The sequence below is a fragment of the Paenisporosarcina sp. genome (assembly GCF_057785155.1).
Map to the genome: position 1 here is coordinate 55,223 of NZ_JBYNRN010000007.1, position 57,671 is coordinate 112,893.

62 protein-coding genes and 3 other annotated features (2 of these 65 running past the window's edge) are annotated in these 57,671 nt (G+C 39.4%); of the genes, 51 read left to right on the top strand and 11 right to left on the bottom strand.

What is annotated here, in order from left to right; translation table 11 throughout:
• Positions 1–956: the 5' portion of a F510_1955 family glycosylhydrolase gene (locus AC3EA5_RS02085; protein WP_488606890.1), read on the bottom strand. 19 nt of this gene lie to the left of the window's left edge; only the first 956 of its 975 coding nucleotides appear in the window; the start codon lies at positions 954–956; its stop codon lies off the left edge, out of view.
• Between the two features lie 141 nt (positions 957–1,097).
• Here AC3EA5_RS02085 and AC3EA5_RS02090 point away from each other — a divergent pair, with 141 nt between their 5' ends.
• Positions 1,098–1,829 carry a metallophosphoesterase family protein gene (locus tag AC3EA5_RS02090; protein WP_488606891.1) on the top strand — a complete coding sequence of 244 codons (732 nt, stop codon included), beginning with the start codon at positions 1,098–1,100 and terminating at the stop codon, positions 1,827–1,829.
• Positions 1,830–1,882: 53 nt separating this feature from the next.
• Here AC3EA5_RS02090 and AC3EA5_RS02095 read toward each other — a convergent pair whose 3' ends face one another.
• Together AC3EA5_RS02095 and AC3EA5_RS02100 are read right to left on the bottom strand one after the other, a co-directional pair.
• On the bottom strand, positions 1,883–2,911 hold the full coding sequence (locus AC3EA5_RS02095; protein WP_488606892.1) for a serine hydrolase domain-containing protein: 1,029 nt from the start codon (positions 2,909–2,911) through the stop codon (positions 1,883–1,885).
• A 154-nt stretch (positions 2,912–3,065) separates the two neighbouring features.
• On the bottom strand, positions 3,066–3,584 hold the full coding sequence (locus AC3EA5_RS02100) for an SRPBCC family protein (RefSeq protein ID WP_488606893.1): 519 nt from the start codon (positions 3,582–3,584) through the stop codon (positions 3,066–3,068).
• A 154-nt stretch (positions 3,585–3,738) separates the two neighbouring features.
• On the opposite strand from AC3EA5_RS02100, the gene AC3EA5_RS02105 reads away from it, so the two are divergent.
• Together AC3EA5_RS02105 and AC3EA5_RS02110 are read left to right on the top strand one after the other, a co-directional pair.
• A complete protein-coding gene (locus AC3EA5_RS02105) occupies positions 3,739–3,966 on the top strand; it encodes a transcriptional regulator (RefSeq protein ID WP_488606894.1) in 228 nt (75 codons plus the stop codon).
• Entirely contained in the window at positions 3,963–4,319 is a 357-nt protein-coding gene (locus AC3EA5_RS02110) for a YolD-like family protein (RefSeq protein WP_488606895.1), read from the top strand. Before AC3EA5_RS02105 ends, AC3EA5_RS02110 begins: the two co-directional genes overlap by 4 nt.
• A 158-nt stretch (positions 4,320–4,477) precedes the next feature.
• Here the strand turns inward: AC3EA5_RS02110 and AC3EA5_RS02115 are convergent, their stop codons facing one another.
• The 3 genes from AC3EA5_RS02115 to dcm all read right to left on the bottom strand — a co-directional run bounded on the left by AC3EA5_RS02115 (position 4,478) and on the right by dcm (position 8,374).
• Positions 4,478–5,641, bottom strand: coding sequence for a hypothetical protein (locus AC3EA5_RS02115; protein WP_488606896.1), 1,164 nt, complete (start codon positions 5,639–5,641; stop codon positions 4,478–4,480).
• 4 nt (positions 5,642–5,645) lie between these two features.
• The gene (locus AC3EA5_RS02120; protein ID WP_488606897.1) at positions 5,646–7,040 is read right to left on the bottom strand and encodes a Sau3AI family type II restriction endonuclease; all 1,395 of its coding nucleotides are present in this window, start codon (positions 7,038–7,040) and stop codon (positions 5,646–5,648) included.
• Positions 7,041–7,114: 74 nt separating this feature from the next.
• Positions 7,115–8,374 carry a DNA (cytosine-5-)-methyltransferase gene (dcm, locus tag AC3EA5_RS02125; RefSeq protein ID WP_488606898.1) on the bottom strand — a complete coding sequence of 420 codons (1,260 nt, stop codon included), beginning with the start codon at positions 8,372–8,374 and terminating at the stop codon, positions 7,115–7,117.
• 317 nt (positions 8,375–8,691) lie between these two features.
• On the opposite strand from dcm, the gene AC3EA5_RS02130 reads away from it, so the two are divergent.
• The 6 genes from AC3EA5_RS02130 (at position 8,692) to AC3EA5_RS02155 (ending at position 13,818) form a co-directional block, all read left to right on the top strand.
• Positions 8,692–9,096, top strand: a complete 405-nt coding sequence (locus AC3EA5_RS02130; protein ID WP_488606899.1) for a GNAT family N-acetyltransferase — start codon at positions 8,692–8,694, stop codon at positions 9,094–9,096.
• A gap of 12 nt (positions 9,097–9,108) precedes the next feature.
• A complete protein-coding gene (locus tag AC3EA5_RS02135) occupies positions 9,109–9,372 on the top strand; it encodes a hypothetical protein (protein ID WP_488606900.1) in 264 nt (87 codons plus the stop codon).
• 396 nt (positions 9,373–9,768) lie between these two features.
• Positions 9,769–9,961 (top strand) — a binding site (T-box leader).
• 45 nt (positions 9,962–10,006) lie between these two features.
• Positions 10,007–11,674 carry an arginine--tRNA ligase gene (argS, locus tag AC3EA5_RS02140; protein ID WP_488606901.1) on the top strand — a complete coding sequence of 556 codons (1,668 nt, stop codon included), beginning with the start codon at positions 10,007–10,009 and terminating at the stop codon, positions 11,672–11,674.
• 158 nt (positions 11,675–11,832) lie between these two features.
• Positions 11,833–12,216, top strand: a complete 384-nt coding sequence (locus tag AC3EA5_RS02145; RefSeq protein WP_488606902.1) for a hypothetical protein — start codon at positions 11,833–11,835, stop codon at positions 12,214–12,216.
• Complete coding sequence (locus AC3EA5_RS02150; RefSeq protein WP_488606903.1) at positions 12,203–12,622, top strand: GNAT family N-acetyltransferase; 420 nt, start codon at positions 12,203–12,205, stop codon at positions 12,620–12,622. The genes AC3EA5_RS02145 and AC3EA5_RS02150 overlap by 14 nt, the downstream gene beginning before the upstream one ends.
• A gap of 266 nt (positions 12,623–12,888) precedes the next feature.
• Positions 12,889–13,818 (top strand): DUF4349 domain-containing protein, encoded by a 930-nt coding sequence (locus tag AC3EA5_RS02155; protein WP_488606904.1) that lies wholly within the window; start codon positions 12,889–12,891, stop codon positions 13,816–13,818.
• A 44-nt stretch (positions 13,819–13,862) separates the two neighbouring features.
• Here the strand turns inward: AC3EA5_RS02155 and AC3EA5_RS02160 are convergent, their stop codons facing one another.
• Complete coding sequence (locus tag AC3EA5_RS02160; RefSeq protein WP_488606905.1) at positions 13,863–14,525, bottom strand: HAD hydrolase-like protein; 663 nt, start codon at positions 14,523–14,525, stop codon at positions 13,863–13,865.
• Positions 14,526–14,544: 19 nt separating this feature from the next.
• Positions 14,545–14,715, bottom strand: a complete 171-nt coding sequence (locus AC3EA5_RS02165) for a hypothetical protein (protein ID WP_488606906.1) — start codon at positions 14,713–14,715, stop codon at positions 14,545–14,547.
• 172 nt (positions 14,716–14,887) lie between these two features.
• On the opposite strand from AC3EA5_RS02165, the gene AC3EA5_RS02170 reads away from it, so the two are divergent.
• The 4 genes from AC3EA5_RS02170 (at position 14,888) to AC3EA5_RS02185 (ending at position 20,156) form a co-directional block, all read left to right on the top strand.
• Positions 14,888–15,595, top strand: a complete 708-nt coding sequence (locus AC3EA5_RS02170) for a YwaF family protein (protein ID WP_488606907.1) — start codon at positions 14,888–14,890, stop codon at positions 15,593–15,595.
• Between the two features lie 94 nt (positions 15,596–15,689).
• Positions 15,690–16,931: a GGDEF domain-containing protein gene (locus AC3EA5_RS02175; RefSeq protein ID WP_488606908.1), complete on the top strand. Its 1,242-nt coding sequence runs from the start codon at positions 15,690–15,692 to the stop codon at positions 16,929–16,931.
• A 177-nt stretch (positions 16,932–17,108) separates the two neighbouring features.
• Positions 17,109–17,552: a MarR family winged helix-turn-helix transcriptional regulator gene (locus AC3EA5_RS02180; RefSeq protein ID WP_488606909.1), complete on the top strand. Its 444-nt coding sequence runs from the start codon at positions 17,109–17,111 to the stop codon at positions 17,550–17,552.
• Between the two features lie 3 nt (positions 17,553–17,555).
• Positions 17,556–20,156: an MMPL family transporter gene (locus AC3EA5_RS02185; RefSeq protein ID WP_488606910.1), complete on the top strand. Its 2,601-nt coding sequence runs from the start codon at positions 17,556–17,558 to the stop codon at positions 20,154–20,156.
• A gap of 67 nt (positions 20,157–20,223) precedes the next feature.
• Here the strand turns inward: AC3EA5_RS02185 and AC3EA5_RS02190 are convergent, their stop codons facing one another.
• Together AC3EA5_RS02190 and AC3EA5_RS02195 are read right to left on the bottom strand one after the other, a co-directional pair.
• Entirely contained in the window at positions 20,224–20,520 is a 297-nt protein-coding gene (locus tag AC3EA5_RS02190) for a hypothetical protein (RefSeq protein WP_488606911.1), read from the bottom strand.
• Positions 20,521–20,586: 66 nt separating this feature from the next.
• Positions 20,587–20,958 (bottom strand): type II toxin-antitoxin system HicA family toxin, encoded by a 372-nt coding sequence (locus AC3EA5_RS02195; protein WP_488606912.1) that lies wholly within the window; start codon positions 20,956–20,958, stop codon positions 20,587–20,589.
• A 154-nt stretch (positions 20,959–21,112) separates the two neighbouring features.
• On the opposite strand from AC3EA5_RS02195, the gene AC3EA5_RS02200 reads away from it, so the two are divergent.
• The 8 genes from AC3EA5_RS02200 to AC3EA5_RS02235 all read left to right on the top strand — a co-directional run bounded on the left by AC3EA5_RS02200 (position 21,113) and on the right by AC3EA5_RS02235 (position 27,385).
• Positions 21,113–22,063, top strand: a complete 951-nt coding sequence (locus AC3EA5_RS02200) for a hypothetical protein (RefSeq protein WP_488606913.1) — start codon at positions 21,113–21,115, stop codon at positions 22,061–22,063.
• Positions 22,064–22,124: 61 nt separating this feature from the next.
• Positions 22,125–22,625 carry a DinB family protein gene (locus AC3EA5_RS02205; RefSeq protein WP_488606914.1) on the top strand — a complete coding sequence of 167 codons (501 nt, stop codon included), beginning with the start codon at positions 22,125–22,127 and terminating at the stop codon, positions 22,623–22,625.
• A 278-nt stretch (positions 22,626–22,903) separates the two neighbouring features.
• Positions 22,904–23,296 (top strand): GntR family transcriptional regulator, encoded by a 393-nt coding sequence (locus tag AC3EA5_RS02210; protein ID WP_488606915.1) that lies wholly within the window; start codon positions 22,904–22,906, stop codon positions 23,294–23,296.
• A complete protein-coding gene (locus AC3EA5_RS02215) occupies positions 23,289–24,185 on the top strand; it encodes an ATP-binding cassette domain-containing protein (RefSeq protein WP_488606916.1) in 897 nt (298 codons plus the stop codon). The genes AC3EA5_RS02210 and AC3EA5_RS02215 overlap by 8 nt, the downstream gene beginning before the upstream one ends.
• Complete coding sequence (locus AC3EA5_RS02220) at positions 24,157–24,897, top strand: hypothetical protein (protein WP_488606917.1); 741 nt, start codon at positions 24,157–24,159, stop codon at positions 24,895–24,897. Before AC3EA5_RS02215 ends, AC3EA5_RS02220 begins: the two co-directional genes overlap by 29 nt.
• On the top strand, positions 24,897–25,601 hold the full coding sequence (locus AC3EA5_RS02225; RefSeq protein ID WP_488606918.1) for a hypothetical protein: 705 nt from the start codon (positions 24,897–24,899) through the stop codon (positions 25,599–25,601). Before AC3EA5_RS02220 ends, AC3EA5_RS02225 begins: the two co-directional genes overlap by 1 nt.
• 30 nt (positions 25,602–25,631) lie before the next feature.
• Complete coding sequence (locus AC3EA5_RS02230) at positions 25,632–27,074, top strand: helix-turn-helix transcriptional regulator (RefSeq protein ID WP_488606919.1); 1,443 nt, start codon at positions 25,632–25,634, stop codon at positions 27,072–27,074.
• A 116-nt stretch (positions 27,075–27,190) separates the two neighbouring features.
• Positions 27,191–27,385, top strand: coding sequence for a DUF378 domain-containing protein (locus AC3EA5_RS02235; RefSeq protein WP_394190198.1), 195 nt, complete (start codon positions 27,191–27,193; stop codon positions 27,383–27,385).
• Positions 27,386–27,473: 88 nt separating this feature from the next.
• Here AC3EA5_RS02235 and AC3EA5_RS02240 read toward each other — a convergent pair whose 3' ends face one another.
• A complete protein-coding gene (locus AC3EA5_RS02240) occupies positions 27,474–27,815 on the bottom strand; it encodes a hypothetical protein (protein ID WP_488606920.1) in 342 nt (113 codons plus the stop codon).
• A 524-nt stretch (positions 27,816–28,339) separates the two neighbouring features.
• Between AC3EA5_RS02240 and hutU the strand changes: the two genes are divergently transcribed.
• The 30 genes from hutU to rpoB all read left to right on the top strand — a co-directional run.
• Positions 28,340–30,010 (top strand): urocanate hydratase, encoded by a 1,671-nt coding sequence (gene hutU / locus AC3EA5_RS02245; RefSeq protein ID WP_488606921.1) that lies wholly within the window; start codon positions 28,340–28,342, stop codon positions 30,008–30,010.
• Positions 30,010–31,263, top strand: a complete 1,254-nt coding sequence (gene hutI, locus AC3EA5_RS02250; protein ID WP_488606922.1) for an imidazolonepropionase — start codon at positions 30,010–30,012, stop codon at positions 31,261–31,263. The genes hutU and hutI overlap by 1 nt, the downstream gene beginning before the upstream one ends.
• Positions 31,264–32,223 carry an agmatinase family protein gene (locus AC3EA5_RS02255; protein WP_488606923.1) on the top strand — a complete coding sequence of 320 codons (960 nt, stop codon included), beginning with the start codon at positions 31,264–31,266 and terminating at the stop codon, positions 32,221–32,223.
• Between the two features lies 1 nt (position 32,224).
• Positions 32,225–33,550 (top strand): YjiH family protein, encoded by a 1,326-nt coding sequence (locus tag AC3EA5_RS02260; RefSeq protein ID WP_488606924.1) that lies wholly within the window; start codon positions 32,225–32,227, stop codon positions 33,548–33,550.
• A gap of 122 nt (positions 33,551–33,672) precedes the next feature.
• Positions 33,673–33,963 (top strand): hypothetical protein, encoded by a 291-nt coding sequence (locus tag AC3EA5_RS02265; RefSeq protein WP_488606957.1) that lies wholly within the window; start codon positions 33,673–33,675, stop codon positions 33,961–33,963.
• A complete protein-coding gene (locus tag AC3EA5_RS02270) occupies positions 33,929–34,612 on the top strand; it encodes a nuclease-related domain-containing protein (protein WP_488606953.1) in 684 nt (227 codons plus the stop codon). Before AC3EA5_RS02265 ends, AC3EA5_RS02270 begins: the two co-directional genes overlap by 35 nt.
• A gap of 247 nt (positions 34,613–34,859) precedes the next feature.
• Positions 34,860–35,330, top strand: a complete 471-nt coding sequence (locus AC3EA5_RS02275) for a CtsR family transcriptional regulator (protein WP_488606925.1) — start codon at positions 34,860–34,862, stop codon at positions 35,328–35,330.
• 11 nt (positions 35,331–35,341) lie between these two features.
• Positions 35,342–35,887 (top strand): UvrB/UvrC motif-containing protein, encoded by a 546-nt coding sequence (locus AC3EA5_RS02280; RefSeq protein ID WP_488606926.1) that lies wholly within the window; start codon positions 35,342–35,344, stop codon positions 35,885–35,887.
• Positions 35,877–36,980 carry a protein-arginine kinase McsB gene (gene mcsB / locus AC3EA5_RS02285; RefSeq protein WP_488606927.1) on the top strand — a complete coding sequence of 368 codons (1,104 nt, stop codon included), beginning with the start codon at positions 35,877–35,879 and terminating at the stop codon, positions 36,978–36,980. The genes AC3EA5_RS02280 and mcsB overlap by 11 nt, the downstream gene beginning before the upstream one ends.
• Complete coding sequence (gene clpC / locus AC3EA5_RS02290; RefSeq protein WP_488606928.1) at positions 36,970–39,408, top strand: ATP-dependent protease ATP-binding subunit ClpC; 2,439 nt, start codon at positions 36,970–36,972, stop codon at positions 39,406–39,408. The genes mcsB and clpC overlap by 11 nt, the downstream gene beginning before the upstream one ends.
• 60 nt (positions 39,409–39,468) lie before the next feature.
• Positions 39,469–40,845, top strand: a complete 1,377-nt coding sequence (gene radA, locus AC3EA5_RS02295; RefSeq protein WP_488606929.1) for a DNA repair protein RadA — start codon at positions 39,469–39,471, stop codon at positions 40,843–40,845.
• A gap of 453 nt (positions 40,846–41,298) precedes the next feature.
• Positions 41,299–42,375, top strand: a complete 1,077-nt coding sequence (locus AC3EA5_RS02300; RefSeq protein ID WP_488606930.1) for a PIN/TRAM domain-containing protein — start codon at positions 41,299–41,301, stop codon at positions 42,373–42,375.
• 81 nt (positions 42,376–42,456) lie between these two features.
• Positions 42,457–43,149 (top strand): 2-C-methyl-D-erythritol 4-phosphate cytidylyltransferase, encoded by a 693-nt coding sequence (gene ispD, locus AC3EA5_RS02305; RefSeq protein WP_488606931.1) that lies wholly within the window; start codon positions 42,457–42,459, stop codon positions 43,147–43,149.
• Entirely contained in the window at positions 43,150–43,626 is a 477-nt protein-coding gene (ispF, locus tag AC3EA5_RS02310) for a 2-C-methyl-D-erythritol 2,4-cyclodiphosphate synthase (protein WP_488606932.1), read from the top strand.
• Between the two features lie 55 nt (positions 43,627–43,681).
• Positions 43,682–45,145: a glutamate--tRNA ligase gene (gene gltX / locus AC3EA5_RS02315; RefSeq protein ID WP_488606933.1), complete on the top strand. Its 1,464-nt coding sequence runs from the start codon at positions 43,682–43,684 to the stop codon at positions 45,143–45,145.
• 57 nt (positions 45,146–45,202) lie between these two features.
• Positions 45,203–45,426: a binding site (T-box leader), on the top strand.
• Positions 45,427–45,653: 227 nt separating this feature from the next.
• The gene (cysE, locus tag AC3EA5_RS02320) at positions 45,654–46,316 is read left to right on the top strand and encodes a serine O-acetyltransferase (protein ID WP_488606934.1); all 663 of its coding nucleotides are present in this window, start codon (positions 45,654–45,656) and stop codon (positions 46,314–46,316) included.
• Complete coding sequence (cysS, locus tag AC3EA5_RS02325) at positions 46,313–47,713, top strand: cysteine--tRNA ligase (RefSeq protein WP_488606935.1); 1,401 nt, start codon at positions 46,313–46,315, stop codon at positions 47,711–47,713. Before cysE ends, cysS begins: the two co-directional genes overlap by 4 nt.
• Positions 47,710–48,138, top strand: coding sequence for a Mini-ribonuclease 3 (locus AC3EA5_RS02330; protein WP_394191277.1), 429 nt, complete (start codon positions 47,710–47,712; stop codon positions 48,136–48,138). The genes cysS and AC3EA5_RS02330 overlap by 4 nt, the downstream gene beginning before the upstream one ends.
• A complete protein-coding gene (gene rlmB / locus AC3EA5_RS02335) occupies positions 48,138–48,908 on the top strand; it encodes a 23S rRNA (guanosine(2251)-2'-O)-methyltransferase RlmB (RefSeq protein WP_394191275.1) in 771 nt (256 codons plus the stop codon). Before AC3EA5_RS02330 ends, rlmB begins: the two co-directional genes overlap by 1 nt.
• 2 nt (positions 48,909–48,910) lie before the next feature.
• On the top strand, positions 48,911–49,420 hold the full coding sequence (locus AC3EA5_RS02340) for an NYN domain-containing protein (protein ID WP_488606936.1): 510 nt from the start codon (positions 48,911–48,913) through the stop codon (positions 49,418–49,420).
• Positions 49,421–49,490: 70 nt separating this feature from the next.
• On the top strand, positions 49,491–50,141 hold the full coding sequence (sigH, locus tag AC3EA5_RS02345; protein WP_394191271.1) for an RNA polymerase sporulation sigma factor SigH: 651 nt from the start codon (positions 49,491–49,493) through the stop codon (positions 50,139–50,141).
• 84 nt (positions 50,142–50,225) lie between these two features.
• Positions 50,226–50,375 carry a 50S ribosomal protein L33 gene (gene rpmG, locus AC3EA5_RS02350; RefSeq protein WP_394191269.1) on the top strand — a complete coding sequence of 50 codons (150 nt, stop codon included), beginning with the start codon at positions 50,226–50,228 and terminating at the stop codon, positions 50,373–50,375.
• A gap of 55 nt (positions 50,376–50,430) precedes the next feature.
• The gene (secE, locus tag AC3EA5_RS02355) at positions 50,431–50,616 is read left to right on the top strand and encodes a preprotein translocase subunit SecE (protein ID WP_394191267.1); all 186 of its coding nucleotides are present in this window, start codon (positions 50,431–50,433) and stop codon (positions 50,614–50,616) included.
• A 102-nt stretch (positions 50,617–50,718) separates the two neighbouring features.
• A complete protein-coding gene (nusG, locus tag AC3EA5_RS02360) occupies positions 50,719–51,252 on the top strand; it encodes a transcription termination/antitermination protein NusG (RefSeq protein WP_394191314.1) in 534 nt (177 codons plus the stop codon).
• Between the two features lie 178 nt (positions 51,253–51,430).
• The gene (gene rplK, locus AC3EA5_RS02365; protein WP_016429869.1) at positions 51,431–51,856 is read left to right on the top strand and encodes a 50S ribosomal protein L11; all 426 of its coding nucleotides are present in this window, start codon (positions 51,431–51,433) and stop codon (positions 51,854–51,856) included.
• A 118-nt stretch (positions 51,857–51,974) separates the two neighbouring features.
• Positions 51,975–52,676, top strand: a complete 702-nt coding sequence (gene rplA, locus AC3EA5_RS02370) for a 50S ribosomal protein L1 (protein ID WP_377733133.1) — start codon at positions 51,975–51,977, stop codon at positions 52,674–52,676.
• A 43-nt stretch (positions 52,677–52,719) separates the two neighbouring features.
• Positions 52,720–52,864: a sequence feature (ribosomal protein L10 leader region), on the top strand.
• 32 nt (positions 52,865–52,896) lie between these two features.
• On the top strand, positions 52,897–53,397 hold the full coding sequence (gene rplJ, locus AC3EA5_RS02375; RefSeq protein WP_377733134.1) for a 50S ribosomal protein L10: 501 nt from the start codon (positions 52,897–52,899) through the stop codon (positions 53,395–53,397).
• A gap of 75 nt (positions 53,398–53,472) precedes the next feature.
• Entirely contained in the window at positions 53,473–53,835 is a 363-nt protein-coding gene (gene rplL / locus AC3EA5_RS02380; RefSeq protein ID WP_377733135.1) for a 50S ribosomal protein L7/L12, read from the top strand.
• 83 nt (positions 53,836–53,918) lie between these two features.
• Positions 53,919–54,524 (top strand): class I SAM-dependent methyltransferase, encoded by a 606-nt coding sequence (locus AC3EA5_RS02385; RefSeq protein WP_488606937.1) that lies wholly within the window; start codon positions 53,919–53,921, stop codon positions 54,522–54,524.
• Positions 54,525–54,760: 236 nt separating this feature from the next.
• A protein-coding gene (gene rpoB, locus AC3EA5_RS02390; RefSeq protein WP_488606938.1) for a DNA-directed RNA polymerase subunit beta crosses the window boundary here: on the top strand, positions 54,761–57,671 show its 5' portion. Its footprint extends 641 nt past the window's final position; 2,911 of the gene's 3,552 nt are visible here — the first part of the coding sequence; the start codon lies at positions 54,761–54,763; its stop codon lies beyond the right edge, outside the window.

Genomic DNA, 57,671 nt, shown 5'->3' on the forward strand with positions numbered 1-57,671 from the left:
TTCAGTAATTGTTCCCAAGTCGCACCACCATCGGTTGACTGGTAGACATCATTTTGGAGCGTAGCAAAGGTTAATTCCTTCGTATTCGTTGGGTGCTGTGCCATAAAGATAATGGAATTCTCAGCAGTTAACTCAGGAATAACGAGCGCTTCACCTTCTCCTGAAGCTAAATCTTTCTTATGCAGTACCATCTTGTCATCTTTTAATTCAGCGATGTACGCAGCATCTGTTCCTTGCATCACATAAGTGGTGTAAACGCCTTCGACTGCCAGTTCAAACGATTTCCCTCCATCGTTAGATGCATAAACACCGCGTTCTGTGCCAATCGCTACCGTATCCGCTTCCGTTGGATGAGCTGAAATATTCGACATCTGCTGTGCATCAAAGCCTTCCATTGCCATCGTTTCCCAAGACTCGCCTAAATCATCCGTGTAAAAGAATCCATTTTCCATGCCTTCAACTGGCATTTGATTGAATACATAAATTCGTCCCGATTCATAACCGGCACCTAAATAGTGAAAATCGATTTCGCCTTCAAAAGCATATTGTTCAAACGATTCACCTAAATTCGTGCTTTTCAATAAACCCAGGGGATTCTCATAGTCTGAGCCAGGTTCAGGATGTCCACTTGAAACAAAGCCATCGGATACTGCATGGAATCCCATATAATCATGCTTTTCAGTCTTCGTTTGTTTCCAAACACCATCTTCATACATCACAGGTCCGTGATGAGAGGCAATCATAAATGCATCTCCTGAAGCGGGGTAGCCAAGTCCATGGATATGATCTACTTTCAAATCAGTTGTATCTACATAAAACCCTTCACTTGGAAGAGTTGGTTCTGCTTGAGTTTCCGCTTTTTTCGTATCGTTTTTAGCGTCCGACGAGGGTTCATCATTCGAACAGGCAGAAAGTGTAGCTGCTGCCACCCCTAAAATAAGCATCCATTTTTTCATTTTCATTCACTCGCTTTCGTCAATAAAGTACCAATACTGCCCTCATTATACCCAAAACTCGGTTGAAAAGGCTTTCCATCTGCCTCTTGTAGGTAAATGAGGTAAACTATTGTTACGAACTTGTGAAAAGGACTGAAACAGATGAAACTAGCGATTATCACAGATATCCATGGAAATGAACTTGCATTACAAGCGGTTTTACAAGAAATTGACAAGCGGGGGGACATCAATGAAATTTGGTGTTTAGGCGACATGATTGCCATGGGACCGGACTCAAACGAAGTACTCGACATTCTATTTGGTCGATCAGATATCCGAATGATCACAGGAAATCACGATGAAGCGATCTTGTCATTAATTGCAGGTGAAGGCCACCCTGAAACTTATAAACACACACGTGAGCATCATCAATGGATTGCTGAACGATTAAATCCGAACCATGTGGCTATGCTTAAACAATTGCCACGCATTATTGAAAAACAAGTGAATGACACGCGCATTCTAGGGATTCACTATCATATAGAAGAAAACAAACGACAAGTCCATATTCAAGACGAACCGTTTTACACAATCCAAGAAGCAACACTTGAAAACATGCAACATATGTTTAGCGATTACCCTGCAGACATCATCTGTTTTGGTCATCACCATCCAGAACATGATTTTCAAGCGGATGGGAAAATGTATCTCAATCCAGGCGCACTTGGCGTATCAAAAGGCGAGACAGCTCCATACGGCATCATCGACCTCAGTGGAAATGAACCAATCATCACCATTCATCACGCTACCTATGACAAAAAAGCATTCCTAGAAAAATTTGACCGGCTACAAGTTCCTCAAAGAGAAACCCTGTTCAAACTTTTTTATACGTAAATTTAGACAAGAAAACAGAGCTTGCACCATTACGGGTGTAAGCTCTGTTTTTCTTATGTAGATGTATGAATGGCATCCTCAATACTTTTCATCAGTTGGAATGCACCAGTGGACTGATTGCAGCAGATGACAACTTTAATCGAATTCCCAGGATAATAAGCAGAGTGAAAGCTAACTCCTGGGTCATAACCCATAACATGATATTTGAAAATGCGATCATTTTCGGTTTTCTTCATCCATACACCATAGCCATAGAAGTCAACTTCACTTTCCTGAGCGTGGGAGGTGAGTAACTGCTGAGTATAGGCTTCACTTAGTAGTTGATTGTTCATCAATGCATCCCACAGCCGATTCATGTCATGGACAGTAACAAATGCTCCTCCATCTGAACCCCCTCTTGCGGGCAATGAATAAATATTTGTTTTCCATGTTCCATCTTGGTTATCAATATAACCCTGCGCCGTATTAGGAGGGAGGGCATCCATTTCAAAATATCCCGAATCTACCATCCCAGCTTTATTGAAAATATGTTCCTGAATGTAGTCAGCAAAATTCATCTGACTCGCCTGTTCCACTATTAAACCAAGTAAAATATATCCGGCATTATTATAGTGAAACCGTTCCCCTGGTTTGAATTTCATGGCTTGATCTTGAAATAACGGCATGAAATCCTTCAAATTTCTAATTCGATACATGGGGTTTTCAACCCATAACTCTTCAAAGTCATCCATCACTTCCTCGTCAAAATAATCAGGAATTCCAGATGTATGTGTGAGTAGATGATGGATGGTGATTTCTTCATCAAAATTCGGAAACTGAAGATCGAGACATTCATTTAACTTTGAATCAAAAGAAAGCTTTCTCTCCTCTACAAGCTGACAAATGGCTATAGCCGTAAAAAGCTTGCAACCTGAAGCAATTCCATACCTTGTCAATGTACGGTTTTGTAACTGTTCAGAACGATTGGCATACCCTTTGTTTACTTCAGCTAAATTTTCGTTGTTCTCTTTTATCAGTGCCGAGCCTGAAAAGTTGTGATTGATTTCTATTTCTGCAATACGTTTTTTCATATGTATGTTCATAATACCCTCCAAAAAACTGCATGTATCTATCCCTTAACTACATTCGATACAATAAAGAAATTTCCTTTTTATTGTACATAAATGGCTACCGTAGTTAATAAAGGCTACAAAAAAGCACTGCGATTGCAGTGCATTTAGAAGTTTTCTATTTGTCTTAACTTACTTCTTCTAGATAACCATCTAATCTTTCAAATTGTGATTCTAATCCTTGAACGATTCCCATATCCTTCACTTGCTGAAGAGATTCTTCAGATGAGAAATGGGAGCGAATAAGAAGTTTCGTTTTGTCGCCATCGTCTACAAAATCCATAGTGATTAAAATATCAGGTATGGCACCAGGGATGTTGCCTTCTTCATCGGAAAACGAATCTGTGTAGACAATTTTTTCTGGCACAACGATTTCATGATACACAGCTTTTCCCCAAGACTCATGACCAAAAAATTCTCCCTGGCTTTCATCCTTACAGCGCATGCAATAATGCCAAACGCCGTCAGGTTTAAATTCAAATGTACGATTTTCCGTTTCCCATCCTTGCGGTCCCCACCATCTTTCTAAATGGTCTGACTTAGCGAACATCTCAAATACCAACTTCTGTGGTGCATCAAAAATGCGCTCCATTACAAGATCTTGACCTTCCACAGTAGTTGAAATTAACCTTTTGTTTTCAGACATTCTGTTTCACTCCTCCGTTATGTTTAGTTACATCCACTATACCTAAATCGATTGTATTTCTCGAGGAATAACAGATTTCTTGAAATTCCCATATCTTTTTTCTTGAAAAGAGAACATGTGTTCGTTTATAATCAAGAAAAAGGAGGCAACTGAAATGAAAGAGGTCATTGTAAAAGGAATGAAACGGCATGATGTATTAGAGATGGTTTACCTAGCGAAGGATGGGAAAATTTCTAAAAGACGAGTAAAAGTCATTAAATCGTATCATGATACCTTTCAAGCGTTCTGTTTTACCAAACAAGCTAAACGCACTTTTTACTATGAACAAATTCTCGCGGTCATCCCAGTAACTCGACAAGAAAGAAAGGAAGTCATTTCATGAAAATCAATCGTGGGCTAAAAGTTCAAGGTGATCTCAAAGACCGAGGCAAGATTAAATGGACAGCTATGATGCTGCCAGAACATGTAGCCCAATTACGTGAATGGCAAGCCGATCATGACAAAGTGAAAAAACCCGTGCTCGACGACTTCGACTTCGACACCATGCAAGAAGAAATCGAACGCGCACTTACAAGCCAATTCGAAACACGCCTAACAACTTGGAAAAACGGCGAACTTCATACCCACCAAGGCACCATAAAAGAAGCCAACAAACAATACCTCCGCTACGAAGACCCATTCGGCATTCACCAACTACCACTCAATGAACTTGTTGGAGTCATGCTTTTAACGTAACTCGAAATACCAATAAGATATCTTTATCAACAATTCAGTATGAATAGACCAAATTTGACCTTCTCATATACAGTCAGAAATGCCCTGAAGTCTAATTAAATTCGTTTAGTTGGTAAACACAGGGCATTGTATGGCAAGAATCTTTGCTGAGTAAAGGTTTATGTATTAGGTGTGTTATCATTTTGTGAATTAACTCCCACCTCCACAAATTCAAGATTTTTAGTTTTTTCATTAAATTTGTATTTAATTAATCTTAAATTATCCCAGTGCTTAGTGATAGCAGGGCGACGTCCTTTCACAAAGGTGCGTTTTCCGGCTACGTTTTTTAAACCAACTACATCTTCAGGGAAATCTTGAGCCACCACGAATGCCTCAATCATTGAATAATCTCCAAAGCTATATTCTTGATTTACCCAATCAACATATTTCATAAGTTGATTAATAACTTCTTTATCAGCTATATCTTTTTTAATTTCTATAGTTAAATATTTCGATATAGTTGAGAAAGAAGGAATGAAGCGATATCCAAACACGTCCATTTTATCCATGTAATCAACTGGCTTGAATGGTGATGCTACGACTTGGTGAGATAAATAATCCCAATTTCCGAATATCCCATCAGGATTATTTTTAATATAATCTATAACGCCAACTTCTATAGCCATTTCATGACCAATTCTAGAATTATTTGCTGCAAGAGCTAAGACATTCTTGGCGTTAATTCGATAATCGTCATTAATTAGAAACTGAATTCTATTATGTAATTTATCCGATTGTGAAAATACATTTTGGGGATTTGTAATTTCATTCTCATTTGTTTTTAAAATAATATCAATTAATGCTTTATTTTCAGTGTCATCTATTTTAATGAATGATAATTTCCATAACACTCTCAACATTTTAAAGGCTTCAGGATTAGAAGCTAATACGTCATCCATATCTATACCATTCTTGAAAAAATAAGGTGCATTTTCAAAAGTACATAAAAATCTATTTCCTAAATTGAATGAAGACTTATTTAAAATCATTTTATTTTTTAATTTTGAAAATTTCTCTGCTACCGGGATATCTGCGCCAGGGAAATTCAGGTGTTTACATTCACCGTTAATATTTATTAATTTTCCTACACCGTAAATTTTTCTAGCAATAAAAAAATATACATTATCACCTTCTGACATGGAGACATAATCTGCAAATGTTCCTTCATGATGTGCTCTCCAAATGTTTTTTAAAGGTACATTTAAATTAGTACTGTATACACCGTTATTAACAAGTTCATTTAATGAATCAGTACTATCAAGTGTGAAAATATAGCCAGCCATCAATTCAGCTCCTAGTATGTGTTTGTGTAATTAAATGTGTTACAAATTCCTTATCCAACCAAAAAGCTTGTTTAGCTATCATTTGCCCATCAGGTAAAAGTGTTTTGTCCTGTCCGTTTCTACCTTTTGGTCTAATGTGGCAAAGACCATTAAACCCTGGTGAAGGTAAATTATTTCTAGCTACAACAGTATTTCCTCTTGCGATTATGTCGATTTGGATTCCATCATTAATTTGCTTTTGAACAGTTTGATAGAATTCTTTCAAGTGTGTATCAATTTGACTAATAGGCATATTCCATAGTTGAATCCCTTTGAAAAATAATTCCCGATTTTTATTTTGACGTTCAGTTTCTTTGAATTCAAAAATAATAAACAAGAACTTAGTCTGCTCAAAATAATTATTTAGCCAACTATCTTCCCAATCTTCCTTAGACCATGCATTGAAGTCTATATTTTTAAAGGACATATGTTCTTTTGGGATGCCATTAGGTTCAAGACGTATCGTTTTGAATTGTATGTTGGCCTTCGAGAATTCTTCAATATCATCAAGTTTAGTTCCTTTTATACCTAATAAGGCACTTACGAATTCAGGAACAAAACTTTTTGAACTGTTAATTGTGATTCCATTTTCGAATGCAATTTGCGAAAGAGTTTTTCCAATATAAGGGGTAAATCTATCGTTTAGAATTTCTTCGAGCGTTCGAGTTTTTAATTCTTGGCTATTTGTTATGGAAACCATATCTTTATTCGAAAGTATCTTTCTTGCCACGCCCGTCATGTAACTTGCTTTTAAACTGTATGCCCTTTGCATCGCTGGTAATGTGTTATAAGGTTGTGTTCTAAGGGATTCTTTATTTTTCCCTTTAGTACACGCTGCTAAGTAAATGGTGTCAGCTTCAGAAAGTTCATGGGCTTTTCCAGACTTAATTTTATTGGTTATAAACTCCCAATCGTTTTTTATAATCTGTAAATCCTCTTCACTATAAGTTAAGAGATGACTTTTAAGAACTTGATATTGTGATCGATGCACATCTGGAAGCCATTGATAGAACATGAGAAGTATTTTCTGATTCTTCTTCCAAAAACTAGATGTATTAAATGTGTTTAGGATTTCTGTGTGATAGTTAATGATGTTTAATACCAATCGTTCTTTAGCAGAAATGGAACCGTTTTTATTTAATTTTAGTGGAGTGACTTTTAATTCAATTCCTAATTCCAAGAAGTCTGCCTCGGATTTAGAATTTATTTCATAACCAAAAAAGCTTTCTTCGATAATTTGTCCAAGTTGCCCTTTTGCCTTAGGATTGGTAATTCTCCCACTCAGATCTATTTCTCCGAATGTTTTTCCTTCAGCTTCTTTTGCTTTGTATAGAAGTATTTCTTCTGTTTCATAAATCATGAATGGACCTCCTAAAACAAGAAATTGTTATATCAAGATTTTACCATATAAAGAAAAAAGCCGATACCGGAGTATCAGCTTTGCAATGCTAATTCTAATTGAATTTCAGCAACCTTATTTGTTCTTTCTATTTCTTCAATTCGATGACCCATTCTTTCAATTAAACCAACCACCAAAGCATTTCCCATACAAAAATAGCGCATACGATCTGACATCGTGTTTGTCCAATTATCATCAAATCCATTTAATCTTTCACATTCCAATGGTGTTAGGAAACGTTTTCTACCATTCACTTCAACTATATGTGTACTTCGATTGGTTGAACCTTCACTAGTTAGCATAGTTCTACCAGGTTTGTCTAAATCATCAGTAGGGGACATACCACCTTCAGAAAACTGATAAACATGTCCATCTGCCGTTTTTCGTTCAATTTTCTTTGGACCTCGAAGATATGCAAACTTTTCACTCGTAGCTTCAGACAAATAGAATTTCTCATCAACATCATCTTCACTAATCAAAATCTCTCTTAATGTGATGGCTTTTTCTTCTTTTGGAATCACTTGTGTAGTAAATACATATCCATCTTTCATATATCCAGCAGTATGGAATCCGAAAGAGAATGTTTCAGATATTGCTACAATATCATCAGGAAGTGTTACTGAACTAATTCGATTTTTATATGGCTCAAACTCAACTGGGAATGGCTTGGCAAAGAACCCTTCATTATAAACAATTTGATCTTCAGAAAAATTGCTTTGGGCTTGTCCGAAAGATATTCCATTTTTGTAAGCAAAAATGAAAACACGTCTTCTTCTTTGAGCAAATCCGTAATCTGCGGCATTAATAACACGCCACTCAACTGTATAATCCAAATCCCTAAAGGTAGCTAACATAACTGCAAAATCACGTCCCCGCTGAGAAGAAGGGGATTTTAAAAGTCTATCGACATTTTCTAATAATATATACTTTGGATTTGTGCTCTCAATTACGCGTTTAATCTCCCAGAAAAGAACTCCTTTTTTCCCTTGGAGTCCTTTTTCACCAGAAAGGCTTCGAGCTACTGAATAGTCTTGGCATGGAAAGCCACCAACTACTAAATTTGGTTCTAAGTCCGCAAATGCGTCATTTGAAACGGTAGTTATATCTTCATTCGAATGTATTCCATCTTTAAAGTTATGCTTATAGCAATCGAAAGCATCTTGAGCTTTTCGAGAAGGTTCCCATTGGTTCCCCCATACTACTTCAAATAAATCGGGGTTCGCTTTCTCGAGACCTAAACGAAAGCCACCGACACCAGCAAATAACTCAATTACTTTTAATTTAGAATCTTGCATATACGAACACCCTTTCGCTTTTTCTTTATTATACAACATTTTATTGAAAAGATCAAGATCGAAACGTCACAAATTTAAGTATTTTATTCGAAATTCACAAGACCTGCTTTATAAAATCAATTTTGGAAATTGATAACACACAATCAGAATTTTCCTACAATATATACGGGGGTTCTGATATTCTTTAATTAATAATATCCAAATGTATGTTTTTGTAGAAATACCAATTAAACAGTAAGAGGTGTACTTTAATGTTACTCTACAATTGATTCATACAGAAATACTCCCATTAAAAGAACAAATGGAGGGTTCTGAAAATGATTTACACAACATCTACTAAGGGTATAAATGTTAATCAGTTAAACGGTTTTTTTGTGAATTGGCCGAATCCGCCTTCTCCTGAAGTTCACTTAAAGTTATTGAACAACAGTTCACATATCGTGTTAGCAATTGAAGAAGATTCGAATCAAATCGTAGGATTTATTACCGCTATAAGTGATAGCGTTTTATCAGCTTATATCCCCTTTTTAGAAGTTTTACCATCTCATCAAGGTAAAGGAATTGGACTAGAATTGGTACAGAGAATGTTTGCTACGCTGAAGGATATTTATATGATTGACTTAATGTGTGACATGGAGTTGCAGGTTTATTATGAGAAATTTGGTATGCAACCATCCAATGGAATGATAAAAAGAAATTTTACAAAGCAGTCAGGTTTGTAAGGGGAGAAATATATGGAGTTTGATACATTGAAGTGGGTGCTTCTAGGGGTTTCTGTACTTCTATTTGCAATTAAGTTTTATGTGAAACGCGAGTCACTTTTATGGGGCATTATTTTTTACACGTTTGTTTATGCGGCCATGAGTTATTATGTGTATTTCAATGATTGGCGACAAGGTTGGAAGTTAGCGTTCTTACTGATCGCTTCGTTTGCATTTTGGCAGTTTTTATTTAAAGAAATTGCTCAATTCCGTAGGTTGCGTGCTGCACGTCGTTAATCGGTTTTTTCAATATTCATTGAAAGAAGAGTGCTTATGGAGAATATTAAATCAGGATTTAATAATTTCTCACTAAGAATAAAGAGCATGTTTAAATTGTTCCAATTAGAGCCTTTATGGTTCAAGGTATTCATTTTGATTACATTGCTTACAACTATTATTTTTAGTAGCTCTGCCTTTTCTGGGAACTTACTTTATGAAGGTATATCTAAATTGGCAGCGGCTCTCTTCTTCGCGGTTTATGGCTATAAAATGAACACGAATCGGAAGGTTTCGAAGATTTTTTATGGATTAGCAGGTCTTTGCTTCGTGCTAGTGGTGTTAGCCTTCCTAAATTAATAACTGTAATCTATTAGAAAATGTTGACAATTAATTTGGGGTTTGTTAAATTCAATAACAATATCTAAGAAAAAGAGAGTAGCGACATCTGATACAAAAGCGAGCGGGGGATGGTGGAAGCCCGGTGTAAAAGAGTTGTGAACCGCACTTTTGAGATGCTTTTAGTAGCCGGAACTCCCCGTTATGGAGAAAGTGGCCATATATTTGGCAATTTGAGTGGTACCGCGGAAGTTAAGCTTTCGTCTCATGTTTGATGAGACGAGGGCTTTTTTTATTTATTTTAGGAGGTTTTCTGATGAAGCAGGACATTTTAGAAATATTGCAAGGCATTGTTCCGGAACTGGTTGATGAAAATATGATTGAAGAGCCGACTTATACTCATTTAGGAGATTATGCATTTCCTTGCTTCTCGCTCGCAAAGCTATTAAAAAAATCTCCCGTTTTGATTGCAGAAGAAATCGCTCAACGTATTAGTGATCCTCGCGTTCAAACGGCCAAAGCAGTTAATGGCTATGTGAATTTCTTTATGAATAAATCCTATTTTTCTCAACACATCTTGGAAACAATCATTAACCAATCCAATCAATATGGTTCCTCACATATTGGTCAGGGTAGCGTTGTCACTATTGATATGTCTTCCCCAAACATCGCAAAACCATTTTCAATGGGCCATTTACGTTCGACAGTCATTGGCAATTCCATCTCCCTGTTGTTAGAAAAGAGTGGGTACCAACCTGTGAAAATTAATTATTTGGGTGATTGGGGAACTCAGTTCGGGAAATTGCTTGTTGCCTATCGGTTGTGGGGAAGTGAAAAGGAAGTTCAGGATGCGCCAATTGAGACTTTGTTAGCTCTCTACATTCGTTTTCATGAAGAAGCAGAAACAGATGAAACCTTAAATGATCAAGGACGGGCAGCGTTTAAATCACTTGAAGATGGGGATACCGAAGCCTTAGCCTTATGGGAATGGTTCCGAACGGAGTCCTTAAAAGAATTTCAAAAAATTTACGATTTATTAGGTGTTTCTTTCGATTCTGAAAATGGAGAAGCTTACTACAACGACAAGATGGAACCAATTGTAGAAGAGTTAACTCAAAAACAATTATTAGTTGAATCTGATGGTGCTCAAGTCGTTGAAATAGGGGATGACATTCCACCTTGCTTAATAAAAAAATCAGATGGTGCAACTCTATATGCAACAAGAGATATTACGGCAGCATTAGACCGAAAACACACATATAACTTCGCGAAATCCCTATACGTCGTGGGGAATGAACAGAGTCTACACTTTAAGCAAATTAAAACTGTTCTTAACAAAATGGGCTACGATTGGTCAGCATCTATTCAACATGTTCCATTTGGCTTGATCTTAAAAGACGGAGAGAAGCTTTCAACTCGCAAAGGAAATATTATTTTGCTGGAGCGTGTCTTAAAAGAAGCCATTCAATTATCTTCCGTAAATATCGAAGAGAAGAATCCGAATTTAAAAAATAAAATCGAAGTCGCTGAAGCAATAGGTGTTGGGGCCATTATTTTTAGTGATTTAAAACAGCACCGGAAGCATGATATCGAGTTTAACTTAACAAAAATGCTTCAAACGGAAGGTGAGACGGGTCCTTATATACAATATACTTGCGCTAGAGCGTACTCCATTTTAAGAAAAGCTGAAACCAACCCACATGATGTTCAAGTTAAAGATGTTAATGACTATGAGTGGGCAATCATTAAATTACTCAATCAATTCCCTAACGTGGTAAGTAGGGCGACTACTTCACTAGATCCATCTTTAATCGCAAAATTCGCAGTAGCTCTAGCGCAGTCATTCAATTCTTTTTATGGAAATGTCCAAGTGCTAACTGAGGATGAAGGTCGTTATTATCGTCTTGTATTGGTCCATAGTGTAACAATCGTGTTAACAGAAGCATTAAGACTATTAGGAATGAAAGCACCTCAAGAAATGTAAGTTGGTAGTTCTTTTAGAAAAATAACCTTAAAAAATAATAGTTGGAAACTACCTGTATTCACGGAATGAGAACTATGATAAATTTATATTGTAAAAATTTACAAAATAGTTTTTTTATATTATGTGAAGTAACTAGGTTTTTTAATGGAGGAAGAATTGTGCAACTGAAAAAACTATCTAATGATAATCACGAAGAAGTTATAAAATTTTTTGAGGATGATAAATTGTATTATTATTTCTTGATTGATGGATTAATTAAAAATAATTATCAAGGTGATTTTAAAGTATTTGGAGAATATCAGGATAATCAATTAGTTTCTATATTAGTGAATAATTTTAATAATATTACTTATTTCTCAAAGTCAGATAGAGACATTAGTATTTATAAAAACTTACTAAAAGAATTAACTTACTCAAAGTTAAGTGGACCGAGCTCCCTTATGCAAAAGTTTACTCCGTATGTCGATGAAGGAAAATACACTGTCCTATTTAGGTGTAGTAAAAAATATTTCTGCTTCGAGAAAGCTCATGGAGCCAATTAAAATAATTGAAACAGAAGATGAAATTAGAATGCAATATGATTTATTATTATCCACAAATGAGTTTTCAAAAAGCCTACCTAAAGAAAAGAAGGAATATGTTCGACTTGAATATAAGAGATTGAAAGATACCAGTGACCGTACAGTGTTTTTAGAGGTGAATGAAGAAATGGTGTCTTCTTGTTCTACAATAATGGAAGACAAAAACAGTGCCATTGTTATTGGTGTAGTTACAAATCCAAAGTTTAGAAATAAGGGATATGGAACTGAAGTGTTGATAGGGTTATTTCAAATGTTGTTGGAAGAAGGAAAATATCCATACTTATTTTATAATAATCCAGCAGCTAGAAGTGTATATCAAAAAATTGGAATGACTGAAGTCTGCGAGTGGCGAGTGATTACTATTTAACGTTTTTCCTTATTCAAACTTCTGAAAAATTTATCAGTTCAGTTATTTTTTATTGAAATCACCAATATTATTAAACACGGAAACAATAAAGAAGACAATCCAATACGAAGTTTTGAGGCAGCCGAAATTGTATCTTCGGCTGCTTCTTTTTTGTGTAGAGGAATCACATCTTTCAAACCAAACCTCAAGTAATTATTTTTTTGAGAACTGTAACATTTTTCCTTATGGCTACGTCAAAGTTTATATAGAGATAGGGGGCAGTTGAAATGAAGAAAAAGATGTTGGGGTTATTATTGTTGGCCATTATGTTGGTATTGGCAGCTTGTAGTGCGAGTGATGAGATGTCCGAATCAAATGAATCTTACCCTCAAGATATGGCGGATAAGGAAAGTTCAAATGAAATCGCAACAGAGGAATCAGAAAATGTGGCGAGTGATTCGAGTCAAACAAGTGATTCAGACGAATCTGCTGAAGTGTCGACAAAAGGGGCAGTTGTTGAAACGAATCGCATGATTATTCACCAAGCGAGTTTAAGTGTGAATGTGAAGGAACTGGACAAAGCGCAAGCAAATATTGAACAGAAAGTAGCGCATTACGGTGGGTACATTGTGGAATCTAATGTTTATAAAGAAGATGACCAAACGAGCAGCGGGAAAATGGTTGTCCGTATTCCTGAAAAGCATTTCGAGAAATTTTTAGCAGACGCTGAAGGGCAAGTGGCTAAGGTCCTTGAACGAAATGTTACTGGGCAAGATGTAACGGAACAATATGTCGATTTGCAATCACGTGTTAAATCGAAGAGAGCTGTTGAAGAACGATTACTAGCGTTTATGAGTAAAGCACAAAAAACAGAGGACTTATTAAAGATTTCATCTGACTTAGCGAAAGTACAAGAAGAGATTGAAGTGATGGTAGGAAAGATGAAATATCTTGAAAATCAAACATCCTTCTCTACAGTTGAATTATTAATGTATGAAAATAAAGTAGTCGTACCCGAAATCGAAAGCAAAGAGCTAAATACATGGGAGAAAACGAAAAAACAATTAGCGACTAGTACCAATTCATTGCTTGCTACTGGTTCAGCTTTAATCATATTCTTTATTGGAAACTTGCCAGTGTTACTTATTTTGGCGTTGATTGGATTAGGCGTGTATTGGTTTGTTCGAAAAAGATTGCGTCATGTAAAGAAATCGTGAAAATAAAGCAGCTCCAATAAGGGGCTGCTTTTGTCATGTCCAAATTATACAAGTTGAAAACTCTGTACAACATCTATTATTTCCATCAAATCATCAATGACGAAATCAGCTTGAGCTAGTTCATTTTCTTGTGAAAAATCAAATCGACACCCAATTGAATGTAAGTTGTTATGTTTGGCTGCTTGTATATCGGAAAGTCGGTCTCCAATGACCATTCCGTCTGTAATGCGATGTAGTTTGATGATTTCTGTTACGAGATCCGTCTTGTTTTGTGTATGTATTTGTTGGATGCTAAACGTTTTGGTCACCCATTGATCGAGACCATAATAAGAAACAATGGCCTTTAAATATTCGGTTTGTCCGTTACTTGCGATAAATAGGGAGTGACCGTTGCTTTTTATATAACGAAAGAGTTCTGTTGTATTTGGATATAGTGCGCCTTTTCCAGCGTTAATGTTTGCGATTAATCTTTCGTGGAAGAATGCATTCGCACTTTCTCTCCATTCATTTGTCGCGTCAGGTAAAAGTGTTTCCCATACGACAGGCAATGGTACGCCCATAATCTCTTGGTACTTTTTCAATGGCGTTTCTTTGTTCCATCGGTTTTGAGACCGTAAATTGTCAAAAGTATCTTCTAGAGATATTTCTAAAATTTTGTTCGTTTGAAAAAGGGTGCCATCCATATCGAAAATCAAAGCTAGTGACATCTAAATCCTCCTAAATCAATTACATTTGATTTGTATTTTTAGCTCTGATTTCTTTTAGTAAAGAGATGATTTCCTTATTCTGCTCAACTTGTAGATCAGAGTTTTCTTTAATGAATCGAATCCATCGAATAAGAAAGGCTACGATAATAATGGGTAATCCATATAAGACTGATAGAAATATTGTCTCCATGTTGGATGCTCCTCTCGTTCCCGCTCCGAGCATTCCATATTTAACCTTTTGTTTTTTATATTCGCTCCTACAACAAATCTCTCCTCTATTGCAGTTTAAAATCTAGAATTTAAAAGGATATCCCTCTCCGCAAATTGAATAAGAAGAGATAGACGAAAAAGGAGGAAGGACAATGAATTGGAATGAAGAACCCGTGTTTACTATGTTTTCATCCGCACATTTTGTTGCCATTATCGGGTTAGTCCTCCTGATTATTCTACTGTTTGTCTTTAGGAATAAAGCAACAATCGAAGCGGGGAAAATGAAATGGTTCGAACGTTTCTTCGCCGTTACATTGCTAGGTATGGATTTTCTCTATTATGTGTGGCTTTACCAGACGGATAGATGGAATTGGAGTCACTCCTTACCGCTAGAACTCTGCAGTATCAGTTTAATTGCTGCGATTCTTTTACTTTGGACGGGTAATAAGCATTTGTATGAGTTCGTTTTCTACGCAGGAATTGGTGGTGCTATCCAAGCAATCGCAACACCAGTTTTAGATATGGGGTATCCGCATTTTCGCTTCTTCCACTTTTTTTATACACATGTCGGAATTATCATAACGGCACTGTATTTCACTTGGTATAAAGGGTATCGACCAACGTTTAAAGGAATTGTGAAAACGATGATTGTACTCAATGTTTTGTTGCCAATTGTATTTATTATGAACCTTGTCGTAGATGGCAATTATATGTTTTTGCAAAGAAAACCGGTCAATGGTAGTTTATTAGATTACTTAGGTCCATATCCATGGTATATTATAACTTTAGAACTAGTTTCCTTTTTAGTGTTTTTAATCTTATGGCTTATTTTTAGAAAGAAAACAGAAGATTCATTGTAAAATTATGAAAATGAATTATTTTCTGAATTATTACATTCAATTTTTTGGTAATATGCTATAATTTCTATATTCATAGTTAAGAAGGTGCAACAGATTGGAAAAGTACAAAATTTTTGATGTATCATTATTCGTTGTGAGTGTCGCGACTGGTTTATATTTTGCGCCTTTAGACGTAGATATTTTTAAATATATAGCCGTATTATGTATCTATCTATTTTTCTCTGTAATGTATACCAATTATAAGGTTGTACAAGGAAACGGTAATGCGACATATGATTATGGGATGTCATATAGTCAATCGTTTGCCTTATTTGCTGGCCCTTTTGGTCTTCTGATATTTGAAATATTTTATCGCTTCTCTGTTTATTTCCAACGTAAAATTACCAAAACAGCTGATGCCGATGAATTTACAGATACCTTCTTTAATATCGGTACTTTCGTTATTTATAATACAATCGCATATATATTCTTTATGTCTCTATATCCGTTTTTTGAAAACATTCCATTTGGATATTCTATTTTATTCCTTCTGGCAGCACTGATCATTATGGTTTTTGCAAATTCGTTTCTTCTTTTTTCTCTATATTTAAGTGGGAATATTCATTCGTGGAATGAAGTTAGTTTATTTTTAAAGAGAAGAAGTATGTTAGATATCGTTGTTAAAAATGCCTTAACAAATGGTCTTTTGTATTATTTTGTGATGGAAAATCAATGGGAAATGCTCATTGTGTTACTTAGTTTAAATTATGTTGTCAGCAAATCGTTCCTTTCCAAACAAGAAAATAGACAAAATGAAATCGAGCGTGACTATTTCAGAGAAATGGCCTACACCGATTTCATGACAGGTTTAGCAAATCGTGCGATGATGGACAAGCAGATGAGTGAAATCAATGGAAGCAATGAAGTGCTAGGTATTGTTGTCATTGATATTGATAAATTTAAACGCATTAACGATAACTATAATCATGCAGTGGGTGATTTGGTCATTCAGCATTTTGCGAAAATGCTCAAATCGAGGGTTAGAAATAACGATCAAGTATTCAGAAGTGGTGGGGAAGAATTTACCCTGTTCTTACGTGATCGCACCTATGAAGAGTGTATTGAATGCTTAGAAGCATTACGTACACAAGTAAGTGAGCAACCAGCTGAAGTTGAGTTTAATGGTGAAATGACACAGATTTCCTATACGGTTTCATGCGGACTTTACTACAATACCATGGTGGAAGAGCTTCCAATGGAGCGTGCTTACATTTATGCCGATCAGCTTCTATTAGAAGCGAAGGGTCGTGGACGTAATCGACTAGTTGTGAAAAATGGACTAGAAACCTATAAGTGAACATAAAATAAACCTTCTCAATTCTTTTGAGGAGGTTTTTTTGTGCGGATACGGAAGTATAAATTATGGATTTTAGAAAAAAAGAGGCACCATTCACCATTTTGTCACTACATCATTTATTGACTTTTAAAAGTTTACCCCCTAAACTAAATTTAATGGTTAAGGGGGTAAACTATATTGGATAAGCGTATTCAAGAAGCAACTGAATTGTTCGAAGAGGTTCTTATTTATGGGACAGAACGAGTGTTGAAAAGTGTGGATAATCCACTTTGGAAAGAATATTCGCCTGAGCAAATGCAGGTCCTGAAATTGATTAGTAAAGAAGAGTCGATGACGGCTGGTCGCTTAGCTTTACTCCAAGGCGTACACAAAAGTGCTATTTCCAGTCGCCTAAAAAAGTTGGTTGAGAAAGAATTGGTTGTGATTATGCCATCTGGTGATAGGCGTGAGAAGTTAATTGAGCTAACAGATAAAGGTCAAGACGTTGTGGAGCAATCAAAACAAGTGCTAGATGAATATATTGGCTCTTTATTATCAGATCATGTCAATGATCTAGAAATCGAGCAGTTTCTCGTAACGTTTAGAAAGTTAAAAGAAATATTAAAAATGGATGGGGTATAAGAGATGCGCACAATTTTAAAACTGAAATGGCCGATTTTAATCGGAGTCATCGCTATAACGGTACTGTTGTTTTTAATAGCACCCAATTTAACAAATCAAGCCGAAGAAGCAGGTTCATTCCAATTGTCGGACGATGCGTCGTCTCAAATAGCTGCTAAAATGCTTGCTGATGCAGGCGAAAGTGATCAAACCATTTCGGTTGTTATCGAGTTAGATGAAAAGTTAACGAATGACGTCCGTGAACAGTTGAGTGAGATGTCTACGGAAATTGAATCACTTGGGGATGCGGTTACAAGTGTTTTAAATCCTGTGGAAAGCGAAGAAATTGAAAAGCAATTAGTTTCAGAAGACCAACAGACTGTTTTAATTCCAATTACAGTTCAAGGGTCTGATGAGAAAGTAAACGAAGTGGCTGACGATATTCGAACGTCAATCATTCCTTCTGAAATGAAGGCGTATGTAACAGGTGAAGCGATTATCAATAACGATGTAAACGAAAGTGCACAAGAAGGATTGAAACGCACTGAAATTATTACGGTCGTTTTAATCTTTGGATTATTGTTGGCGGTATTCCGTTCGGTCATTACACCGTTAGTTCCATTAGTGGCAGTTGGGATTACGTATTTGTTGAGCCAATCATTAGTGGCGTTTTTCATCGAATGGTTTGGTTTTCCTGTATCGAACTACACGCAAATTTTCTTAGTGGCGATTTTATTCGGAATCGGAACAGACTACTGTATCCTGCTATTAAGTAGATATAAAGAAGAGCTTTCTGCGGGACACGCGGTTGAAGATGCGATTGTTAATACGTACAAAACTGCTGGTCGCACACTGTTGATTTCAGGGTTAGCTGTCTTTATTGGATTCTTCGCGATTGGCTTTGCAGAATTCCCAATCTTTAAATCAGCCGTTGCTGTAGCAGTTGGGATTGCTGTGTTGATGCTGGTTTTATTCACCATCGTGCCAATCAGTATGGTGTTGTTAAAAGAAAAATTATTTTGGCCATCCAAGAAGTCGGCATCTCATCGAGATAGTGGGTTATGGATGTGGATGAGCAAGCTTTCTGTGAATCGCCCTGTGCTTTCGATGTTAGTTGTAGCGGCAATTACAGTGCCATTGTTGTTAACATACGATAACTCGTTATCGTTTAATACCGTGGATGAAATCGGCGACGATTACGAATCCGCTCAAGGGTTACGTGCTATTGAAGATGGCTTTGGAAAAGGCGATTCATTGCCAGTTCAAGTCATCATTCAATCTGACGAGTCATTGGCGAATGAAGAAATGATTCCTTATGTTGAGCGATTAAGCCAACGGTATGAACAAATTGAAGGTGTCGATAAAATCCGTGCTGTTACTCGACCAACGGGTGAAATTCTAGAAGACTTGTATGTAGATCGTCAGCTTGGTCTTATGGCTGACGGATTATCTGAAGCTCGTGATGGTTTAACAGAAATCGGAGCCGGTCTAGATCAAATCCAATCAGGATTAGCTGGAGCAGGTAATAGTGGTGGGCTAGGTGAAGTGGCTGCAGGGCTTGGACAGTTAAATGAACAGTTAGGTTTAACTACACAAGGTCTACAACAATCAGGGAATGTCCAACAAACAGTCGGTGCACTAACGGCGATTAGTCAACAACTGGGCCAAATTCAACAAGGTTTAGCTAGTGCAGGTTCTGGAAGTGAAGGGTTATCTCAAGTAACAGAAGGGCTTGCGGCTTCAAATGAAGGACTATCAGAAATTATTAAGGGTCTAACAGAAGTAAGCGATATGATGACCGCTATGAGCGAAAGTAAAGCTGTTCGCGATACAGGTTTGTTCATTCCTGAAGGTACACTTGAAAATGAAGACTTTGCACAAGTTTTGGAGAGATATACGTTTGCTGAAGGTACTGGCTTAAAGATGGAAGTTATTTTATCTGACGATCCATATTCACCTGAAGCGATTGAAACGGTTCAACGCATTAAGGATGCGACAGAAGCGGAAGTGAAAGGGACGCCACTAGAAGATACTGATATTGCGTTTAGTGGGATTGCGAGTATTAACAGTGATTTAGCTGATATTTCTTCAAGTGATTTCACAAGCACTGTAGTTATTATGTTAATCAGCTTGTTTGTTGTATTGGCGATTTTGTTCCGATCGATGATTATGCCATTGTTCATGATTGGTTCATTGTTGTTAACGTATTTCACGTCCATTGCGATAGCTGAGCTTATTTTCGAAAACATCCTAGGCTATGACGGTATTAGCTGGGCTGTTCCGTTCTTTGGATTTGTGATGTTGATTGCACTTGGTGTCGATTATTCAATCTTCTTGCTCGACCGTTTCCGTGAAGAAGCAGAGAGTGGATTGACCGTACGTGAAGCGATGCGCATTTCTATGGCGAAAATGGGTACAGTTATTATCACAGCTGCTATTATTTTAGCAGGTACATTTGGCGCAATGTTACCATCAGGTGTTCTTAGTCTGATGCAAATCGCATCAATTGTCGTGATTGGACTCCTGTTGTATGGATTAATTGTTTTGCCATTATTAATCCCAGCAATGACGGTTTCCTTTGACCGCGGAGTTTGGTGGCCATTTGGTATGAAGAAGAAAAAATAATCATTAAAAAGACGATTCGATGTTAAGAAACTTTAACGTCGAATCGTCTTTTGTTGTGTGCATTTATTTAGTTAAAGAACTCTAACCACCCAGGGTAATCAAACTGACCATCTGAAATTTGAAAGAAGTGTCCCATTATTCCCAAATGGGTTATCCCAGATTCGTGAGCTACAATTGGGGTGTAAGTTGAAAATATGAAAAAGTTAACTCTTTCAATATGAATATGAATACTTTCTGGTGACTTGCTCCAGCCACTGAACTGAAGGTACTCTTCCTTGGTTGGGTTTGTAATCATACTTAAAATGATAATCAGCACAAATAATGCACTAATGAGGAATCTCTTTTTTTGTTTTTTGATTATCATTACGCCACCTCAGTCAATTGTTCATACGGAAGTTGTAAACACCTAGTCTTAAAGTGAGGAAAAACCTTAAAGACCAATAGGCAGTTGAAAAAGAAGATAATTGCTTGTCCATTTCTCGCTTTCAATAATCACTCTTTCGCCGTTTCTCTCAAAAAAGTAACCAGATCCATCTTTCTCAACAAATTCCCAGCCGTTTTTTTGCAGCCGCTTTTTCAGTGATTCTTCTGCAATGTCCTCCGAATCATCTGTAACAAACCATATATATCCGTCTTCTTGCGTAATTTTAGAAAGCGGTAAAGTAGAAGTGGTGGCTAGGTTCGCTACTTCATATTTGGTTTTATTGGAAAATGGCAGTTCAGGATAGTGAAATTTCGTTGAAAGTGCCATGTAAGTACTAATAACTCCTATAACCACGATTGCTGCAATCCACTTTTTCATTGAATTAACCACCTTAACTCTTCCGATTTCAATACTTACTCATTAGACTCTTCAACTAGAAGAAAAGTTCCAACATTTCAATGTATTCCCAAAATATTAAAAGAATGAAACTTCTTTCTTTACTTAATCGTATATTTAGCAAGGAGTGATGGACATGTGGGAGACATATCAACAAAAACAGTCAGAATTGCAACTGTTAATGAATGAAGAAAAACGCTTGGTTCGTAAAATGGAATCATTAAAACAAGAAATCCTCGATTATTCAACTAAGCGAAATGAACTGGAAAGACAATTAACAAAAGAACAACTGGATGTGGAGAAGTTAGACGGGTTTTCATTCACCAATATGGTTCAAAATTGGAGAGGCAATCTCGACGAAATCCGTGACCAAGAGAAGGCGGAAGCAGCAGCGGTTGAATTAAAATGGAACGAAGCAGTGAAGATGGTTGAAGATCTGGAACAAGAAGAACGAAATGTTCGAGTTGAGTTAGCCGATGAAAGCTTTAGGCAGTTACAACCTCGATGGCACCAACTGATGGATGAGAAAAAACAATGGTTAAAAGAAAACTCACCTGAAAACTATGCTGTTATAGAAAGTTTATATACAAGGAAAACAGAAATCAAAACGATGTTAAAAGAAATAGATGAAGCGCAAAGTGCAGGAACTACTGCGAAATCGTTATTGTCGAGTGCGATTGACCAACTCGCATCGGCTAAAAGTTTTTCAACATGGGATACGTTTTTAGGGGGTGGGATGATCGTTACCGCAATGAAGCATAACGCCATTGATGAATCTGAAGACACCATCCATCGTGCGCAGATGGCACTTCAACGCTTCCAAAGAGAAATGAAGGATGTGCAAGCTTTAGAAGCGAGTGCATTTACCGTGGAACGAGGGAGTTTTATCCAAGTTGCGGATTATTTCTTTGATGATATTTTTAGTGAGTGGACGATTCATTCACGGATCAAAAAATCGCAAGGAAACCTTGAAAACACAAGCAGAGACGTTTCGACTGTATTGCATTCTTTAGATGAAAAGAAACGATTATTACAATCAGAATTAACCGAAGTAGAAAGTAAAAGCAAAGAAATGATTGAAGCGTAATGCAGGAATTTGAGAATGACCCTCGAAAGATACAGAAAGAGATATCTTAAGGAGGCAAAGTATGTACCATACAATCGAAGAATTTTTAGCAGACTGGTCGGATGAAAGTTCATCCACACAAAAGTTATTGGCGTTGTTAACAGACGAATCTTTACCCACACGAGTTGCTGAAGGAGAACGAACATTAGGGTTCTTAGCTTGGCATATTGTGGTTTCAGTTCACGAAATGATGTCTCGTGTCGGACTTGAATTCGATGCGCCGCATCATGACGCCAAAGTGCCATCGTCTGCAAAAGAAATAGCAGAGGGATATGAGAGAGCTAGCAAAAATTTAGCCACTGCCATGCGCGAACAATGGTCAGATGCAGGCTTATCCAAAGAACATGACATGTATGGTGAAATGTGGTCGAGTGCAAAAACATTAGATGTATTAGTGAAACACCAAATTCACCATCGAGGTCAATTGACAGTTTTAATGCGTCAGGCAGGTTTAACCATGGTTGGCATGTATGGACCTTCGCGAGAAGAATGGAAGATGTACGGTGGAGATGTTCCGGAATAAAGTGGTTTAAGATGTGGACGGATGCCCGGAAATTAAGAACCCATTGGCCGGCTGTAAAAGACAGCTGAGCCAAAAAGGCTGACGTTTCGTCCGCGGAAAGCGAAAGGAATAGCCAACCACATTTATTTCTGTTCGAGGTAAATCCTTGGATTTATATGATTCTGAATCAACTTCTGAAAAAAGAAGTTGATTTTTTTGTTGCCAATTATTACATAATGCAATATAGTACATTATAACAGTAATGCACCTAAAATTTAGGTAGTGGAGGAGGCGCGAAATTGAAGTTTTATGAAGAATCGGATCTTCCCATTTATGTTCAACTGGCAGAATGGCTTGAAAATGAGATACTGCGCGAACAATTTAAAGCTGATGAAAAAATGTACTCCCAGTACCAACTTGCGGATCTATTTACCATCAACCCCGCGACAGCTGGCAAAAGCTTAACGATTTTACTCGACAATGACATCTTGTATAAGAAAAGAGGACTTGGCATGTTCGTAACATCTGAAGCAAGAAACGTGATTTTATCCAAACGAAAAAATGAGAAATTAACGACACTTGTAAATGGGATAGTGGATGAAGCTGAGCGCCTGGAAGTACCATTTGACGAACTAATCGACATGTTAAAAAGAGCGAAAGCAAAGAATGAAGGGGGAATTGGTCGTGATTGAATGTAAAAACGTTACGAAAAAGTACCGGGCACACACTGCTTTAGAAGATTTTCATTGCTCAATCCAAGAGAATACCATTACCGGTGTCATTGGACGTAACGGAGCGGGGAAATCCACATTCATGAAATTAGTGGCAGGCTACTTGAAGAAGTCTCACGGGGATGTCGTGGTAATGGGGGAGAATCCTTTCACAAGTCTTAAGGTGTCAGCTAATACCATAATGATTGACGACAACATGAGTTTACCGATTTCGCTCACCTTAGGAGAACTCCTGCAATCCTTTGCTTTGTTCTATCCAAATTGGAATGATTCTTTAGCAAATGAATTGATGGCATATTTTAAGTTATCACCTAAAATGTATGTTCAAAACTTATCTAAAGGGATGAGAAGTACGTTCCATGCCATTATTGGATTTGCGGCACGTTGCCCACTCACAATCTATGATGAGCCGACTACAGGTATGGACTCAGCGGTACGCAAAGATTTTTATCGTGCTTTATTGAAAGATTATCTCGCCTTCCCGAGAACAATTTTACTTTCTAGTCACCACTTAGAAGAAATCGAGAATTTATTGGAAGATGTGTTGATTATTCATAACCAAAAAGCATTCATGCATCTGTCCATTTCGGAGTTAAAGGAAAGTGTCATGGCTGTAAAAGGAAGTAAAGTGGAGGTCGATCGATTTGTCTCGATGCATGAAAAGTTAGACTATAACGAAACGATTCCGGGGACTGTGATGGCAGTTGTGAAAGTCAGTCAATATGTGCATCGCGAGAATTTCCCTCAACTTACTTTTATTAAACTGACAGCCAATGAAGCGTTTATTTACTTAACAGATAGCCGAGAAGGAGGGATTGATCGTGTCTTTGAACGAAATGAGCTTGTTTGATGTCGTGAAAAAACAACTGAGACTCAAATTTCTATCACACCATTCCATTTGGTTGTCTCTAGTGGGCGTTCAATTGTTTGGGATTTTATTAAGTGCTGTGGCGACAAGTTCGGGAAGCTCATCGAGTGGAAATATTTATACTACTTCCCACGTCTATAGCTCATCTTTCTTACTAATCATGACCTATTTATGGGTAGTTGGCACAAGTGTTTATTTAGCTCTTGAATCATCGAACCGAATGGATTATACCTATGTCACCACTCGATTAAGTCAATTTATTTCAAACGTCATTTTTCTAATTTTTATAGCAGCTATTGGTGCGTTCACTGCTTATTTTGCTAGTTCACTCATTCCACTTGTTCAACGACTCTTTGTAAACGGAATCATCCTGAATACCTCATTTACGTTTGTTGAACACATCATGAACATAACAGGAACCTTTGGTTATATATTCTTGTTTGCTTCATTAACATATTTAGTTGTCGTTTTGTTTCAATTTAATCGCTTCATTCCTCTCGGTTTTTTAGTACTGTATAGCTTAGCGAATGTTCTATTAGCCAAAATAGGTGCGGATTCCTTAATAATCCCACTCTATAATTTTTATGAAGGTGAATCTTCATTGAGCTTGTTTATGTTAAAAGCTACGGGGTTATCGACGATTCTGCTAGCTATTACTTGGTTCGTCAATCGTAGTAAGGAGGTGCGGTATTAATGAGTATTGTTTTACTGCCTTTAATCATTATTTTACTAATTACGCTAGGCTTTCAAGCAACTAAAAATAATTCACGTAAACCTCTTGTTCGACTTCCTAGGAAGGTAAGTGTCTATATTCTTATGAGCTATTTCGTGTTGATCGTGGTTGCTACATTTGTTCTTTATTTCATTCCATTAAATGAAAATAGTGTATTTCAATCAATTGATCGAGAAGAGGTAAACCGGTATACTTCATCATTCGTCAGCTTAAATGAAGGGAAATTCGAAGATGTGGATTCAAAGTATCTCATGAAAGAATGGGTTCAAGAAGTAAGTAACGATGAGTTTTATTTAAAACCTAAAACACTTGGACAAATGCCGGTATTAGTCACAATTGAACGAATTCCAGGCGATTCAAATCGTATCGAAGCTTTCCTGTATGAAGGGAAACTTATCATGAATGGTTACGAGGCAAAAGATTTTAATAAACACTTCAAAATAGACCAAAGCGAAAACGTCTTAACCATTTCAAGTACGGGGAGTCGTTCTTATGACTTAGCCAATTTTGAATACGATATGTTTACAACCCAGTTCACAAAAAAAGACTCAGAAAGTCATCATAATTCTTCATCCGAATGGTCACCGACATTACATTTGAAAATTCCTGAATCGATAAATGTTACAATCGATGAAAGTATTGCACATCAAGTGAACGAACGATAATGTTTACTCGAAGATAAGAGGAGACTGACTATGCATGTCTACGTTTTAACGAAAGATCCGCTTGAAGCGCAAGGCATTAAGTGGATGATTTCTTCTCAAATGCGTGATGTTTCTATTGAAATTGAAGATTCTGTAGAGGGCTCTACCGGTGATCGGCATTCTGGAAAACACGATTTTTTTATCATCGATTTGGATATTCTGCCCGTCATGGAAGAATCCTTTCTTCCGGCAGGTTCAAGATGGCTTGGTCTTTCATCCAATCGTACGTTCCAAACCGCTTACGGGGCTTTAAAGCATAAAGCTGAAGACGTCTTATTTAGACCTTTTCAACCTGAACAGTTAATCAAAATTATCCATCAAGCACGGTTTCGTTTGCGCAATGAGCAAAATAGATTGCCTCAAGACCAAACCGTTCAGAACAGCATGTTTACGTACCAGGATTTATTGCTGACAGAGACGTTTCCGAATTCGCCCCTGTTAGTCAGTGCCATTGTTTCTTCCAATAAAGAGCAGGGCTCGGAAATAGTGAGAACACTAGAAGGGTTTTCATTTTCAACTCAATTTCAAGTATTTCCGTTTTCTGATTTCACATTAGTCGTACACCGACTAAATGAGCAATCTCAATTAACAGAAGCCTATTCATCGTTCTATGCTCTATGGAAACAAAAGTCAGATACGTTGCTCTCCTTTTATTTATATGAATCTGAAAAAGGACCAAGTATGCGCAGCTTGTACCAAAAAATGCGGAGGTACCAAGAACGCATTTTTTATGATGGCTACGATATTGTTTCTGTAGAAACGCAAGACTTAACGTGGCGAGAGCTAGATCCATTTTTATCTCCCATTGAGCAACGAATATGGATTGAAATGTTAGAAAAACAGGATGTGAAAGCAATCCGAGACTGGCTCGAACAAGACTTCCTTGTCCTTGAAGCCCCATTTCCAGATCCTGAAATGGTTCGCATACGTTTAACCAGTGTATTAGCACAAATCCGCAGGTTTATGACTGCTAAATCAATGCGCTCAGGAATGTTGGAAAAACAATATCATCAACTTTTCCAAGACATCATACGCGAACCCGTCATGTATATAATTATTCAAAAGTTAAACGACTTTATTGGTTTATTAATGAAAGAACCTGCTCTTTCCACTTCAGGACAGTCTAGCTTCCCTGAAAAAGTTCGATCTATGATGGAATCAAATTACTGGAATCCAGCTTGGAACTTAGCCGCCTGTGCAGATGCACTGAACATCAATAAAAGCACGCTTAGTCGAAAATACCACCAAAGTACAGGTGTGAAGTTCCGTGATGCTTTACAAGAAATCCGAATTCGAGAAGCAAAGCGCTTATTAAAAGAATCCGATGCTTCTTTAGAAGAAGTTTCTCGTTTAAGTGGCTTTACTCATCAATCCTATTTCAACGCGAAATTTAAGACGGCCACTGGTCAAACGCCTTCAAGTTATCGATTTTAAAAAGATAAAACATTCTCCAGCACATCCATCCTTGTTTATTTTTGTAAGTAGGTTTACTTTAAAGTTATATAGATTATACAATCTATATACAAATATTAAACAAAGGAGATGGGAAGATGAAAAGCTTAAATATGATCGCACTTTTACTTGTTATTATCGGTGGCTTGAATTGGTTGTTAGTAGGCTTATTCCAATGGGATCTTGTAGGAGGACTATTCGGAGGAATGGATAGCCCAATCGCTCGCGTTGTTTACGTATTGGTTGGTTTAGCAGCTATTTACTGCATTACATTATTCAAAAAAGTAGCATAATCGATTTTGAAAATTGTATAACCTGTAAAAGACCGACAACTATGATCGGTCTTTTTTTGTGGAATAAAAAAAGAGTTGCTGATGCAACTCATCTTTTTAACTTTAAAGCACTCATCTTCAATCTGCTATTTTGAAAGAGGATCTTAAAATTGCCCCATTTCTTTGTAAAACGGACTGATTGATCAGTAAGCTTTCGCATATTTTGAATGGTGATTTGTGTTTTGAAGAAGTGGTGGATTCGATGTTTTAGATGTACTTCAAATAAGACGACGAGCCCAATAATGGCTAAAATACATAGACTGACAGTGATCAATACATTTAACATTCCATATGCATGTGAGAAAACAAATACCCCGAAACCTGAAGTCGCTAGCAGTACCAGCACCCACATCAGTAACTCTATTTTATTGGTTTTAATGAAAGCTATCATAATAATCTCCTTCCCTCACGCAATATCAACTTCCTTATTCTAGAAGTGTACGCAACGAAAGTTGTTTTTATAAGCAACATTTCATTAATTTAATAGAAATGCAGAGGTTGGTCAGTAAGCTCGAACGGATTTAAGGTTAGATAAAGCGGCATTTACAATCTAATTTTTTGTTTAAAGTTTTAGAATTTTTTATTTTGAGACGGATTGAAGTGGAAGACGGCGACTCCTGCGGGAATAGCATGAGCTGAAGGCCCCGGAAGAACGAAGTGATGAGGAGACTGAGGCCATGCCCGCGGAACGCGTCCGTCTGAAACGAAAATCTATAGTTGTAATAATGACTTATAAAGAACCTTATTTTATTTGTAAATAAAGTATCAATTCCATAGATTTTATTGAAATAAAACATAAAATTCTTTAAATTTCTCGTATTTTACACACTAAAACATAAAATCAGCATTAAATTATAAACAATTATCAGAACTTTCAATATAAAATAGAAGTATGATAAGAGGAGGCGGACCATTATGAAAATTAAAGCATCAGAACGAGTAGTCCAATATAAAGGTACGGAACTAAATACAAAAGGGTGGCAACAAGAAGCGGCATTGCGCATGTTAAGTAATAATTTACATCCAGATGTGGCAGAGCATCCAGATGACTTAGTGGTATATGGCGGAATCGGAAAAGCGGCACGTAACTGGGAGAGCTACGACGCGATCGTGCGTTCACTGAAAGAATTAGAAAACGACGAGACGTTGCTTGTGCAATCTGGAAAACCAGTGGCAATTTTTAAAACACATACAGACGCACCGCGTGTGTTAATTGCTAATTCAAACCTTGTGCCTGCTTATGCAAACTGGGAAACTTTCCACGAGTTAGATAAGAAGGGCTTAATGATGTATGGCCAAATGACGGCAGGAAGCTGGATTTACATCGGTTCTCAAGGGATTGTTCAAGGGACGTATGAAACGTTTGCAGAACTTGCGAAGCAACATTTCGGCGAATCATTAAAAGGAACAATCACATTAACAGCTGGACTTGGTGGAATGGGTGGTGCTCAACCACTAGCAGTTACAATGGCTGGCGGCGTATGTATCGGAATTGAAGTAGATGAAACGAGAATCGATCGACGTATTGAAACTCGTTATACGGATGTGAAAACAGATTCACTTGATGAAGCGATTCGTTTAGCTGAAGAAGCGAAAGCGGAAGGAAAAGCGCTATCGATTGGTTTGCTTGGAAATGCGGCAGAAATTTTACCAGCAATGATTGCACGCGGATTTATCCCGGATGTGTTAACTGATCAGACGTCCGCACATGATCCATTGAATGGCTATGTGCCAGCTGGTTACTCACTAGAGGAGGCGGCAAAACTTCGTTCGGAAAACCCAGCGGAATATGTAAAGCTTTCGAAAGCTTCTATGGCAACTCACGTGTCAGCAATGGTTGAGATGATGGTTAAAGGTGCGATTACGTTTGACTACGGAAACAACATTCGCCAAGTGGCAAAAGATGAAGGCGTTGAACGCTCATTCGATTTCCCTGGGTTTGTTCCGGCATACATCCGTCCACAATTCTGCGAAGGGAAAGGACCTTTCCGCTGGGTAGCGCTATCTGGTGACCCTGAAGATATTCGTAAAACGGACGAAGTGATTTTACGTGAATTTAGCTACAATACCCATTTATGTAACTGGATTAAAATGGCGCAAGAGAAAATTCAATTCCAAGGACTCCCTTCTCGAATTTGTTGGTTAGGATACGGCGAGCGTGCTCGTTTTGGGAAAATTATTAACGATATGGTTGCAAGTGGGGAATTAAGTGCGCCGATCGTTATCGGCCGTGATCACTTAGATTCAGGTTCCGTAGCATCTCCAAACCGTGAAACAGAAGCGATGAAAGATGGATCGGACGCGGTTGCTGACTGGCCGATTTTGAATGCGATGGTGAATGCTGTAGGTGGTGCAACATGGGTGTCAGTTCATCACGGCGGCGGCGTTGGAATGGGCTATTCCATTCACGCAGGTATGGTTATTTTAGCTGATGGAACGAAAGAAGCAGAAGCTCGTTTAGAGCGCGTTTTGACGACGGATCCAGGAATGGGAATTGTCCGCCACGTAGATGCCGGGTACGATTTAGCCATCGACACAGCACGTGAAAAAGGGGTTAATATCCCAATGTTAAAGGGTGAGAAATAATGAAACCTATTTGGATTAAGAACGCAGCCCAACTTGCAACGATTTCTGGTGCCAATAAACCCCGCACACGCGAAGCGATGTCCGATTTAGGGGTAATTGAAAACGGCAGTTTGTGGATAGAGAACGGTAAGATTATGGCCGTCGGTGCAACTGCTGAACTGGAGCGTATATATGGAGACCGTGCGAGTGAAGCGGAAATTGTTGATGCTACTGGCCGATTAGTAACGCCAGGTTTAGTTGACCCGCATACACATGTTGCGTATGGCGGAAGCCGTGAACGCGAATTTGAAATGCGATTAGAAGGCGCAACGTATATGGATATTATGAATGCGGGTGGTGGTATTCACGCTACCACTCGTATGACTCGCGAAGCGACGGAAGATGAATTGATCGAACAAACGACACGACGTCTTGACTCATTTTTAGCACACGGTGTAACCACTGTAGAAGGAAAAAGTGGTTATGGCTTGGATTTAGAAACGGAGATTAAACAACTTCGTGTCATGAAGCGATTAAATGAAACGCATCCGATTGATTTAATTCCAACATTTATGGGCGGGCATGCAGTCCCGCGCGAATATAAAGGTCGGGAAGATGAATATATTGATGTACTGGTGAATGACATGCTTCCGAAAGTAGCGGATGAGGAACTGGCTGTATTCAATGATGTCTTTTGCGAAGTGGGCGTGTTTACGCCTGAGCAGTCGGAACGTATTTTATTGGCAGGAAAAGAACTTGGGTTAGTTCCTAAAATACATGCCGATGAAATCGAATCCTACGGGGGTGCAGAACTTGCTGCGAAAGTCGGCGCGATTTCGGCAGAGCATTTGCTGAAAGCGTCAGACGAAGGAATTCGTTTAATGGCGGAAGCGGGCGTTATCGCGTGTTTGTTACCAGCGACTGCTTTGTACTTGGGTGAAGAAGCGGCTCAAGGTCGTGCGATGATTGATGCCGGAGTTGCAGTGGCGATTTCGACCGATTGTAATCCTGGATCATCTCCAACAACATCGATGCCACTGGTTATGAATTTAGCATGTATTTCCATGCGTCTAACTCCAGCAGAGGCACTCGTGGCAGCAACAATGAACGGTGCATGTGCCATTGGTATGGAAGAAAAAGTAGGCTCAATCGAAGTCGGCAAACAAGCGGATATCGTCATGTGGCATATTTCAAATTACCAAGAGCTTCAATACTTATTTGGCGTAAATCACGTTCAATCAGTATGGAAAAAAGGCGTTCAGGTGGTGGGTTAAATGAAACATTTACAACAACCCGAATGGTCTTGGCGCGATAGTGAAGGCGACTTTGTTCATCAATGGGTAAAGCCATTGTCGGACGAGTCACCGAATATGGTGTTATACGGAGCACCAATATCAAGGTCATCCATCAGCGTATCCGGCGCTTCGTTATATCCATTAGAATTCCGCAAGCTCTGGAAAGGATTTGCGACCTACAATCTAGATGAAGACGTCGATTTATCGTCTTATTCAGTAGCAGACGCAGGAGATATCGCAATGCACACGACGGACATTTTGCTGTCGCACCAACGTATTGAAGACACGACGCGTGAGTTAGTCGCCAAGTACACAGATGCTACGACATGCCTCATTGGTGGAGATCACAGTGTCACAGCATGTGCAGTTCGCGGGGTCAATAAAGCCTTCCCTGCTGAACGAATCGGCATTCTACAGTTAGATACGCATTTAGACGTCCGAGATCCTGCCGAATTAGGGCCAGCAAACGGAACGCCGATTCGTCAATTAATTGATGGTGGCATCGTGCGTGGTGAAGATGTCGTCAACATCGGATTGCACGGCTACTTTAATGCGGCACCACTCGTAGCTTATGCAAAAGAACATGGCATTCGTATGGTGACATTGCGTAAAGCGCGTGAGCTAGGGGTGGCTCAATGCGTCATGAATGAACTGGCTTTATTAGCCAAAAAAGTTGACCGCGTCTATGTCACGATTGATATGGACGTGCTCGATATCGCAGTTGCACCGGGCGTTCCAGCGTCAACACCAGGCGGCATGAGTGCGGAAGAATTATTCGCGAGTTTGTTGTTGATTGGCCAGCATGAATCTGTCCGTCACATCGACTTCGTTTGCCTCGACCCATCACGCGATGTGGCGACGAGTGCAACCATGAAAACCGGCGTTTACGCGTGGTTGGAGTTTGTTACGGGGAGAGTTATTTCACAAAGGGGGAAATAATATGCAACAAGTGGGGGAAAGTTCAAGTATAAAGGCGGAGTCTAGAGCTCCTATGTGGAAGTTTTTCGTCTACAGTTTTATCGGTGCATTTATGTTTTTCGTACCTGTCACAATCGGCGAAAAGAATTCCATTATGCTCGACCATATTGTCACGTGGATTCAAACGAACGTAACAGGGGTGTTACCTTATTACGCACTATTGTTGATTTTAGCAGGAGCGGTGTATCCGTTTGTATCAGGAACTTGGAAGAAATCAAATGTTGATATCGCGTTTTCTTTCTTTAAAGTAATCGGACTTATTGTTGGGATTATGATTGTTTTTGGATTCGGACCTGCATGGTTATTTGAACCGAGTATGGGACCGTTTTTATTCGATAAATTAGTGATATCTGTCGGTTTATTAGTACCGATTGGGGCCGTGTTCTTGGCTTTACTCGTAGGGTATGGGTTACTTGAATTTATTGGCGTATTGATGCAACCAATTATGCGTCCACTTTGGAAAACGCCTGGTCGTTCGGCAATTGATGCGGTAGCCTCATTCGTAGGTTCGTATTCATTGGGATTACTGATTACGAATCGCGTGTACAAAGAGGGGAAATACTCTGCTCGTGAAGCAGCCATTATTGCCACTGGTTTTTCAACTGTATCCGCTACATTTATGGTAATCGTTGCTAAGACGCTTGGTTTAATGGATATGTGGAATATGTACTTCTGGATCACGCTAGTGGTAACATTCATCGTAACCGCGATCACAACGCGTATTTGGCCATTAAATCGCATCAAAGATGATTATTATGAAGGTAGCGTGCCTCAACCTGAAGCAAATCCTGAAGGCAGTCGCCTTTCAGCAGCTTGGAATGAAGCGCAAGAAACAGTTAGGCAAACGCCGAGTTTAGGGAAAAACATCTGGGATAATTTCCGAGATGGCTTATTAATGGCGATGGCCATTTTACCGTCAATTTTATCAATCGGATTATTAGGATTAGTACTCGCTGAATTCACACCGGTATTTGATTGGTTAGGTTACATCTTCTATCCATTTACGTATGTATTGCAGCTCCCTGAACCAATGCTTGTTGCTAAAGCAAGCGCACTAGGTATCGCTGAAATGTTCTTACCAGCTTTACTAGTTGTAGAATCAGGGATTATTGTGAAATTCGTTATTGGGGTGGTATCTGTATCCTCAATCATTTTCTTCTCAGCAGTCGTACCATGTATCGTGTCTACTGAAATCCCAATCTCAATTCCGAAGTTACTCGTTATATGGGTTCAACGCGTGATTCTAACGCTGATCATCGTTACCCCAATTGCATATCTGCTTTTATAAGATAGTGTGCCACCCGCTCATTTAGGGGTGGCGCTTTTCATATGGAATAAAATCTGATTATTCTTGATTTATCGAGGGAATTTAATTATATTCAAATTAAGTCGTATTAATTGGAGGGAATATTGAATCTTATAAGAAGAAAATCGGAGAAATATTTGTTTTATGAAGCGTTGGAAAGGCGACTAGGGAATGTGAGCACAATTAAGAATGCGCTGCAAGAAGCATTGAGAAAAGAAGGTGGAGGTTACGCAGGTGAACTAAGAGTAGATAGAGAAATAGAGGAGAGTGACTTTTTTAAATCCTATATTTTAATGAAAGGTTTAATAGTTGGGAATAGATACATTCATTATTCACGAAAAATTTTTATTAATTATCGAAGTGAAGAACCTCCCAGGCATAATAAAGTTGGATAATCAACTTCATCAAATTACCCGCCAACGGGATAATGGTCCGGTCGAAGGGATGCGTAATCCGGAAGATCAACTGTTGAGAAGTGAACGTTTTGTTCAAAAATTCTTGTCCTTTCATAATATCCCTATGCCAGTCCATGGTTTGATTGTATTTTCAAATCCATCATCCGTTTTAGAGAAACCATTCTCAAAAAAGTCTGCTATTCATGTATCTGGATTACACCAAACATTAGAAAGCCTACATCTAATGTATGCGGATCATCTATACCCCAAATTTGAACCCCGCAAAATTCAACTCCTTTTCACTCAACACGAATTTGAATTAAATCCCTATAAACCATCCCACATATTATCTAAAGTTAACACTGAAATTTTGCAAGGTGTTTTGTGCCCACAGTGTATAAATAAAGTATTGATCTATCGGAATAAATTTTGGCGTTGCAGCCAATGCCATTATAAAAATGCAGAAGAACATAGACAGGCTCTGAAAGAATACAGATCGTTGTTTAGTCATAAAGTGACAACAAAAGAGTGGATGAAGTTCTCTGGAATAAGGTCAGTATCTACTGCTTCTCGAATGCTTCAGAAGTCTAATTTGTTCATAGATGGGACTTTTAAAAATCGAACGTATGTCATTCCTCGTGATTTATGAGGTTTTAACACAAGTTAACTAGGGTTATGAGACTACTTTGACGAGTAAATAGTGAAAGTTGACGAGTAAAGTTACAAAAGTGACGAGTAAAATGAGAAAGTTGACGAGTAAAACACAAAAAGTGACGAGTAAATCAACGCAGGCACACCACATCCACCCACCAAATGCATAAAAATTGCACACTCCCCACCCCCTCTTATATAATAAAGTCAAAGATAGTCAAAGTCAGGTGTTAGGGGGTGATTGCATGCGCAATATATCGGATATTATTGAAGGGTATTTGAAGAAAGTTATCGAATTAAATGATAAAGGGCATGTTGAGATTAAGCGTAGTGAAATTGCGGAACAATTTCAATGTGTACCTTCGCAAATAAATTATGTCATCAACACGCGTTTTACAGCGGACCGCGGGTATTTAGTGGAAAGTAAGCGTGGTGGAGGTGGCTATATTCGCATCGTACGAGTTCGCGCTCATACGAAAGTGGCTTTAATAGAAGGTATTATGAAAAGTTTGCAGCATGGGGCATCCCAGACAATGACGGAGGATATTGTGTTTCGGTTGATTGATGAAGATGTTGTCACGAAGCGAGAAGCCAAGATGATGTTGGCGGCGCTAGACCGAACTACATTGAATTTACCATTGCCAATGCGTGATGACATTAGGTCGCGTATCTTACACGCGATGCTTTTGACACTCAAGTATGAACAGGCAAAGTGAGGCGACTTGAAATGATTTGTGAAAATTGCAATCAACGACCAGTAAAAGTAACGGTTAAACAAGTTCAAAACGGGGAACAGGTGCAGCGAAATCTTTGTGAAGTATGTGCGCAAAGTCTTCACCCGTTTCAAATGGATTTCCAACAGGATCCACTTTCGCTTCACCAATTATTATCCAATTGGTTTGGTGTTCAAGAAAATGCACAGGTTCAACAGCAGCCAAAACCGAAAGTACAAGCTTGTACATCTTGTGGATGGACCTTCCGTCAGTTTTTAAATCAAGGCAAATTCGGTTGTGCCACCTGTTACGAAAGCTTTCATGAACAATTACCAGATGTCTTTAAACGATTGCACAACGGTAATGTGAAACACGTCGGGAAATCACCTGGTGCATTTGGCCAAACGCTTCAAATCAAAAAACAAATTGAAACAATTCGTCTTCATATGAAATCGGCGATTGAAGAAGAGAATTTCGAAGAAGCCGCTCGTTTGCGAGATGAAGCACGTTCGCTAGAAGAACAGCTTCAATCGGGAGGTGATCAACGCAATGTCAATTGAACGTTTTCTTGAAAACTCGGTATCCAGTTGGATGGCCGGGCAAGGTGGTCACTCAGACATCGTCATGAGCACAAGGGTGCGCTTAGCACGTAATTTAACGGGCTACAGATTCCCACTTTCATTTTCTGAAAATGAAGCACTGCAAGTTGATCAAGCTGTCTCATCCGTATTACTTGATGCAGGAGCGGAACTTGACTCGAACTTTTCGTATATAAATATAAAAGAGCTGTCTGATCTTAATCGACAAGTATTAGTAGAAAAGCATTTAATTAGCCCGAAACTTGCCCATTCGGAAGTTGCGGGATCCGTTTTATTATCAGACGATGAAGCATTTAGTGTCATGATTAATGAAGAAGATCATATACGCATTCAGTGTTTATTTCCTGGATTGCAGTTAAACGAAGCGTATGAAAACGCTGATGCAATTGATGAGTTGCTTGAAAAAGAATTACCTTACGCATTTGATGAACAATTTGGCTACTTAACAAGCTGTCCAACCAATACTGGAACCGGACTGCGTGCTTCCGTCATGATGCATTTACCAGCTTTAACGATGACGAAGCAAATGAATCGAATCGTAACCGCCATTACGCGTTTAGGAATGGTCGTTCGGGGGATTTACGGGGAAGGCAGTGAGGCACTTGGAAATGTATATCAAGTCTCCAATCAAACAACGCTCGGTAAATCAGAAGAAGATATTTTGGTCGATTTGCAAAGTGTGACCGAACAAATTATTCAAAAAGAACGTGAAGCACGTGAAGTGTTAATGCGAGCTAGACCAAATGCGCTGGAAGACAAATTATACCGATCACTCGGCGTACTCACCTTTGCTCGATCAATTACTACTGAAGAAGCGGGTCGCTGCTTATCTGACGTTCGATTAGGAATCGATCTAGGGTTAATAGACGGCGTCGATGTTTCGATTTTGAATGAATGCATGATTTTCATGCAACCTGGATTTTTACAACAATACGCAGGCATTACCCTACAAGCAGAAGAGCGCGATGTGTTTCGTGCAAAGCTGTTTAGGGAACGTTTGCAAGTAGGTAGCAACAACGAAGAACAAGAAGGAGAGGAATCCCATGATGTTTAATCGATTTACACAACGCGCACAAAAAGTTCTCCAACTGGCTCAAGAAGAAGCCATTCGTATGAAACACGAGTCCATTGGAACTGAACATATATTATTAGGATTAATTCGTGAAGGTGGCGGAATTGCAGCTAAAGCAATGGAAGCGATCGAGGTGAGTCCTCAAGTAATTGAGCAAGGAATTGAAGAATTAGTTGGAGTAGGTACTGGTGATGTTGGACCAATCGTTCATTACACGCCACGAGCGAAAAAAGTGATTGAGTTATCTGTAGACGAATCACGCAAATTAGGCCACTCCTATATTGGAACTGAGCATTTACTTTTAGCATTAATTCGTGAAGGTGAAGGAGTAGCGGCTCGAGTTCTAAACAATGCAGGCGTTAGTTTGAATAAAGCACGCCAACAAGTATTGCAATTGCTAGGAAGTAATGATCACGCACAATCGAGCGGGGGTTCTAATCCTGCAGCAAATACGCCAACACTTGATAGTTTGGCTCGTGACTTAACACAAATTGCACGTGAAGGTAGCCTAGACCCAGTCATTGGTCGTAGCAAAGAAATTACACGTGTCATTGAAGTATTATCACGTCGTACGAAAAACAATCCGGTCCTAATCGGGGAACCGGGTGTTGGTAAAACAGCGATTGCTGAAGGTCTAGCTCAACAAATTGTTCAAAATGAAGTGCCGGAAATTTTGCGCGAAAAACGCGTGATGACACTTGATATGGGAACAGTTGTAGCAGGCACGAAATACCGTGGTGAATTTGAAGATCGCTTGAAAAAAGTGATGGACGAAATTCGTCAAGCAGGGAATGTTATTTTATTCATCGATGAGCTTCATACATTAATCGGAGCGGGTGGAGCAGAAGGTGCTATTGATGCATCAAACATTTTAAAACCTTCTCTAGCTCGTGGCGAACTTCAATGTATTGGTGCAACAACGCTTGATGAATACCGTAAATACATCGAAAAAGACGCAGCATTAGAGCGTCGTTTCCAACCGATTCAAGTTGATGAGCCATCTGTTGATGAGTCGATTCAAATTATTAAAGGACTTCGCGATCGTTACGAAGCACATCACCGTGTGAAAATCACAGATGCAGCAATCGAAGCGGCAGCGAAAATGTCTGATCGATACATTTCAGATCGTTTCTTACCAGACAAAGCAATTGATTTAATTGACGAAGCGGGCTCAAAAGTTCGTTTACGTTCATATACAACGCCACCAAATTTAAAAGAGCTGGAAGGTCGTCTTGAAGCGATTCGTTCAGAGAAAAATGCTGCCGTTCAAAGCCAAGAGTTTGAAAAAGCTGCGTCATTCCGTGATACAGAGCAAAAGCTAAAAGAAGAGCTTGAAAGCACGAAGAAATCGTGGAAAGAAGAGCAAGGAAAAGCAGAATCTGAAGTAACTGTAGAAGATATTGCAGCTGTTGTTTCTATGTGGACTGGGATTCCTGTCTCTAAACTTGCACAAACAGAGTCTGACAAACTGTTAAAATTAGAAGAAACGCTTCACGAACGCGTCATTGGTCAATCTGAAGCGGTGACAGCTATTTCGAGAGCGGTTCGCCGTGCGCGTGCTGGATTGAAAGATCCAAAACGTCCGATTGGTTCATTCATTTTCCTAGGGCCAACTGGTGTTGGTAAAACGGAACTTGCTCGTGCATTAGCAGAGAGTATGTTTGGTGATGAAGATGCCATGATTCGCGTAGATATGTCTGAGTACATGGAAAAACACTCGACTTCACGTCTGGTTGGTTCACCTCCAGGGTACGTTGGATTTGAAGATGGTGGGCAGTTAACTGAAAAAGTTCGTCGCAAACCTTACTCGGTTATTTTATTAGATGAGATTGAAAAAGCACATCCAGATGTATTCAATATTTTGCTGCAAGTATTAGAAGATGGTCGCCTAACAGATTCGAAAGGTCGCACAGTCGACTTCCGAAACACGGTAGTGATCATGACATCTAACGTAGGTGCTGAAAATTTAAAGAAAAACAAATATGTTGGATTCAACCTGCAAGATGGCGAACAACAGTACAAAGACATGAAAGGCAAAATGCTTGAAGAGTTGAAAAAAGCCTTCCGTCCTGAGTTCTTAAACCGTGTAGATGAAATGATCGTGTTCCATTCACTAGAAAAAGAACACTTAAAAGAAATCGTTACTTTGATGACGGCTACACTAACAAAACGCTTGCAAGAGCAAGAAATTGAGCTTGAGTTAACAGAAGCAGCACAAGAAAAAATCACCAAAGAAGGCTACGATCCAGAATACGGAGCTCGTCCTCTACGTCGTGCACTTCAAAAACATGTCGAAGATCGCTTGTCTGAAGAGCTGTTAAAAGGTACAGTTTTAACAGGACAAAACGTTGTCTTTGATGTTGAAAATGATGAATTCGTCGTTCGTACGAAAGCATCTGTAACGAAGTAAATCAATAGGAGCATTCCGGCAAGCTGTTCGGAATGCTCTTTTTTCTACATAGGAGGAACTATGGCAAAACGTAAAACGAAATTTATGTGTAATTCATGTGGATACGAGTCGGCGAAATGGATGGGACGTTGCCCTGGTTGTGGCGAATGGAACACCATGGTGGAAGAAATCGAAGTGGTTACCAAAGGCCCGCGTCGTACATTCCAACACTCTGAAAGTACCGCACAAAAAGCCACACCGATAACAGCGATTGAAATTGCAGAAGAACCACGTGTTGACACCGATTTAAACGAGTTAAACCGTGTACTTGGTGGCGGAATTGTGCCAGGCTCACTTGTCTTAATCGGGGGAGATCCCGGTATCGGAAAATCGACTTTACTGTTACAAGTATCAGCGCTACTTGCGAATAAAGGACAGCGTGTCTTATACATGTCTGGTGAAGAATCGGTGCGTCAAACGAAATTGCGTGCAGAGCGATTAGGTGTAACCTCTTCTGAACTTTATATTTATTCCGAAACGAATTTGGAATTGGTGAATGAAGCCATTGATAGCGTCGAGCCTAAATTTGTCATTATCGATTCCATTCAAACGGTGCATCACCCAGAAGTAACATCGGCTCCAGGTAGTGTATCTCAAGTTCGAGAGTGTACGGCTGAATTAATGCGCATCGCAAAAACGAAAAATATTGCGATTTTCTTAGTTGGCCACGTAACGAAAGAAGGGCAAATCGCTGGACCAAGGCTGCTTGAGCATATGGTAGATACCGTGCTGTACTTTGAAGGCGAACGCCATCATACGTATCGAATTTTGCGCTCGCAGAAAAATAGATTTGGTTCAACGAACGAGATTGCGATATTTGAAATGTTGCAAGGCGGTTTAAAAGAAGTACTGAATCCATCTGAATTGTTTTTACAAGAACGGTCGCAAGGAGCTGCGGGATCAACAGTCGTTGCTTCCATGGAAGGAACACGTCCGATCCTAGTTGAGATTCAAGCGTTGGTTACCCCAACTAGCTTTAATTATCCAAAACGGATGGCTAGTGGGCTTGATCAAAACCGAGTTCAATTATTAATGGCTGTTTTAGAAAAACGTATGGGCATGCTCCTACAAACACAAGATGCGTACATCAAAGTAGCTGGTGGCGTTAAGTTAGATGAGCCAGCGATTGACTTAGCGGTCTTGACGACCATTGTGTCGAGTTATAAAGATGTAGCAGTTAGTGCGCATGATTGTTTTATTGGCGAAGTTGGTTTGACGGGAGAAGTTCGTCGCGTTTCGCGTGTTGAACAACGCGTCCAAGAAGCAGCGAAACTCGGCTTTAAACGAGCGATTATTCCGGCATCTAATTTAGGGGGCTGGGATTTTCCTGAAGGTTTCCGAGTCATTGGCGTTGAATCCGTAAACGACGCATTAAAAGAAGCTTTCCCAAACTCTTAAGGAGTGGGAAAGCTTCTTTTTGGGTATTACATGTCTCATGCGCAAGTAAACTAGGGGTGTGGGATGGGTTTGACGAGTAAAAGTGTAAAGTTGACGAGTAAATGTATAAAAGTGACGAGTAAATCACAGGAAGTGACGAGTAAACTCCGGGGCGTCCGCAAGCTTACCCCCCCACTTCTTCTGCTTGGATATTACATGTCTCATGAGCAAGTGAACTAGGGGTGTGGGACAGGTTTGACGAGTAAAGTCACAAAGTTGACGAGTAAAAGCACAAAGTTGACGAGTAAATCATCAAAGTTGACGAGTAAATCACAAAAAGTGACGAGTAAACCCACCCAACCAACCCCCACCCGTGCAATCTAAAACTTTCGATGCAACTTTACATACTGCGGCCGCGTCAAAAAGGTGTTTCCAGATGAAAACGTGTATAATCAAAATCAGGAGGTGGGCTTATTGTTAAAGTGGATTATTCAAATTACATTTATTTTGATTGGTGGTACACTCGGGTTACTTTTATTACCGCAATTATACGAACTTATTAATTTATCTTCTAACCCGTGGCTAGACAATCCTTATGTATCAGTGCTTATAGGGGCCGTTATCCTGTATGTATTAGCGTTGTTGTTGACGGATCATTTAATCGAGTTTATGAAGTGGATGGAAGAACGTTTGTTGGGGGCGCCAATTGCTGATTTACTGTTTGGGACACTTGGGTTAATTATCGGATTGAGTGTGGCGTTCTTATTGAATTTCGCTGTCGATGCGATTGAGTTACCGTTTATCTCATCGGTGTTGCCTGTATTGTTGACGATTGTTTTGGGGTATCTTGGTTTCCAAGTTGGTTTCAAAAAGCGTGATGAAATGATGCAAATGATCGCTTCTAGTAAAACGCAAGCGCCTAAGAAAAAAGGGGACGATTCGTCTCAGGACCTGCAGCAGGCTTCTTATAAGTTGCTGGATACAAGCGTCATTATTGACGGGCGTATTACGGATATTTCCGCGACAGGTTTTATTGAAGGAGTGCTGGTCGTTCCGCAATTTGTTTTGACGGAGCTTCAACATATTGCGGATTCTTCGGATACGTTGAAACGAACTCGAGGTCGTCGTGGTCTTGATGTGTTAAAAGTGCTTCAAAATGAGCGAGCATCTGCTGTGTTAATTACAGAAGATGATTTTGATGATATTCAAGAAGTCGATTTGAAATTGGTTCGCCTTGCTAAAAAAATGGGCGGGGTAGTCGTGACAAACGATTTTAATTTGAATAAAGTCTGTGATCTTCATCAAGTGCCCGTGTTAAATATTAATGATTTGGCAAACGCTGTGAAACCGGTCGTTATTCCGGGTGAAGATATGCATATCGTGGTTATTAAAGATGGTAAGGAACAGAACCAAGGGGTTGCTTACTTAGATGACGGTACGATGATTGTGGTTGAGGACGGAAAATCATATATCGGTCAGGCGATTGATGTTGTCGTAACAAGTGTGCTGCAAACATCAGCTGGACGAATGATTTTTGCGAAAAAGAAGTAAACAGGAAACGAGGCTGACTTCATCCGCCCGAGATTGATGGCGATGGAGACAGCCTCCTTTTCCATGATATGGGGTGACGGGATGGAATACGCGGTCGCATTACCTGCTGCTGGGAGCGGGAAAAGAATGGGAGCAGGGCAAAATAAGTTGTTTTTAACTTTGCGTGATGTACCCATACTGATTCATACACTTCGTGTGTTTGAACAGGATCCGAACTGTACCGCTATTTGGTTGGCGGTTAAACCAGAAGAACGTGAAATCATCACACAAATGCTAGAGCAATTTCAAATTACCAAAGTAAAAGGAATGACGGATGGCGGATCGGAACGACAGCATAGTGTATATGCTTGCGTGAAGGCGGCGAAAGGAGCTCCACTCATTTTGGTGCATGATGCGGCTCGGCCTTTTATTGAACCGACAGTCATTGCCTCTCTTGTGAATAAAGCCAGTGAAGCGGGTGCAGCGATTGCTGGAGTGAAAGTAAAAGATACGATAAAAAAAGTGAAAGCCGGTCAGATTGAAGAGACGGTTGACCGAGAACAATTATGGATCATTCAAACGCCACAAGCTTTTCATTATGAGATTTTAGCTACTGCGGAAGAGAAGGCATTGCAAGATGACTTTTTAGGTACAGATGAGTCTATGCTCGTTGAACGAATGGGGCTCCCTGTCCATATCGTTGAAAGTACATATGATAATGTGAAAATGACGACACAAGAAGATCTTCTTATTGGAGAAGCGATTTTACAAAAACGACAACAGGAGGAAAACTAAATGTTTCGAGTTGGACAAGGGTTTGATGTTCATGAATTTGCGGAAAATCGACCACTTATTTTAGGTGGTGTTACGATTCCTTATGAAAAAGGGTTAATTGGTCACTCAGATGCCGATGTTTTATTACATACAGTAACAGATGCTGCACTAGGAGCTATTGGTGAAGGGGATATTGGGCGTCATTTCCCAGATACAGATCCTGAATTTAAGGATGCTGATTCGGCAAAATTGCTTTCGTACATTTGGAAAATCGTTGAAGGAAAAGGCTATAAACTCGGGAATGTGGATTGCACGATCATTGCACAAGCGCCTAAAATGGCACCTTATATTAATCAAATGCGTGATCGCATTGCAGAGTTGCTAAACGCAGACCCATCTCAAGTAAATGTCAAAGCCACGACAACTGAAAAACTAGGTTTTACAGGGCGTGGAGAAGGCATCGCGGCACAAGCTACGATATTGCTCATACAAAACTAAGGTTCAACGTGTTAAAATGAACAAAGTTTAGCACGTATTCGAGGAGGAAACACACATGACACAAGAAGTTCGCGTACGTTACGCACCGAGTCCAACAGGAAACTTACATATTGGTGGAGCTCGTACTGCTTTATTTAACTATTTATTTGCCCGCCATCATGGTGGGAAATTCATCGTTCGTATTGAAGATACTGATATCGAGCGTAATATCGAAGGTGGAGAACTTTCGCAACTTGATAACTTAAAATGGCTTGGCATTGACTATGATGAGTCCGTTGATATTGGAGGCCCTTATGCGCCATACCGTCAAATGGAGCGTCTTGATATTTATCAAAAACATGCAGAAGAAATGCTTGAGAACGGTCATGCTTATAAATGTTTCTGTTCAACAGATGAGTTAGAAGCTGAACGCGAAGCTCAAAAGGCGAAAGGCGTTGCTGCGCCTATGTATAAAGGGACTTGTCGTAAACTTACGAAAGAAGAAGTAGCAGAGAAAGAAGCTGCTGGTCTTACTTATACAATTCGTATGCGTGTTCCTGCGGATGTGACATACACGTTCAAAGATTTAGTGCGTGGACCTGTCACGTTTGAATCAAAAGACGTGGGTGATTGGGTATTAGTGAAAGCTAACGGCATCCCAACGTACAACTATGCAGTCGTTTTAGATGATTACTTCATGAAAATTTCACATGTTTTCCGTGGAGAAGAGCATCTATCGAATACACCAAAACAAATCATGGTGTTCCAATCATTCGGTTGGGAAGCGCCTAAATATGGTCACATGACGTTGATCATTAATGAAAATCGTAAAAAACTTTCGAAACGTGATGAGTCCATCATTCAATTCGTGGCTCAATATAAAGATTTAGGATACATTCCTGAAGCGATGTTTAACTTCTTTGCTTTACTTGGATGGTCTCCTGAAGGTGAAGATGAAATTTTCTCGAAAGAAGATTTCATTCGCATGTTCGATGTAAATCGTTTATCAAAATCTCCATCTATGTTTGATAAACAAAAATTAACGTGGATGAACAATCAGTATGTGAAGCAAATGTCACTAGAAGAAGTAGTGGAATTAGCGTTGCCGCATCTTCAAAAAGCGGGACGTTTACCTGAAACGTTGTCAGCTGAAGAAAAGCAGTGGGCTACAGATGTTATTGCGTTGTACCACGAGCAAATGAGCTTCGGTGCAGAAATTACTGAGCTAACAGACCTATTCTTTAAAGATGAACTTGCATATGATGAAGAAGCGACTGAAGTTTTATCTGGTGAACAAGTACCGGAAGTGATGGCTGCATTTAAAGTGCAACTAGAACAAATGGACGTATTAGAACCAGACGCGATTAAAGCGGCAATTAAAGCTGTTCAAAAAGAAACAGGACATAAAGGGAAAAACTTGTTCATGCCAATTCGTGTTGTGACGACTGGTCAAACGCATGGTCCTGAATTGCCTAATGCCATCGCGTTAATCGGGAAAGAAAAAGTAATTGCGCGCGTTGAGAAGTACGCGAAACAATAAGTTTGACATTCCGTCATGATGGTGTGAAAATGAAGCTATCTTTTAACTGCATACATCAAGAAAGCTTTGATGAGGAGAAGTACATGAGGCAAGCTCTTTAGAGAGGACCACCACCGGCTGAAAGTGGTCTGAGCCTAGGCACTATGGAAATGCACCTCTGAGCGCTCAGCTGAAACAGTTAGTAAGCGAGCCGATTCATCTACGTTACAGATGCCAAGCGGGAAGGATTGCTTTTTATCCTTTCAATCAGAGTGGAACCACGCCTATACAGCGTCTCTGTCATTCATTTGACAGCGGCGCTTTTTTTATTGGAATAAAAAAGGTTTTGCTTTTACGTAGTTAACTTGGTTATGAGATGGATTTGATTGATAAATGTGTGATTTTGATTGATAAATCCTCAAGTTGATTGATAAAACGCCAGTTTGATTGATAAACACGCAGATTTGAGCGATAAACTTTTTTGCAAACAAAAATAGAAAGTCGAATTGAGACAAAGGAGGAAAGCGTTATGTTTTCGCGCATGAAAGAAGATATAGAAGTCGTATTTGAACAAGATCCAGCCGCAAGACGTGTCGTGGAAGTGGTATTAACCTATGCCGGACTCCACGCTATCTGGTCGCATCGAGTGGCGCATGCGCTATTTAAGCGCAAATTGTTTTTCTTAGCACGGGTCGTTTCTCAAGTGAGTCGCTTTTTCACTGGAATTGAGATTCATCCTGGTGCGAAAATCGGTCGTCGCTTCTTCATTGACCATGGTATGGGTATTGTCATTGGGGAAACATGTGAAATCGGAAATAATGTCACTATTTTCCAAGGTGTCACACTAGGCGGTACTGGTAAAGAAAGAGGGAAGCGTCATCCGACATTGCATGATAATGTCTTAGTGGCGACAGGCGCAAAAGTGTTAGGGTCCATCATGATTGGTGAAAATAGTAAGGTTGGCGCGGGTTCAGTTGTCTTAAAAGACGTGCCACCTAATGCAACGGTCGTAGGGATTCCAGGTACAGTCGTCGTTCAAAATGGCGTAAAAGTGAAGCGTAATTTGGATCATCAAGATTTACCGGATCCGGTAGCGGATAAATGCGATATGTTGGAACATAAAATTAGCGTATTAAGAGATGAAGTGAAGCGTTTGAGTGATGAGATAGAAAAGGAGCGAACTGTAAAATGAGTATTCAAATTTACAACACATTAACACGTCAAAAAGAGCCTTTTATTCCTTTAGAAGAAGGAAAGGTCAAAATGTATGTATGTGGACCAACTGTTTACAATTACATTCACATTGGGAATTCCCGTCCTGTTATTGTTTACGATACGGTTCGTCGTTATTTAACGTACCGTGGGTTTGAAGTGAATTTCGTTTCTAATTTCACAGATGTGGACGACAAAATTATTAAAACAGCCAATGAACTTGGAGAAGAAGTATCGGAATTAACGGAGCGATTCATCGCTGCGTATTTTGAAGACGTTACCGCTTTAGGGTGCAAAAAAGCGGATGCCCATCCTCGTGTGACAGAACATATGGACAGCATCATTGAATTTATTGGCGTATTGATCGAAAAAGGTTTTGCTTACGAATCTCAAGGAGATGTCTATTACCGAACGCGTAAATTTGAGGGGTATGGCAAATTATCTCATCAATCAGTCGATGATTTAAAAATTGGTGCGCGCATTGAAACGGGTGAAAAGAAAGAGGATGCACTCGACTTTGCTCTTTGGAAAGATGCGAAACCAGGTGAGATTTCTTGGGATAGTCCATGGGGTAAAGGGCGTCCGGGTTGGCATATTGAATGTTCCGTTATGGTTCGTGAAATTTTAGGGGATACAATCGATATTCATGCAGGTGGTCAAGATTTAACATTCCCTCATCATGAAAATGAAATTGCTCAGTCTGAAGCTTATACAGGAAAGCAATTTGCACGATACTGGATGCATAACGGATATATTAATATTGATAATGAAAAGATGTCAAAATCACTTGGTAACTTTGTGTTGGTGAATGACATTCGCAAGCAGATCGACCCACAAGTGTTGCGTTTCTTTATGATGTCCGTGCATTATCGCAACCCAATCAACTTCTCGCAAGAACTTGTGGAGAACGCGAAAGCTGGGTTAGAGCGTATTCGAACGTCGTATGCGAATTTAGCACATCGCCTCGAAGCTGCACCAGAACTGGGCGACCATGCGGATATTTGGTTGCATAAAATCGACGAGGTGAAAACGCAATTTGTTAAGTCGATGGATGACGACTTTAATACTGCGAATGGGATTGCTGCTTTATTTGAACTATCGAGTTTAGCGAATACGTATTTGATGGAAGCTCATACAGAAGCGAAAGTTCTTGAGAACTTTATGAGTACGTTAAAAGAGTTAGCGGGTGTTCTTGGAATTGAAATGGATGTTCAAAAAGAAGTGCTCGATGAAGAAATCGATGCTTTAATTGAAGAAAGAATTCAAGCACGTCAAAATAAAGACTTTGCTCGAGCAGATGAAATTCGCGACCAATTAAAAGAAATGAATATTCTTTTAGAAGATACGGCGCAAGGAATACGTTGGAAGCGCGGATGACAAATGAATACACTTTACGAAACGCAGATGTTAAACAGTTAAATTCGTTAGCGCTAGCGTACATGGGAGATGCGGTTCTTGAACAATATGTTCGTGAGCATCTCCTGCGTTCGGGGCGTGTAAAACCAAATACGCTTCATAAAGAAGCGACGAAATACGTATCAGCAAAGGCGCAAGCGAAAGTAGTTCATAACATGCTGGAAGCTAAATTTTTGTCGGATGAAGAAGAGGCGATTCTTCGAAGAGGACGAAATGCGAAGTCTGGAACGGTTCCAAAAAACACAGATTTACAAACGTATAAATACAGTACTGGGTTTGAAGCGGTCATTGGAAGCTTATATTTACAAGGACAAGCCGAACGAGTACGTGAAATTATTGAACGTGCAATAACGATTAGTGAAGAACCGAAAGGAGACGTGACGTGATGAATGAAGAAATAAAAGAACCAACCAATGAGATCCTCTCAGGTAAAAACCCTGTCCTAGAAGCACTTCGCTCAGGTCGCGAAATGAATAAAGTGTGGATTGCTGAAGGTGTCAAGAAAGCTGGAATTGCTGAACTTTTGCAATTAGCAAAAGAAGCGGGACTCATCGTTCAATTCGTACCAAAAAACAAAATCGATCAATTAACGGATGGCGCAACTCACCAAGGGATTGCCGCGTCGGTTGCAGCTTATAAATATGCGGAGCTTGACGATTTATTTGAAAGTGCAGCTTCTCGCAATGAAGATCCTTTCTTTTTAATTTTAGATGAACTTGAAGATCCTCATAATCTGGGCTCGATCTTAAGAACGGCAGATGCAACTGGGGTTCATGGCGTGATTATTCCACGTAGACGTGCTGTGGGATTAACAGCGATTGTTGCCAAAACATCCACAGGTGCAATTGAACATATTCCTGTTGTTCGCGTGGGGAATTTAGCGCAAACAGTAGAAGATTTGAAAAAGCGTGGGGTATGGATTGCTGGAACAGATGCAAAAGGATCAGCCGATTATCGCCGCATGGATGCAAAATTACCACTTGCCATTATTATTGGAAGCGAAGGTAAAGGGATGAGTAGACTGTTAAAGGATAAATGTGATTTCCTTTACAACATGCCAATGGTTGGAAAAGTGACATCGTTAAATGCATCAGTAGCGGCAGCTATTCTAATGTATGAAGTGTTACGCAACCGCCTACCGGTCAATGGTAACTGATTGTGGACATTTTGCTCGTCGATGGGTATAACATCATTGGCGCATGGAAAGAGCTTCGAGCTTTAAAGGCAGACAAGTTAATAGATGCCCGCGATCGGTTAATTGAAATGATGGCGGAATATAAGGCTTATTCTGGATGGCGAGTTATTGTCGTTTTTGATGCACACTTAGTACCAGGAATTGAGCATAAAAATATTCAGCATGCGGTGGAAGTTATTTATACACGAAAAAATGAAACCGCGGATGAACGAATTGAAAAGCTGGCCGCATCCTTACCTACGAGAAGAGATCAAGTGCATGTTGCGACATCGGATTTAACGGAACAATGGGTTATTTTTGCGCAAGGTGCACTTCGTATTTCTGCACGTGAATTAGAAATCGAGATGGAACAGGTTCAAACGAAAATCACGAAGAATGTCAAAACCATTCAAGAGAAACGTCCGACGTCAAAAATTCCTCTTTCTGCAGAAGTGACAGAAATTTTCGAAAAATGGCGAAGAGGAATGAAATGAGCCGTTGACGCTAGATTTCCACTTCCTGTATACTAGGTCTAACTACGTAGGCAGAGCAGAGGTGATTCCGTTGATAAAGAGCGACCATGTTCACTTAAAGCTACAACAATTTGATGATTTAGTAGATGAAGAGATAGTGGAACTGGTCCATAATGGGAACACGGATGCACTAGATTTCTTGATTACAAAATATCGTTCTTTTGTCCGTATGAAAGCAAGATCTTACTTTTTAATCGGAGCCGATAAAGAAGATATTATTCAAGAAGGAATGATTGGACTCTATAAATCTATTCGGGATTTCAGAGGGGACAAGCTATCTTCGTTTCGCGCTTTTGCTGAACTTTGTATTACGCGTCAAATTATTACGGCGATTAAAACTGCCACTCGTCAAAAACACATTCCGCTGAATTCGTATGTGTCGCTGGACAAGCCTATTTATGATGAAGAGTCTGATCGAACATTAATGGATGTCATATCGGGGTCGGTTATTGATGACCCAGGAGAAATAATGATTCATCGGGAAGACTTCGATTACATGGAAGGAAAAATGGCTGAGATTTTAAGTGAGCTTGAAAGACAAGTATTAGCTCTTTACTTAGATGGCCAGTCGTATCATGAGATTTCGGAAGAACTTAATCGACATGTAAAATCGATTGATAATGCACTTCAACGCGTGAAGCGGAAACTAGAACGGCACATTGAAATAGGTGGCGTTCATTAACTTGACTCTCTAGGGTGCTGTTGACAGCCTTTTCTAGAGGTGATAGTCTTTAACAATACTCATGAACGATAAAAAGGTGAGAATATGGCTAAAAAAGTCGTGTTGAGTTGTGATCAATGCGGATCTCGAAACTATACGGTTCCTTCTTCAAAAGAAGGCTCCAATGAGCGTTTAGAACTCAAAAAGTTTTGTTCGCATTGTAAAGCACATACGATACACAAACAAACGTTATAACTCTTTACTTCAAGTTGAAGAATATAGATATTTGGTACTCGGAGGGTAAATTAGAATGGCGAATATTAGTGGTTTTTTTGGTAATGTAGTATCAGAAATGAGAAAAGTAAGCTGGCCAAAGCGTAAAGAACTAACTCGTTACACGATTATTGTTCTTTCAACAGTTGTGGTTATGGCTTTATTCTTCGCAGTTATTGACTTAGGAATTTCAGAAGCAGTTCGTTGGTTCCTTGCACTGTAATTTGATAACAGATATTATTATTGGAAATAGCCCGTCTTATTCTACGAACGGGTTTTTTCATGTGTCTAAGAAAGGGAGGGACGGACGACAGTCCTACTCATGATGGAAAAGAATTGGTATGTAGTACACACGTATTCAGGATACGAAAACAAAGTAAAAGCAAATTTAGAAAAGCGTGTCGAGACAATGGGCATGTCAGACTTAATCTTCCGTGTCATCATTCCGGAAGAGCAAGAAACAGATTTTAAAGATGGGAAAAAACGTGTCGTTATGCGTAAAACATTCCCTGGTTATGTATTAGTTGAACTAATCATGACGGATGATTCTTGGTATGTTGTTCGTAACACGCCTGGCGTTACAGGATTTATCGGTTCATCTGGTGGCGGAGCAAAACCAACGCCTTTATTGCCAGAAGAAGTTGATTTCATCTTGAAACAAATGGGTATGACAGAGCGCAAACAAGTTGCTGAATTCACTGTTAATGAAATGGTTGAAGTATTAGAAGGACCGTTCGCTCACTTCCAAGGTAAAGTGGAAGAGATTGATGAAGCTAAAGGTAAGTTGAAAGTTTCTGTTGATATGTTTGGACGCGAAACGAAAATGGAGCTTGACTTCGATCAGGTTCATAAAATTTAATTTTGAAAAGCTACTTGCACTAGTTATGTAAAAGTGTTATTATTTCAAAGGTCAGACTATATTTTGTGATAGTCTGCACAATTTAGCTCATGTTATCGGCTATTAAGCTGACAGGACAGATATTTGAGTGGGAGGGGCAACCCTATTACCACATCACGGACTTAAGGAGGTGTGTCTCGTGGCTAAAAAAGTTGTTAAAGTAGTAAAGTTACAAATTCCTGCTGGTAAAGCAAATCCAGCACCGCCGGTTGGTCCAGCATTGGGTCAAGCAGGTGTTAATATTATGGGATTCTGTAAAGAATTCAACGCACGTACGGCAGATCAAGCTGGACTAATTATCCCTGTTGAAATTTCTGTATTTGAAGATCGTTCATTTACATTCATTACAAAAACTCCACCTGCAGCAGTATTACTTAAAGTGGCGGCTGGAATTCAGTCAGGTTCTGGTGAACCAAACCGCAAAAAAGTTGCAACGGTGAAGCGTGATAAAGTTCGCGAAATCGCTGAACAAAAAATGCCAGACCTAAACGCAGCATCAGTTGAAGCAGCGATGTTGATGGTTGAAGGTACTGCGCGTAGCATGGGAATTGTCATCGAAGACTAATCCCTGCAACTTGATGATGCATTAGTTTTTGGAGGGTTGCGAATGTCTTCAGGACACGCAACCCTTATTCGTGGGAGGTTTAACCCGTTAAAACCACAATCAAGGAGGAATTTTCAAAATGGCTAAAAAAGGTAAAAAGTTACAAGAATCAGCTAAATTAGTTGACCGTACTAAAGTGTACGCAGCTAAAGAAGCAATCGAACTTGCTAAAAAAACTAGCACAGTTAACTTTGACGCAACAGTTGAAGTAGCATTCAAATTAGGTATCGACACGCGTAAAAATGACCAACAAATCCGTGGGGCAGTAGTACTTCCAAACGGAACTGGTAAAACTCAACGTGTTTTAGTTTTCGCTAAAGGCGAAAAAATTAAAGAAGCAGAAGCTGCTGGCGCTGACTTTGTTGGCGATACAGAGTTCATCAACAAAATCCAACAAGGATGGTTTGACTTCGATGTAATCGTAGCTACTCCTGATATGATGGGTGAAGTTGGTAAATTAGGACGTGTTTTAGGACCTAAAGGCTTAATGCCAAACCCTAAAACAGGAACTGTAACATTCGACGTAACTAAAGCGATCGAAGAAATTAAGGCTGGTAAAGTTGAGTACCGTGCTGATAAAGCTGGTATCATTCATGCGCCAATCGGTAAAGTTTCTTTCGAAGACGACAAGTTAGTTGAAAACTTCTTAGCAGTATTTGATGTTGTTCAAAAAGCTAAACCAGCTGCAGCTAAAGGAACATACATGAAATCTGTTAACATTACAACGACAATGGGTCCATCTGTAAAAGTGGATTCTTCAAGTGTAAAAGTTAGCAAATAATATTTGACAGTTATAGAGTCTATCTGTTAAGATGATTTTTGTTGTAAAATAATTATTTGTACCGTAGACAGTAGGTGCGACTTGTCGCGTAATGATCCTACCGAGGACATGCATTCTGATTCTTTTTAAAGATGACGTTTCAGCCCCTGTGTCTATATCCATAGACCAGGGGCTTTTCTTTTGGCGGTATAAATGACTCATTCTATTAGGAGGTGTCCAGATGAGCAGAGCAATCGAAACTAAAAAGGTTCGAGTTGAAGAAATTACAGAGAAGTTCAAAACTGCAGCTACTGTAGTAGTAGTTGACTACCGTGGTTTGACTGTAGGTCAAATTACAGAACTTCGTAAACAACTTCGTGAAGCAGGTGTCGAATTCAAAGTGTATAAAAACACAATGACTCGTCGTGCTGTTGAAGTATTAGGTCTTGAAGGTTTGAATGAAAGCCTTACAGGTCCAAACGCAATTGCGTTTTCTACTGAAGACGTAGTAGCACCAGCGAAAATCATAAACGATTTCGCTAAAAAGAACGATAAACTTGAGATTAAAGCAGGTGTCATTGAAGGTGCTATCGCAACTTCAGATGATATTAAAGCTCTAGCAGAACTTCCTTCTCGCGAAGGTTTGTTGTCAATGCTACTCAGCGTTCTACAAGCTCCAATGCGCAACTTTGCACTTGTAACAAAAGCTGTTGCAGAACAAAAAGAAGAGCAAGGCGCGTAATTCGTTACACGGCTTAACTCTTTAACCCTGGGTATATCCCAAACAAAAAAATAGTCCTATTAGGAGGAAAATACAATGAACAACACTCAAATCCTTGAAGCAATCAAAGGTATGACAGTTCTTGAATTAAACGACTTAGTAAAAGCAATCGAAGAAGAATTTGGCGTTACAGCTGCTGCACCAATGGCTATGGCTGCTGGTGGCGGTGCTGCTGCTGAAGAAGAGCAAACTGAATTTGATGCAATCCTTACAACTGTAGGAGATCAAAAAATCAAAGTAATCAAAGCAGTTCGTGAAATCACTGGTTTAGGTCTTAAAGAAGCTAAAGAAGTTGTAGACAACGCTCCTAAAGCTCTTAAAGAAGCAGTAACTAAAGAAGAAGCAGAAGAAATCAAAACTAAGCTTGCTGAAGTTGGCGCTACAGTAGAAGTAAAATAATTTCTATTAATAGTTTTTGGAAAGCTCGTCAGTTATCGGCGGGCTTTTTCTTCATTTAGTTAACAGGTTGGAGGGTGCCCGGAATGGCTGATCATTATTATTCGAAAAAACCTCAAACAGCAAGTAAGCCTAAGTCATGGAGTGCTACACTGCGTGATGAATTGTTTCAATTTGAAACTGATACAGGGGTTTTTAGTAAAAGCGAAGTAGATTTTGGCTCCCGTGTTTTAATTGACACGTTTGTAATGCCGGTAACTGAAGGACCAGTGTTAGATGTTGGATGTGGATATGGACCTATTGGGTTGTCCATTGCCAAAACTGATGCAAATCGTACAATTCACATGGTTGACATTAATGAACGTGCAGTGCAGCTTTCACGCAAAAATGCGGAAGTAAACGGGGTACAAAATGTACGAATCTATGAAAGTGATGGATTTACCGAAGTTACTGAAACTGACTTTGCTGCAATTTTAACAAACCCGCCTATTCGTGCTGGGAAACAAACGATTTTTCGTTTTTATATAGATGCCTATGCGAAGTTATGTATGGGTGGAGAATTGTGGGTTGTCATTCAGAAGAAACAAGGAGCTCCATCAACTTTCGATCGATTAGAAGAAACTTTCGGTCAAGTTGAAGTAGTCGATAAGGTAAGAGGTTACTGGATCATTAAGGCCAAGAAGGTCAAATGATTATTTGACTTGACAAAATCGCTATGATATTATAATAAAATGCAAAAATATTATTTTGCGGTCGTGTGCCCTTTTGTATAAAGCTATTTTGTAAGTGGGTATACTTACCAAGAATAAATGTGTTTAACCGAAAATGAGCTCTTATAGAACTCGTTTTCTTTTTGTCTTTTCGACATCATACACTAAATATGGTGTGCCGAAAAGTCCTAATATTGCTTTATTGAGGGGTGAATGAGTTGGCAGGTCAACTAGTTCAGTATGGACAACACCGCGAGCGTAGAAGTTTTGCGCGTATTAAAGAGGTGCTAGAACTTCCGAATTTAATAGAAATTCAAACAGCATCTTATGAATGGTTCCTGGAAGAAGGTTTGCGTGAAATGTTCAGAGACATTTCTCCAATCACAGATTTCACAGGTAATCTTTCACTTGAATTCATCGATTATACTTTAGGGGATCCTAAGTATCCAGTCGACGAATCCAAAGAACGAGATGTAACTTATGCGGCACCACTTCGCGTAAAAGTACGTCTTTATAACAAAGAGTCAGATGAAGTGAAAGAACAAGATGTCTTTATGGGTGATTTCCCACTCATGACAGAAACAGGTACTTTCGTAATAAACGGTGCTGAGCGCGTAATCGTATCTCAGTTAGTACGTTCACCAAGTGTTTACTTCCATGATAAGACAGATAAAAACGGTAAAAAAGGTTTTGGAACAACAGTAATTCCAAACCGTGGTGCATGGTTAGAATTTGAAATTGATGCGAAAGACGTAGTCTACTGTCGTATTGATCGTACGCGTAAATTGCCTGTAACGGTTCTTTTACGTGCACTTGGTTTCGGATCTGATCAAGAAATTATCGATCTTATTGGCGATAATGAATATTTGCGTAATACTCTTGAAAAAGATAATACGGAAAGCACAGACAAAGCGTTACTTGAAATTTATGAGCGTCTTCGTCCAGGCGAGCCGCCAACAGTTGAAAGTGCGAAAAGTCTTCTGTACTCACGTTTCTTCGACCCGAAACGCTATGACTTAGCAAATGTAGGTCGTTACAAAATGAATAAAAAACTGCACATCAAAAACCGTTTGTTTAACCAAACAGTGGCTGAAACGCTTGTTGACCCAGAAACTGGTGAGATTTTAGCGGAAAAAGGTTCATTGATTGACCGTCGTTTACTCGACCGTTTAATTCCACATCTTGAGAATGGAATCGGATTCCAAACAATCTCTCAAGTCGGTGGCGTATTAGAAGGCGATATCACGTTACAAACAATCAAAATCTTTGCTCCAAACAATGAAGCACAACAAGAAATCAATGTTATCAGCAATGCTTACATTGAAGATGCGATTAAAAACATCACACCTGCTGACATTATTTCTTCTGTTAGTTATTTCTTCGGCCTGCTTTACAACGTTGGAAACACGGATGACATCGATCATCTAGGTAACCGTCGTTTGCGTTCAGTAGGAGAGTTATTACAAAACCAATTCCGTATTGGTCTTTCTCGTATGGAACGTGTAGTACGTGAGCGTATGTCTATCAACGACACACAATCAATCGTGCCACAACAATTGATCAATATCCGTCCGGTTATTGCTTCAATAAAAGAGTTCTTTGGTAGTTCTCAGTTGTCTCAATTCATGGATCAAACAAATCCGCTTGCTGAATTGACGCACAAACGCCGTCTATCGGCATTAGGACCCGGTGGTTTAACACGTGAACGTGCTGGCTTTGAAGTACGTGACGTTCATTACTCTCACTATGGTCGTATGTGTCCGATTGAAACACCTGAGGGTCCAAACATTGGACTAATTAACTCGCTTTCTAGTTTTGCGAAAGTGAACAAATTTGGCTTCATTGAAACACCTTATCGTCGCGTTGATCCTGAGACAGGTTTAGTAACGGCTCGTATCGACTATTTAACTGCTGATGAAGAAGACAACTATGTAGTAGCGCAAGCTAATGCACGTCTAAATGACGATGGACAATTTACTGATGAAGAAGTTGTTGGTCGTTTCCGTGGTGATAACACGGTATTCAAACGTAGTGCAATCGATTATATGGACGTTTCACCGAAACAAGTAGTTTCTGCCGCAACAGCGTGTATCCCATTCTTAGAAAACGATGACTCCAACCGTGCCCTTATGGGTGCGAACATGCAACGTCAAGCAGTTCCATTATTAAACCCTGAAGCTCCTTTTGTAGGGACAGGTATGGAACATGTGAATGCGCGTGACTCTGGAGCTGCCGTTATTGCTAAATTTGTAGGTATCGTTGAGCATGTAGAAGCGAGAGAAATTCGAGTTCGTCGTATTGAAGAAATCGACGGCAAAGAAGTTAAAGGCGATTTAACAAAATATAAATTACAAAAATTCCTTCGTTCGAATCAAGGGACGAGTTACAACCAACGTCCAATCGTTAAGGTTGGCGATCGCGTAAATCCTCTTGATATTCTAGCTGATGGTCCATCTATGGAACGTGGAGAAATGGCACTTGGACGTAATGTACTTGTGGCATTCATGACATGGGATGGTTATAACTATGAAGATGCAGTCATCATGAGTGAACGTCTTGTAAAAGACGATGTGTACACTTCTGTGCACATTGAAGAATACGAGTCAGAATCTCGTGATACAAAACTTGGACCAGAAGAAATCACTCGTGACATTCCAAACGTGGGAGAAGAAGCGCTTCGTAATCTTGATGAGCGTGGAATCATCCGAATTGGTGCGGAAGTTCGCGATGGCGATATCTTAGTAGGTAAAGTAACGCCTAAAGGGGTTACTGAGTTAACTGCTGAAGAACGATTATTACATGCAATCTTTGGTGAAAAAGCACGTGAAGTTCGTGATACATCTCTTCGTGTACCTCATGGTGCCGGCGGAATTATCTTGGACGTTAAAGTGTTTAATCGCGAAGATGGCGACGAGCTTCCACCTGGTGTGAATCAACTCGTTCGTGCATATATCGTTCAAAAACGTAAAATCTCTGTTGGAGATAAAATGGCTGGACGTCATGGTAACAAAGGTGTTATCTCGCGTATTCTTCCAGAAGAAGATATGCCATTCATGCCGGATGGTACTCCAGTAGATATCATGCTTAACCCTCTAGGCGTTCCATCTCGTATGAACATCGGTCAAGTAT

Bases quoted from the DNA above. Each gene is read 5' to 3' on its own strand.
- AC3EA5_RS02260 (WP_488606924.1), top strand. From the start codon at position 32,225: ATGCAACAAGTGGGGGAAAGTTCAAGTATAAAGGCGGAGTCTAGAGCT.
- cysE (WP_488606934.1), top strand. From the start codon at position 45,654: ATGTTTTCGCGCATGAAAGAAGATATAGAAGTCGTATTTGAACAAGAT.
- nusG (WP_394191314.1), top strand. From the start codon at position 50,719: ATGGAAAAGAATTGGTATGTAGTACACACGTATTCAGGATACGAAAAC.
- AC3EA5_RS02330 (WP_394191277.1), top strand. From the start codon at position 47,710: ATGACAAATGAATACACTTTACGAAACGCAGATGTTAAACAGTTAAAT.
- rlmB (WP_394191275.1), top strand. From the start codon at position 48,138: ATGAATGAAGAAATAAAAGAACCAACCAATGAGATCCTCTCAGGTAAA.
- ispD (WP_488606931.1), top strand. From the start codon at position 42,457: ATGGAATACGCGGTCGCATTACCTGCTGCTGGGAGCGGGAAAAGAATG.
- AC3EA5_RS02155 (WP_488606904.1), top strand. From the start codon at position 12,889: ATGAAGAAAAAGATGTTGGGGTTATTATTGTTGGCCATTATGTTGGTA.
- AC3EA5_RS02120 (WP_488606897.1), bottom strand. From the start codon at position 7,040: ATGATTTATGAAACAGAAGAAATACTTCTATACAAAGCAAAAGAAGCT.
- AC3EA5_RS02275 (WP_488606925.1), top strand. From the start codon at position 34,860: ATGCGCAATATATCGGATATTATTGAAGGGTATTTGAAGAAAGTTATC.
- hutU (WP_488606921.1), top strand. From the start codon at position 28,340: ATGAAAATTAAAGCATCAGAACGAGTAGTCCAATATAAAGGTACGGAA.
- AC3EA5_RS02170 (WP_488606907.1), top strand. From the start codon at position 14,888: ATGAATTGGAATGAAGAACCCGTGTTTACTATGTTTTCATCCGCACAT.
- rplA (WP_377733133.1), top strand. From the start codon at position 51,975: ATGGCTAAAAAAGGTAAAAAGTTACAAGAATCAGCTAAATTAGTTGAC.
- AC3EA5_RS02160 (WP_488606905.1), bottom strand. From the start codon at position 14,525: ATGTCACTAGCTTTGATTTTCGATATGGATGGCACCCTTTTTCAAACG.
- AC3EA5_RS02240 (WP_488606920.1), bottom strand. From the start codon at position 27,815: ATGATAGCTTTCATTAAAACCAATAAAATAGAGTTACTGATGTGGGTG.
- AC3EA5_RS02130 (WP_488606899.1), top strand. From the start codon at position 8,692: ATGATTTACACAACATCTACTAAGGGTATAAATGTTAATCAGTTAAAC.
- rplJ (WP_377733134.1), top strand. From the start codon at position 52,897: ATGAGCAGAGCAATCGAAACTAAAAAGGTTCGAGTTGAAGAAATTACA.
- gltX (WP_488606933.1), top strand. From the start codon at position 43,682: ATGACACAAGAAGTTCGCGTACGTTACGCACCGAGTCCAACAGGAAAC.
- AC3EA5_RS02255 (WP_488606923.1), top strand. From the start codon at position 31,264: ATGAAACATTTACAACAACCCGAATGGTCTTGGCGCGATAGTGAAGGC.
- AC3EA5_RS02230 (WP_488606919.1), top strand. From the start codon at position 25,632: ATGCATGTCTACGTTTTAACGAAAGATCCGCTTGAAGCGCAAGGCATT.
- secE (WP_394191267.1), top strand. From the start codon at position 50,431: ATGGCGAATATTAGTGGTTTTTTTGGTAATGTAGTATCAGAAATGAGA.
- AC3EA5_RS02115 (WP_488606896.1), bottom strand. From the start codon at position 5,641: ATGGCTGGCTATATTTTCACACTTGATAGTACTGATTCATTAAATGAA.
- AC3EA5_RS02280 (WP_488606926.1), top strand. From the start codon at position 35,342: ATGATTTGTGAAAATTGCAATCAACGACCAGTAAAAGTAACGGTTAAA.
- ispF (WP_488606932.1), top strand. From the start codon at position 43,150: ATGTTTCGAGTTGGACAAGGGTTTGATGTTCATGAATTTGCGGAAAAT.
- AC3EA5_RS02200 (WP_488606913.1), top strand. From the start codon at position 21,113: ATGTGGGAGACATATCAACAAAAACAGTCAGAATTGCAACTGTTAATG.
- AC3EA5_RS02385 (WP_488606937.1), top strand. From the start codon at position 53,919: ATGGCTGATCATTATTATTCGAAAAAACCTCAAACAGCAAGTAAGCCT.
- AC3EA5_RS02205 (WP_488606914.1), top strand. From the start codon at position 22,125: ATGTACCATACAATCGAAGAATTTTTAGCAGACTGGTCGGATGAAAGT.
- radA (WP_488606929.1), top strand. From the start codon at position 39,469: ATGGCAAAACGTAAAACGAAATTTATGTGTAATTCATGTGGATACGAG.
- AC3EA5_RS02110 (WP_488606895.1), top strand. From the start codon at position 3,963: ATGAAAATCAATCGTGGGCTAAAAGTTCAAGGTGATCTCAAAGACCGA.
- cysS (WP_488606935.1), top strand. From the start codon at position 46,313: ATGAGTATTCAAATTTACAACACATTAACACGTCAAAAAGAGCCTTTT.
- AC3EA5_RS02225 (WP_488606918.1), top strand. From the start codon at position 24,897: ATGAGTATTGTTTTACTGCCTTTAATCATTATTTTACTAATTACGCTA.
- mcsB (WP_488606927.1), top strand. From the start codon at position 35,877: ATGTCAATTGAACGTTTTCTTGAAAACTCGGTATCCAGTTGGATGGCC.
- hutI (WP_488606922.1), top strand. From the start codon at position 30,010: ATGAAACCTATTTGGATTAAGAACGCAGCCCAACTTGCAACGATTTCT.
- AC3EA5_RS02185 (WP_488606910.1), top strand. From the start codon at position 17,556: ATGCGCACAATTTTAAAACTGAAATGGCCGATTTTAATCGGAGTCATC.
- AC3EA5_RS02150 (WP_488606903.1), top strand. From the start codon at position 12,203: ATGGAGCCAATTAAAATAATTGAAACAGAAGATGAAATTAGAATGCAA.
- argS (WP_488606901.1), top strand. From the start codon at position 10,007: ATGAAGCAGGACATTTTAGAAATATTGCAAGGCATTGTTCCGGAACTG.
- AC3EA5_RS02105 (WP_488606894.1), top strand. From the start codon at position 3,739: ATGAAAGAGGTCATTGTAAAAGGAATGAAACGGCATGATGTATTAGAG.
- AC3EA5_RS02100 (WP_488606893.1), bottom strand. From the start codon at position 3,584: ATGTCTGAAAACAAAAGGTTAATTTCAACTACTGTGGAAGGTCAAGAT.
- rplL (WP_377733135.1), top strand. From the start codon at position 53,473: ATGAACAACACTCAAATCCTTGAAGCAATCAAAGGTATGACAGTTCTT.
- AC3EA5_RS02165 (WP_488606906.1), bottom strand. From the start codon at position 14,715: ATGGAGACAATATTTCTATCAGTCTTATATGGATTACCCATTATTATC.
- AC3EA5_RS02190 (WP_488606911.1), bottom strand. From the start codon at position 20,520: ATGATAATCAAAAAACAAAAAAAGAGATTCCTCATTAGTGCATTATTT.
- AC3EA5_RS02090 (WP_488606891.1), top strand. From the start codon at position 1,098: ATGAAACTAGCGATTATCACAGATATCCATGGAAATGAACTTGCATTA.
- AC3EA5_RS02095 (WP_488606892.1), bottom strand. From the start codon at position 2,911: ATGAACATACATATGAAAAAACGTATTGCAGAAATAGAAATCAATCAC.
- AC3EA5_RS02195 (WP_488606912.1), bottom strand. From the start codon at position 20,958: ATGAAAAAGTGGATTGCAGCAATCGTGGTTATAGGAGTTATTAGTACT.
- clpC (WP_488606928.1), top strand. From the start codon at position 36,970: ATGATGTTTAATCGATTTACACAACGCGCACAAAAAGTTCTCCAACTG.
- rpmG (WP_394191269.1), top strand. From the start codon at position 50,226: ATGGCTAAAAAAGTCGTGTTGAGTTGTGATCAATGCGGATCTCGAAAC.
- AC3EA5_RS02135 (WP_488606900.1), top strand. From the start codon at position 9,109: ATGGAGTTTGATACATTGAAGTGGGTGCTTCTAGGGGTTTCTGTACTT.
- AC3EA5_RS02235 (WP_394190198.1), top strand. From the start codon at position 27,191: ATGAAAAGCTTAAATATGATCGCACTTTTACTTGTTATTATCGGTGGC.
- dcm (WP_488606898.1), bottom strand. From the start codon at position 8,374: ATGCAAGATTCTAAATTAAAAGTAATTGAGTTATTTGCTGGTGTCGGT.